At 74.9% G+C, this 55,657-nt stretch carries 50 protein-coding genes and 3 pseudogenes (2 of these 53 running past the window's edge); 22 read left to right on the plus strand and 31 right to left on the minus strand.

Translation table 11 applies throughout. The features are described 5' to 3' along the window. A protein-coding gene (locus AB2U05_RS32185) for a hypothetical protein (RefSeq protein ID WP_369185087.1) crosses the window boundary here: on the plus strand, positions 1–426 show its 3' portion. Its footprint begins 36 nt before the window's first position; the window shows 426 of its 462 coding nt (coding positions 37–462); its start codon lies off the left edge, out of view; its stop codon occupies positions 424–426. A gap of 26 nt (positions 427–452) precedes the next feature. Here the strand turns inward: AB2U05_RS32185 and AB2U05_RS32190 are convergent, their stop codons facing one another. Then, a complete protein-coding gene (locus tag AB2U05_RS32190) occupies positions 453–1,832 on the minus strand; it encodes an ATP-binding protein (protein ID WP_045693910.1) in 1,380 nt (459 codons plus the stop codon). After that, on the minus strand, positions 1,829–2,509 hold the full coding sequence (locus AB2U05_RS32195; RefSeq protein ID WP_045693912.1) for a response regulator transcription factor: 681 nt from the start codon (positions 2,507–2,509) through the stop codon (positions 1,829–1,831). The genes AB2U05_RS32190 and AB2U05_RS32195 overlap by 4 nt, the downstream gene beginning before the upstream one ends. A 269-nt stretch (positions 2,510–2,778) precedes the next feature. Here AB2U05_RS32195 and AB2U05_RS32200 point away from each other — a divergent pair, with 269 nt between their 5' ends. Next, positions 2,779–4,257: a glutamate synthase subunit beta gene (locus tag AB2U05_RS32200; protein ID WP_369185088.1), complete on the plus strand. Its 1,479-nt coding sequence runs from the start codon at positions 2,779–2,781 to the stop codon at positions 4,255–4,257. 26 nt (positions 4,258–4,283) lie between these two features. Here the strand turns inward: AB2U05_RS32200 and AB2U05_RS32205 are convergent, their stop codons facing one another. Then, positions 4,284–4,850, minus strand: coding sequence for a hypothetical protein (locus AB2U05_RS32205; protein ID WP_045693916.1), 567 nt, complete (start codon positions 4,848–4,850; stop codon positions 4,284–4,286). Positions 4,851–5,132: 282 nt separating this feature from the next. Further along, positions 5,133–6,392, minus strand: a complete 1,260-nt coding sequence (locus AB2U05_RS32210) for an MFS transporter (protein ID WP_369185089.1) — start codon at positions 6,390–6,392, stop codon at positions 5,133–5,135. 160 nt (positions 6,393–6,552) lie between these two features. Here AB2U05_RS32210 and AB2U05_RS32215 point away from each other — a divergent pair, with 160 nt between their 5' ends. Continuing rightward, the gene (locus AB2U05_RS32215; protein WP_369185090.1) at positions 6,553–7,194 is read left to right on the plus strand and encodes a TetR/AcrR family transcriptional regulator C-terminal domain-containing protein; all 642 of its coding nucleotides are present in this window, start codon (positions 6,553–6,555) and stop codon (positions 7,192–7,194) included. A 34-nt stretch (positions 7,195–7,228) separates the two neighbouring features. Here AB2U05_RS32215 and AB2U05_RS32220 read toward each other — a convergent pair whose 3' ends face one another. Then, on the minus strand, positions 7,229–7,810 hold the full coding sequence (locus tag AB2U05_RS32220) for a DUF3995 domain-containing protein (RefSeq protein WP_369185091.1): 582 nt from the start codon (positions 7,808–7,810) through the stop codon (positions 7,229–7,231). A 137-nt stretch (positions 7,811–7,947) separates the two neighbouring features. Here AB2U05_RS32220 and AB2U05_RS32225 point away from each other — a divergent pair, with 137 nt between their 5' ends. After that, positions 7,948–8,460, plus strand: a complete 513-nt coding sequence (locus AB2U05_RS32225; RefSeq protein ID WP_369185092.1) for an isochorismatase family protein — start codon at positions 7,948–7,950, stop codon at positions 8,458–8,460. 6 nt (positions 8,461–8,466) lie between these two features. Here the strand turns inward: AB2U05_RS32225 and murQ are convergent, their stop codons facing one another. The 4 genes and pseudogenes from murQ to AB2U05_RS32245 all read right to left on the minus strand — a co-directional run. Then, positions 8,467–9,393: an N-acetylmuramic acid 6-phosphate etherase gene (gene murQ, locus AB2U05_RS32230; RefSeq protein ID WP_369185093.1), complete on the minus strand. Its 927-nt coding sequence runs from the start codon at positions 9,391–9,393 to the stop codon at positions 8,467–8,469. A gap of 44 nt (positions 9,394–9,437) precedes the next feature. After that, complete coding sequence (locus tag AB2U05_RS32235; protein ID WP_369186027.1) at positions 9,438–9,950, minus strand: hypothetical protein; 513 nt, start codon at positions 9,948–9,950, stop codon at positions 9,438–9,440. A gap of 6 nt (positions 9,951–9,956) precedes the next feature. Next, positions 9,957–10,916: pseudogene (locus AB2U05_RS32240) on the minus strand (FAD-dependent monooxygenase); the annotation flags it as partial. Positions 10,917–10,941: 25 nt separating this feature from the next. Next, a pseudogene (locus tag AB2U05_RS32245) lies at positions 10,942–11,067 on the minus strand (FAD-dependent monooxygenase); the annotation flags it as partial. Positions 11,068–11,171: 104 nt separating this feature from the next. Here AB2U05_RS32245 and AB2U05_RS32250 point away from each other — a divergent pair. Continuing rightward, positions 11,172–11,711 (plus strand): CGNR zinc finger domain-containing protein, encoded by a 540-nt coding sequence (locus AB2U05_RS32250; protein WP_369185094.1) that lies wholly within the window; start codon positions 11,172–11,174, stop codon positions 11,709–11,711. A gap of 205 nt (positions 11,712–11,916) precedes the next feature. On the opposite strand, the pseudogene AB2U05_RS32255 reads toward AB2U05_RS32250, so the two are convergent. From AB2U05_RS32255 to AB2U05_RS32265, 3 genes and pseudogenes are all read right to left on the minus strand, one after another. After that, positions 11,917–12,440: pseudogene (locus AB2U05_RS32255) on the minus strand (aldo/keto reductase). Between the two features lie 368 nt (positions 12,441–12,808). Then, complete coding sequence (locus AB2U05_RS32260; RefSeq protein ID WP_045693937.1) at positions 12,809–13,489, minus strand: DUF6445 family protein; 681 nt, start codon at positions 13,487–13,489, stop codon at positions 12,809–12,811. Between the two features lie 94 nt (positions 13,490–13,583). Beyond that, complete coding sequence (locus AB2U05_RS32265; RefSeq protein WP_369185095.1) at positions 13,584–14,309, minus strand: TetR/AcrR family transcriptional regulator; 726 nt, start codon at positions 14,307–14,309, stop codon at positions 13,584–13,586. A gap of 171 nt (positions 14,310–14,480) precedes the next feature. On the opposite strand from AB2U05_RS32265, the gene mca reads away from it, so the two are divergent. The 3 genes from mca (at position 14,481) to AB2U05_RS32280 (ending at position 16,873) form a co-directional block, all read left to right on the plus strand. Further along, positions 14,481–15,377 (plus strand): mycothiol conjugate amidase Mca, encoded by an 897-nt coding sequence (gene mca / locus AB2U05_RS32270; protein WP_045693941.1) that lies wholly within the window; start codon positions 14,481–14,483, stop codon positions 15,375–15,377. A 120-nt stretch (positions 15,378–15,497) separates the two neighbouring features. After that, positions 15,498–16,247 (plus strand): SMI1/KNR4 family protein, encoded by a 750-nt coding sequence (locus AB2U05_RS32275; RefSeq protein WP_369185096.1) that lies wholly within the window; start codon positions 15,498–15,500, stop codon positions 16,245–16,247. A 389-nt stretch (positions 16,248–16,636) separates the two neighbouring features. Continuing rightward, positions 16,637–16,873, plus strand: coding sequence for a DUF6355 family natural product biosynthesis protein (locus AB2U05_RS32280; protein ID WP_369185097.1), 237 nt, complete (start codon positions 16,637–16,639; stop codon positions 16,871–16,873). A 121-nt stretch (positions 16,874–16,994) separates the two neighbouring features. On the opposite strand, the gene AB2U05_RS32285 is transcribed toward AB2U05_RS32280, so the two are convergent. From AB2U05_RS32285 to AB2U05_RS32295, 3 genes are all read right to left on the minus strand, one after another. Next, a complete protein-coding gene (locus tag AB2U05_RS32285) occupies positions 16,995–17,732 on the minus strand; it encodes a VOC family protein (protein ID WP_369185098.1) in 738 nt (245 codons plus the stop codon). Between the two features lie 174 nt (positions 17,733–17,906). After that, the gene (locus AB2U05_RS32290; protein ID WP_369185099.1) at positions 17,907–18,371 is read right to left on the minus strand and encodes a DUF6228 family protein; all 465 of its coding nucleotides are present in this window, start codon (positions 18,369–18,371) and stop codon (positions 17,907–17,909) included. 226 nt (positions 18,372–18,597) lie between these two features. After that, the gene (locus AB2U05_RS32295) at positions 18,598–19,116 is read right to left on the minus strand and encodes a winged helix-turn-helix transcriptional regulator (RefSeq protein ID WP_369186028.1); all 519 of its coding nucleotides are present in this window, start codon (positions 19,114–19,116) and stop codon (positions 18,598–18,600) included. Between the two features lie 98 nt (positions 19,117–19,214). Here AB2U05_RS32295 and AB2U05_RS32300 point away from each other — a divergent pair, with 98 nt between their 5' ends. Next, positions 19,215–20,000: an SDR family oxidoreductase gene (locus AB2U05_RS32300; protein WP_369185100.1), complete on the plus strand. Its 786-nt coding sequence runs from the start codon at positions 19,215–19,217 to the stop codon at positions 19,998–20,000. Positions 20,001–20,028: 28 nt separating this feature from the next. Beyond that, entirely contained in the window at positions 20,029–20,388 is a 360-nt protein-coding gene (locus AB2U05_RS32305) for a nuclear transport factor 2 family protein (protein ID WP_369185101.1), read from the plus strand. Between the two features lie 48 nt (positions 20,389–20,436). Here AB2U05_RS32305 and AB2U05_RS32310 read toward each other — a convergent pair whose 3' ends face one another. The 11 genes from AB2U05_RS32310 to AB2U05_RS32360 all read right to left on the minus strand — a co-directional run bounded on the left by AB2U05_RS32310 (position 20,437) and on the right by AB2U05_RS32360 (position 34,847). Beyond that, a complete protein-coding gene (locus AB2U05_RS32310) occupies positions 20,437–21,435 on the minus strand; it encodes a YdcF family protein (RefSeq protein WP_369185102.1) in 999 nt (332 codons plus the stop codon). 124 nt (positions 21,436–21,559) lie between these two features. Continuing rightward, complete coding sequence (locus AB2U05_RS32315; protein ID WP_045693953.1) at positions 21,560–22,033, minus strand: hypothetical protein; 474 nt, start codon at positions 22,031–22,033, stop codon at positions 21,560–21,562. A gap of 184 nt (positions 22,034–22,217) precedes the next feature. Next, a complete protein-coding gene (locus AB2U05_RS32320; protein ID WP_369185103.1) occupies positions 22,218–23,417 on the minus strand; it encodes a beta-ketoacyl synthase in 1,200 nt (399 codons plus the stop codon). A 255-nt stretch (positions 23,418–23,672) separates the two neighbouring features. Beyond that, on the minus strand, positions 23,673–24,515 hold the full coding sequence (locus AB2U05_RS32325) for a lysophospholipid acyltransferase family protein (RefSeq protein WP_369185104.1): 843 nt from the start codon (positions 24,513–24,515) through the stop codon (positions 23,673–23,675). Next, the gene (locus tag AB2U05_RS32330; protein WP_045710968.1) at positions 24,512–25,390 is read right to left on the minus strand and encodes a GNAT family N-acetyltransferase; all 879 of its coding nucleotides are present in this window, start codon (positions 25,388–25,390) and stop codon (positions 24,512–24,514) included. The genes AB2U05_RS32325 and AB2U05_RS32330 overlap by 4 nt, the downstream gene beginning before the upstream one ends. Before the next feature lie 294 nt (positions 25,391–25,684). Next, a complete protein-coding gene (locus AB2U05_RS32335; RefSeq protein WP_045693961.1) occupies positions 25,685–27,064 on the minus strand; it encodes a serine hydrolase in 1,380 nt (459 codons plus the stop codon). Between the two features lie 101 nt (positions 27,065–27,165). Then, positions 27,166–28,509, minus strand: a complete 1,344-nt coding sequence (locus AB2U05_RS32340; protein ID WP_369186029.1) for a M1 family metallopeptidase — start codon at positions 28,507–28,509, stop codon at positions 27,166–27,168. Positions 28,510–28,556: 47 nt separating this feature from the next. Next, positions 28,557–32,429 carry a Pls/PosA family non-ribosomal peptide synthetase gene (locus tag AB2U05_RS32345; protein ID WP_369185105.1) on the minus strand — a complete coding sequence of 1,291 codons (3,873 nt, stop codon included), beginning with the start codon at positions 32,427–32,429 and terminating at the stop codon, positions 28,557–28,559. A gap of 371 nt (positions 32,430–32,800) precedes the next feature. After that, positions 32,801–33,667 (minus strand): NmrA family NAD(P)-binding protein, encoded by an 867-nt coding sequence (locus AB2U05_RS32350; protein WP_369185106.1) that lies wholly within the window; start codon positions 33,665–33,667, stop codon positions 32,801–32,803. Then, positions 33,664–34,206 carry a hypothetical protein gene (locus AB2U05_RS32355; RefSeq protein ID WP_369185107.1) on the minus strand — a complete coding sequence of 181 codons (543 nt, stop codon included), beginning with the start codon at positions 34,204–34,206 and terminating at the stop codon, positions 33,664–33,666. Before AB2U05_RS32355 ends, AB2U05_RS32350 begins: the two co-directional genes overlap by 4 nt. A gap of 119 nt (positions 34,207–34,325) precedes the next feature. After that, a complete protein-coding gene (locus tag AB2U05_RS32360) occupies positions 34,326–34,847 on the minus strand; it encodes a MarR family winged helix-turn-helix transcriptional regulator (protein WP_369185108.1) in 522 nt (173 codons plus the stop codon). Between the two features lie 135 nt (positions 34,848–34,982). Between AB2U05_RS32360 and AB2U05_RS32365 the strand changes: the two genes are divergently transcribed. Beyond that, complete coding sequence (locus AB2U05_RS32365; protein WP_369186030.1) at positions 34,983–35,756, plus strand: class I SAM-dependent methyltransferase; 774 nt, start codon at positions 34,983–34,985, stop codon at positions 35,754–35,756. 189 nt (positions 35,757–35,945) lie between these two features. Next, positions 35,946–36,884 (plus strand): alpha/beta hydrolase, encoded by a 939-nt coding sequence (locus tag AB2U05_RS32370; protein WP_045710960.1) that lies wholly within the window; start codon positions 35,946–35,948, stop codon positions 36,882–36,884. A gap of 72 nt (positions 36,885–36,956) precedes the next feature. Here the strand turns inward: AB2U05_RS32370 and AB2U05_RS32375 are convergent, their stop codons facing one another. Then, positions 36,957–38,129, minus strand: a complete 1,173-nt coding sequence (locus AB2U05_RS32375) for an FAD-dependent monooxygenase (RefSeq protein ID WP_369185109.1) — start codon at positions 38,127–38,129, stop codon at positions 36,957–36,959. Positions 38,130–38,304: 175 nt separating this feature from the next. Between AB2U05_RS32375 and AB2U05_RS32380 the strand changes: the two genes are divergently transcribed. After that, complete coding sequence (locus tag AB2U05_RS32380; protein ID WP_045693971.1) at positions 38,305–38,886, plus strand: TetR/AcrR family transcriptional regulator; 582 nt, start codon at positions 38,305–38,307, stop codon at positions 38,884–38,886. Positions 38,887–38,925: 39 nt separating this feature from the next. On the opposite strand, the gene AB2U05_RS32385 is transcribed toward AB2U05_RS32380, so the two are convergent. Then, on the minus strand, positions 38,926–39,600 hold the full coding sequence (locus AB2U05_RS32385; RefSeq protein ID WP_045710962.1) for a TetR/AcrR family transcriptional regulator C-terminal domain-containing protein: 675 nt from the start codon (positions 39,598–39,600) through the stop codon (positions 38,926–38,928). A gap of 136 nt (positions 39,601–39,736) precedes the next feature. Here AB2U05_RS32385 and AB2U05_RS32390 point away from each other — a divergent pair, with 136 nt between their 5' ends. Both AB2U05_RS32390 and AB2U05_RS32395 read left to right on the plus strand, forming a co-directional pair. Then, on the plus strand, positions 39,737–40,069 hold the full coding sequence (locus AB2U05_RS32390) for a hypothetical protein (RefSeq protein ID WP_369185110.1): 333 nt from the start codon (positions 39,737–39,739) through the stop codon (positions 40,067–40,069). A 214-nt stretch (positions 40,070–40,283) separates the two neighbouring features. Further along, positions 40,284–41,897 (plus strand): alpha/beta hydrolase, encoded by a 1,614-nt coding sequence (locus AB2U05_RS32395; protein ID WP_045693977.1) that lies wholly within the window; start codon positions 40,284–40,286, stop codon positions 41,895–41,897. A 423-nt stretch (positions 41,898–42,320) separates the two neighbouring features. Here the strand turns inward: AB2U05_RS32395 and AB2U05_RS32400 are convergent, their stop codons facing one another. Then, positions 42,321–43,049, minus strand: coding sequence for an ABC transporter ATP-binding protein (locus AB2U05_RS32400; RefSeq protein ID WP_045693979.1), 729 nt, complete (start codon positions 43,047–43,049; stop codon positions 42,321–42,323). Between the two features lie 392 nt (positions 43,050–43,441). On the opposite strand from AB2U05_RS32400, the gene AB2U05_RS32405 reads away from it, so the two are divergent. From AB2U05_RS32405 to AB2U05_RS32415, 3 genes are all read left to right on the plus strand, one after another. After that, entirely contained in the window at positions 43,442–46,804 is a 3,363-nt protein-coding gene (locus AB2U05_RS32405; protein ID WP_369185111.1) for an FtsX-like permease family protein, read from the plus strand. Beyond that, positions 46,801–49,599, plus strand: coding sequence for a hypothetical protein (locus AB2U05_RS32410; RefSeq protein ID WP_369185112.1), 2,799 nt, complete (start codon positions 46,801–46,803; stop codon positions 49,597–49,599). The genes AB2U05_RS32405 and AB2U05_RS32410 overlap by 4 nt, the downstream gene beginning before the upstream one ends. A 175-nt stretch (positions 49,600–49,774) precedes the next feature. Next, complete coding sequence (locus AB2U05_RS32415; RefSeq protein WP_107072903.1) at positions 49,775–50,719, plus strand: ABC transporter ATP-binding protein; 945 nt, start codon at positions 49,775–49,777, stop codon at positions 50,717–50,719. Positions 50,720–50,729: 10 nt separating this feature from the next. Here AB2U05_RS32415 and AB2U05_RS32420 read toward each other — a convergent pair whose 3' ends face one another. Together AB2U05_RS32420 and AB2U05_RS32425 are read right to left on the minus strand one after the other, a co-directional pair. Continuing rightward, positions 50,730–51,056, minus strand: a complete 327-nt coding sequence (locus AB2U05_RS32420; protein ID WP_045693989.1) for a hypothetical protein — start codon at positions 51,054–51,056, stop codon at positions 50,730–50,732. Between the two features lie 70 nt (positions 51,057–51,126). After that, positions 51,127–52,671 (minus strand): AMP-binding protein, encoded by a 1,545-nt coding sequence (locus AB2U05_RS32425; RefSeq protein ID WP_369185113.1) that lies wholly within the window; start codon positions 52,669–52,671, stop codon positions 51,127–51,129. 155 nt (positions 52,672–52,826) lie between these two features. Here AB2U05_RS32425 and AB2U05_RS32430 point away from each other — a divergent pair, with 155 nt between their 5' ends. The 4 genes from AB2U05_RS32430 to AB2U05_RS32445 form a co-directional block, all read left to right on the plus strand. Further along, positions 52,827–53,510, plus strand: a complete 684-nt coding sequence (locus tag AB2U05_RS32430) for an AAA family ATPase (protein WP_369185114.1) — start codon at positions 52,827–52,829, stop codon at positions 53,508–53,510. Positions 53,511–53,544: 34 nt separating this feature from the next. Continuing rightward, positions 53,545–54,105 carry an O-methyltransferase gene (locus AB2U05_RS32435; RefSeq protein WP_369186031.1) on the plus strand — a complete coding sequence of 187 codons (561 nt, stop codon included), beginning with the start codon at positions 53,545–53,547 and terminating at the stop codon, positions 54,103–54,105. A gap of 87 nt (positions 54,106–54,192) precedes the next feature. Continuing rightward, positions 54,193–55,431: a hypothetical protein gene (locus tag AB2U05_RS32440; protein ID WP_369185115.1), complete on the plus strand. Its 1,239-nt coding sequence runs from the start codon at positions 54,193–54,195 to the stop codon at positions 55,429–55,431. A gap of 108 nt (positions 55,432–55,539) precedes the next feature. Continuing rightward, positions 55,540–55,657 carry the 5' portion of a thioesterase II family protein gene (locus AB2U05_RS32445; RefSeq protein ID WP_045693999.1) on the plus strand. 638 nt of this gene lie beyond the right edge of the window, so only the first 118 of its 756 coding nucleotides appear in the window; the start codon lies at positions 55,540–55,542; the stop codon falls past the right edge of the window.

Here is a 55,657-nt window from a genome sequence, read left to right on the forward strand (position 1 = left end):
GTCCTGTCCCTGTCCCTCGTCGGCCTGCCCGCCGCCGCCCCGGCCCCGGCCGCCGAACCGCCGCGCGCGGCGCAGAGCCAGCGCAGCCTCACCCCGGCCGAGCAGCAGGTCGACAGCTTCTTCTCCCAGTACCGCGGCGACATCCTGGACGGCGACCTCCAGGGCGCCCGTGCGGTCCGTCAGCGGTACCTGACCGCCCACCTGAACGCCGTGCTCGACGCGTGGGCGCGGGCGCACGACGCCGACCCGGTGTTCCGGGCCCAGAACGTGCCGACCGGCTGGAGCCTCGCCCAGGGCGACAGCGGCGCCGGCCACACCCGGGTGAACCTCACCGAGCGGTGGGGCGACGGCTCCACCACCGAGGTCGTGTACGAGCTGCGGCTGGCCACCCTGGTGATCGACGACCTGCAGGACGCGCCCGCGTAGCCGCGGCGCTTCGGCCCCGCCCGTCGTCAGGGAGCGCCGAGGGTGAAGCCGATCACGGCGCCGCCGCCCTCGCGGTTGGCGGCGAAGGCGGCGCCGCCGTGGGAGCGGGCGACCTCGTGGACGATGGCCAGGCCGAGGCCGGAACCGGGCAGGCTGCGGGCGGCCGTCGCGCGGTAGAAGCGGTCGAAGACCCGGTCGAGGTCGGCCGCGTCGATGCCCGGGCCGCGGTCGCGGACCTCGACCCGGGTGCCGCGCACCACCACCTCGATCGGGGCCGTGCCGCCCGGGTCGAACTTGGCGGCGTTGTCGAGCAGGTTGCCGACCGCGCGGGCCAGCGCCTCCGGCCGGGCGGTGACGACGGTGTCGTCCGCGTCCACCACGACCTGACGGCCGGTGCGTCGGCGGGTCTGCGCGGCGGCCGTCCGGACGAGCTCGGCCAGCGCGACCTCGGCGGGCAGCTCGTCCGCCCGGTGGTCCGCGGCGAGCGCCACCAGCTCCTCCACCAGCTGGGTCAACTCCCGTGCCTCGTGGGCCAGATCGGCCATCAGGGCGGCGCGCTCGGCGGGCGGCAGGCGGTCCAGGCTGGGCAGCACCGCGAGGTTGGTGCGCAGGCTGGTCAGCGGGGTGCGCAGCTCGTGCCCGGCGTCCTGGACGAGCCGGCGCTGGTTCTCCTTGGCCGTCGCCAGCCGGACCAGCATCCGGTCGAAGGCGCGGCCGAGCCGGCCCACCTCGTCCGTCCCGGCGGCCGGCACCGGGACGTCCAGCCGGCCGCTGGCGGCGACCAGTTCGGCCGCCTCGGTGAGCCGGACCAGCCGACCGGTGATCCGGCCCGCGACCAGCCGGCCGGCCGCGCCCGCCACCACCACGACGACCGCCACCACGGCCACCATCTCGTGCCGCAGCATCTCCAACAGCTCCTCGACGTCGTCGAGTTGCTGCACCACCTGGACGGCGCCGCGGCCGCCGCCGAGCGAGACCACGCCCACCCGGCAGGTGGTGCCGCGGACGTGGCGCAGGCCCGTCGCCGTGCGGGCCGGGGCGGCGGCGCGGGCGAGCTCGCGGTCGTCCGGGGTGGTCGGCAGGTCGAGGCTGGAGGTGCCCGGGAGGACGGCCCCGTTCGAGTCGAGGGCCTGGGCCGTCACCCGGACCGGGTGCAGCAGCTGCTCGCTGAGCCCGCTCGGGCCGTTGAAGTCCCCCGGGAACAGCTGCTCGCCCGCGACCTGGCCGCTCACCGCGCGCATGGCCGAGGTGAAGTCGTCCCGCTCGTCGTCCCGGATCAGGCCGGCCGCGGCGTGGTAGCCGAGCGTGCCGATCAGCACCGCGACCAGGGCGGCCATCGTGGCGAAGACGAGTGCGACGGTGGTGCGCAGGCCGGGGCGGGGCAGCCGGCGGCGCGGGCCGGTCACGGCTCGCGCAGCGTGTAGCCGACGCCGCGGACGGTGTGGATCAGCGGGGACAGGCCGGGCAGGTCGAGCTTGCGGCGCAGGTAGCCGATGAACACCGCGAGGTTCTTCGAGCCGGGGCCGAAGTCGTACCCCCAGATCCGCTCGTACAGGGTGGCCTGGTCGAGCACCGCGCCGGCGTGCCGGGCCAGCAGCTCCAGCAGGTCGAACTCGGTGCGGGAAAGCTCCAGCTCGCGCCCGGCCCGCCAGGCCCGGCGGGCGGGCGGCTCGATGCGCAGGTCGGCGACGGTCAGTACGTCCTCGGTCCGCTCCGGCGGGTGGCGGCGCAGCAGGGCGCGCAGGCGGGCGAACAGCTCGTCCACGTCGAAGGGCTTGACCAGGTAGTCGTCGGCCCCGGCGTCGAGCCCGGCGATCCGGTCCGGGACCTCGACGCGGGCGGTCAGCATCAGGACGGGGGTGCGGTCGCCGGCGGCGCGCAGCCGGCGGCAGACCTCCAGGCCGTCCGGCGCGGGCATCATCACGTCCAGGATCAGCACGTCCGGGCGCTGCTCGGCGAGGGCGGCGAGGGTGCGGGCGCCGTCCGGGGCGGTGCGCACCACGTAGCCCTCCAGGGTGAGGGCGCGGGTGAGCGAGTCGCGGATGGCCCGGTCGTCCTCGGCGATCAGCACGGTGTGGCTCATGGGGAGTGATTCTCCCCGGGGCGGTGGCGGCGGTGTCGGGCGGGGCGGCAGCTGGGGCCCGGCGGGCGAGGGCGGGCTCGGGGGGCGCGGGCTCGGGGGCGCGGGCCGGGCCGGGCCGGGCCCGCGGGCGGTGGTTCGTGGCCCCGGTCCGGGGCCGGCGGGCGCCCCGCCTTTTGCGTCCTGCCGTGGGGGCGTACGGTGGCTTCACGGTGGCGCGCCCGCCGGGTGCGCGCCGGGGAGAACGTCGGCACGCCCCGCCGGAGGCCGCGATGGCAGACCGGATGGCCTTCCTCACCACCCCGCGCAGCGAGCGGGAGCGGCGGGACGCGCGGGAGCGGCTGGGGGACCGGCGGGAGGTGTACCGGCCCGGGGAGCCGCTGCCGCTGGTGGGCGGACAGGCCGGCCGGTGCATGGACTGCGGACTGCCGTTCTGCCACAGCGCCTGCCCGCTGGGGAACCTGGTGCCGGAGTGGAACCGGCTGGCCGCGGACGGGGACTGGCACGCGGCGGCGGACCGGCTGCTGGCGACGAACAACTTCCCGGAGTTCACCGGGCGGCTCTGCCCGGCGCCGTGCGAGAGCGCGTGCGTGCTGGCCATCGACGGGGCCGCGGTGGCGATCAAGAACGTGGAGCTGGCGATCGCCGACCGGGCCTGGGAGCAGGGCTGGGACCGGCCGCAGCCGGCCGACCGGTGCTCGCGGACGGGCGGTGGCCGGCGGGTCGCGGTGGTCGGCTCGGGCCCGGCCGGACTGGCCGCCGCCCAGCAGCTGACCCGGGCCGGGCACGCCGTCACGGTGTACGAGCGGGAGGACCGGGCGGGCGGCCTGCTGCGCTACGGCATCCCGCCGTTCCGACTGGAGAAGCACCGGCTGGACCGGCGACTGGGCCAACTGCGGGACGAGGGAACGGAGTTCCGTACCGGGGTGCGGGTCGGGCGGGACGTCCCCGGCGAGGAGCTGCGGGCCGGGTACGACGCGGTGGTGGTCGCGGTCGGGGCGGCGGCCCGCCGGGAGCTGCCGGTGCCGGGGCGCGCGCTGCCCGGGGTGCACCAGGCGATGGACTACCTGACCTGGGCGAACCGGGTCGACGAGGGCGACCGCCCGGTCTCGCCGCTGTCCGCCGAGGGGCGGGACGTGGTGATCGTCGGCGGCGGGGACACCGCGGCCGACTGCCTGGGGACGGCGCTGCGCGAGCGCGCGGCGACCGTCGTCCAGCTGGACATCAACCCGCGCCCGCCGGGCCGCCGGGCGCCCGGGCAGCCCTGGCCCGTCCACCCGAAGGTCTACCGGGAGACCACCTCGCACGAGGAGTCGGGAGCGGCGGAGGCCGGCCCCCGGGTGTTCGCGGCGACCACGCTCGGCTTCGAGCCGGGCCCGGACGGCCGGCTGGCCGCCGTCCGCTTCGCCGAGGCCGATCCGGCCGACCGAAGCCCCCGGCCGGGCACCGAGCGGTGCGTGCCGGCCCAGCTGGCGCTGCTCGCGCTCGGCTTCACCGGGCCGGAGCCGGACGGGCTGTTCCCCCAACTGGGGCTCGCCCTCGGCCCGGACGGCGCCCTGGAGCGGGACGACGGCTTCGCTTCCGGCGTGCCGGGCGTGTTCGTGGCCGGGGACGCCGGGCGCGGGCAGTCGCTGGTCGTCTGGGCGATCGCCGAGGGCCGGGCGGCGGCCGCGGCGGTGGACCGGTACCTGCGCGGGTGGACGGAGCTGCCCGCGCCGATCGGTGCGTCGGCGCGGGCGCTCAGCCTGTGAGCCGCTCTCCCCGAGCGGGGCCTTGCTCAGCCGAGGCCGAGGACGGACAGCGCGGTGGTCCAGTCGGTGGCGATGGCGTTCTGGGCGGGCGCCAGGTCCACCTGGTGGTTGCAGACGGCCCGGTAGAGCTTGTACTCCACGGTGTCCTTGTCGGTGGAGGACTGGCTGGCCGAACCGGTCGCGTAGCGGGGCTCCGGCCAGAGGTTGCGCGGGTCGGTCGGGTTGCCGCCGAGCGACAGCGGGATGAAGTGGTCCTCCTCGTAGTCCGCCGTGTTGGTGTCGGCGTAGCCGTACTGGGCGATCTGCTGGACCTTCAGCCGGTTGGTGTACGTGGTGGACGGGCGGATCGAGGTGCTGTAGCCGGAGACGCAGATGGTGTCGTCGATGGTGTCCTGCGTGACGTCGGGGTTGAGCGCGCCCGGGGTGCAGGCCGGGTCGGGCAGCGGGAGGTAGGCCTGCGAACAGGTCGCGGCGAGCGCGGTGCGGGCCGTGTGCGCGGCGGGGGCGGCCTGGGCGGCGCCGGTGGTGGCGACGGCGGCGGCCGTCAGCGCGACGGTGACCAGGACGGGGGCGATGCGGTGGGGGCGACGCATGGTGTGGGGGCTCCTAGGCGCGGCCCGGGCTCGGTGCGCCGGGCGATGTGTCCATGGCACCACCGGAGGGGTCTATGCGGGTAGACCGTGGACGGTTAACGATTGACGAAGGGTCAGTCAAGGAATCGGAGGCAAGTCTTCGCTTGACGTGGCCGCGGCGAGTGGGCTCGCGCGGGTGCGGGTGCGGGTGCGGGTGCGGGTGCGGGTGCGGGTGCGGGCGTCGGGCGTCGGGCGTTGGGCGTCGGGCGAGGGGCGACGGGGTCTTCGGGGGCTTCGGGGGGCTCATGGGGTGGCGGGCGCGGCCGGTTCCCCGTGCGCCCGGGCGTCGTAGCGCCAGAGCGAGGGCAGCGCGGCGGAGAGCACGGCGGAGCTGCCGAGGCAGAGCAGGCCGCCGGTGCGCAGTGCGGCCCGGATGCCCTGGCGGGCGGCCAGTCCGCCCGCCCGCAGATCCCCGAGGGCGGGCCCGGCGGAACCGATCAGCATCTCCAACCCGGCCGCGCGGCCCCGCAGTTCGTCCGGGATGGACTGGTTCCAGATGGCGCTGCGGAAGGTGTCGCCGGCCCAGTTGGCGGCGCCGGCCACGGCCAGGCAGAGCAGCACGGCCCACAGGCCCGGGGCGAGCGCGGCCCCGGCGGTGGCCGCCCCGACCACGGCCGCGGCGAGCAGCACCAGCCGGCCGTGCCGGTGCACCCGGTCCGTCCAGCCGCCGGTCGCGGCCGCCAGCAGGCTGCCCGCGGCGGCCGCCGAGTAGAGCAGGCCCAGTGCCCACACCGCGTCCAACTCCTCGGCCAGGAACGGGAACAGTGCGGTGGGCAGGGCGAAGACGGTGGCCGCGAGATCGGCCAGGTAGGTGCCGAGGAGGTCCGGCCGGCCGGCTGCGTACCGGGCGCCGTCGACGAACTCGCGCAGCACCGGCGCCTCGGCGTCGCGCTCGGACGGGACGGGCCGGACCCGGGCGAGCAGGGCGATCGAGACCAGGAAGGTGGCGAGGTCGACCAGGTACGCGGCCCGGACGCCCGCGCCGGCGATCAGCAGCCCGGCGGCGGCCGGCCCGGCCACGCCCGCGATGCTCCAGCGCAGCGACAGCAGCGAGCCGGCCGCGACCAGCTGCTCGTGCGGCACCAGCCGGGGCACCATCGCCTCGACCGAGGGTTGCTGGACGCCCTGCAGGGCCGCCGCCACCCCGGCGGCGACGTACAGCGGCCAGACGGCCGGCGCACCGAGCAGCGCGTTGGCGAGCAGCAGGGCGGTGAGCGCGGCGAGCGCGATCTCGGTGGCCAGGGCGACGGTGCGGCGATCGGCGCGGTCGGCGAGCACGCCGCCGTACAGGCCGAACACGATCGCGGGCAGGAGTTCGACCGCGCCCACCGCGCCCACGGCGAGCGGCGAGTCGGTGAGGTGGGCGATCTGCAGTGGGATCGCGGTCATGGTGAAGATCGAGCCGAGCAGGGTGACCGTGCCGGAGGTCCAGGTCAGTCGGAAGTCCCGGGAGGACCGCCAGGGCGCGGTGTTCGGCAGCAGTCGGGACAGGGTCGAGGTCATGCGGGGGTGGGTCCCTTCGTGGCCGTCGACGGCGCGACGACCTTCCTTATCGCTGATAAGTTCCAGCTCGGGAACTTATCGGCGATAAGGTGGGCCGGCAAGGGGATTTCGGCGGGCTCGGGAGTTCGGGGAGCCCGGGTGGCTCGGAGAGGTGGATCGGATGGCGCTGCAGCGCGACGACGTGGTGCGCACCGCCCTGCGGGTGCTCGACGAGGAGGGCATCGACGGCCTCACCACTCGCCGGATCGCCCGCGAACTCGGCGTCCAGTCACCGGCGTTGTACTGGCACTTCAAGAACAAGCGGGAACTGCTCGACCTGATGGCCGAAGCCATGCTCGCCGAGGCCCTGCCACCCGACCGCGCGCCGGACCCGGCACACTGGCCGGACTGGATCGCCGCCGACGCGCGCGCCAAGCGCACGGCCCTGCTCGCCTACCGCGACGGCGCCCGGGTGCACGCCGGGACCCTGCCCACCGAGGCCGAACTGCCGGCCGTCGAGGCGCAGTTGAGCGCCCTGTGCGGGGCCGGGCTGCGGCCGCGGACGGCGCTGCGGCTGCTGCTCACCGTCGACCGGTACGTGATGGGCTGGGTCACCGAGGAACAGGCCTGGCGGCAGGACGCGGCGGACCGCGACCGGCCCGCCTTCCCGGACGAGGCGCTGAGCGAACTCCCGCTGCTGCGCGAGGCGGTGGACGTGCTGCGGATGACGGACCACGACGCGGACTTCGAGTACGGGCTGCGCGTGCTGATCGAGGGCTTCCGGGCCGAGATCGCGCGCGAGGGCGGGGCGGCGGCGGGGTAGCGGCGGGGCGGGGGACGTGCCGGGCTGCTGCCGGTCAGCCGGTGGGAGCCTCCCGGAGCGCCCGGGCGGCCCGGGCGGCTTTGTCGGTGCGGAGTGCGCGCAGCCCGATGGCGCCCAGGACGAGCCCCCAGACGAGGAACCACGGCGAGTAGAGGAACAGCGACCAGCGGGCCACGGTGTCGGCCTCCGCGCCCGTCACGTCCGGGTAGTGCGAGGAGATCGCGCCGGTCAGGTACAGGCTCTCCTGGACGATCCCGGCGATGCCGCGCAGCACGGTGAACGCGCAGCCGATCCCGATCGGCAGCTCCAGCATCCACCGCGGCACCACCGCCCCCCACGGCTTCACCAGCGCGAAGGGGATCAGCGCCCCCAGGGCGGCGAGCAGCACGGTGCCCCAGAGGCCGAGCAGTTCGAAGAGCGGATCGTGCCAGAGGTCCTCCGAGAAGCCGATGGTGGACTTCAGGCCATCGCCGCCGAACGCCCAGTACAGCTTCAGCGCCGCGTACAGCGCCGCCATGGCGGCGGCCACCCCCTCCACCCACAGCCGCCCGGAGCGCGGGGCGGACGGGAGGGCGGCGGGACCGGGGGCCGGCGAGTCCGGGATGCGGCTGCTCATTCGGGGTCGAACTCCTTCGTGAGGTCGTCGATCTCCAGTGAGGCACAGCTTAGTCCCGTGGAGTCACCGGAGTTGACGGTGCGTCACCGTGGCTGGTCCCTAGCTTTCCGGGGTGTGCGGGCGCTAGCGTGATCGCCGTGATCACTCTCGACCCTCGCCGCACGGCCCTCGTCCTGATCGACCTGATGGACCGGATCGTCGCCAACCAGCTCGCGCCGTACCCCGGTTCGCAGGTGCTGGCGGCCTCCCTCGACCTCGCCCGGACGTTCCGGGCGGCCGGTGCGCCCGTCGTCGCGGTGCGCGTCGAGCGGCCGAACGTCGCCGAGCAGCCGCCCGGCAGCGACCTCGCGGCCGAGGTCGCGGCGGTGGCCGACGAGGTGGTGGTCAAGCGCACCATCGGCGGCTTCCACGGCACCGGCCTGCACGAGCTGCTGCGGGCGCGCGGCGTGGACACCCTGGTGTTCGCCGGGATCGCGACCAACCTCGGGGTGGAGTCGACCGCCCGGGCGGCGGGCGACCACGGGTACCGGCTGGTGTTCGTCGAGGACGCGATGACGGCGCTCACGGCGGAGGAGCACCGGGCGTCGGTGGAGCTGGACTTCCCCCGGCTCGGCGAGGTCACGGCGGCGGGGGAGCTCCAGCTGAAGTGACCTCCGTCAGCTGAGGCCGGCGGCGCGCAGCACCTCGCGCAGCCGTCCGCCCGAGGCGGCGAGCAGGCGGGCGGCGGTGGCGGCGTCGACCCCGGCGAGGAGGGTCAGGATCGCGTCCTTGGCCCGGCCGCCGGTCGCCCCCAGCGCACGGCGGACCGCCGCATCGTCCGCGCCGGTGGCCTCCGCGACGATCCGGTGGGCGCGCTCGCGGAGCTTGGCGTTGGTGGCCCGGACGTCGACCATCAGGTTCCCGTACGTCCGGCCGAGGCGGACCATGACGGCCGTCGACAGCAGGTTGAGCACCAGCTTCTGCGCCGTGCCCGCCTTCAACCGGCTCGACCCGGCCAGCACTTCGGGCCCGACCTCCACCTCGACGGCCAGCTCGGCGGCCTCCGCCAGCGCCGAGCCGCGGGTGCAGGCGAGCGCGACGGTCAGTGCGCCGGCGGCGCGGGCCGCCCGGACGGCGGCCACGGTGTACGGCGTCCGGCCCGAGGCCGACACGCCCACCACGGTGTCGGCCGGGGTCGGGCCGAGCGCGGCGAGGTCGGCCGCCGCCAGGTCGGGGCGGTCCTCGGCGCCCTCGACCGCCGCCGTCACCGCCGCCGGGCCGCCCGCGATCAGACCCACCACCTGCGCCGGGTCGGTGCCGAACGTCGGCGGGCACTCGGCGGCGTCCAGGACCCCGAGCCGGCCGGCCGTCCCCGCGCCCGCGTAGACCAGCCGGCCGCCGCACGCCATCCGGGCGGCGACGGCGTCGACCACGGCGGCGATCCGCTCCACCTCGGCGGCCACGGCGAGCGGGACGGTGCGGTCCTCGGCGTTCATCAGCCGGAGCAGGTCGAGGGTGGGCAGGTCGTCGATCCCGGCCCAGGCGGGGTGGACCGCCTCGGTGGGCGGGACGGCGGGGCCCTCGTGCGGGTGGGTGCGGTCCATGGGGGGAGCGTCCCCGGGCGCGGCGGCGGCGAACCGGGAGGCGGTCAGGAGGAGAGGACGCTCCGGAGGACGGCTCGAAGGTCCGTCGCCGGGTCGGTGCCGCGCCAGGCCACGTGTCCGTCCGGGCGGACCAGGACCGCGGCTGCCGCGCCGACGAGGCGTTCCCACTGCCCCGGGGTGGCCTCCCGCTGTCGGCCGGTGTCGAGCGCTCGGTAGGTGACGGGGATTCCGGCCTGCCGCGTGGCGTCGGCCTGCCGTCGCCAGGCCGGGCTGTCCGTCGCGGTGAGCAGGGTGAAGCCGGGGCCGAGGAGGTCGAGGGTGGACGTCACCCGTGCGGGTCCGCCGGTGAGGCGGACGTGCGGCAGGCGTTCGCCGGGGCAGACGCCGGGGCGGTAGCCGTCCGGGCGCAGCCCGGTGGGTTCCGGAGCCGTGCCGGGGCTCCGGGGGGCGGCGGTCGAGGGGAGGACGGCGGTCGAGCGGTAGACGGCGGTCAGCAGGAGTTCGTCGTCGATGCGGTAGCCGGTGCGGTTGCGGGCGTTGGCGGTGGAGATGTCGATGACCTGGCGGGCGACGGGCCGGCGTTCAGCCTCGTAGGTGTCCAGCAGGGCGTCGCCGGCGTACCCGGCGGTGACGGCCGCGAGCTTCCAGGCGAGGTTGTCCACGTCGCCGATGCCGGTGTTCATGCCGTGCCCTCCGGTCGGCGGGACGACGTGCGCCGCGTCGCCGGCCAGCAGGACTCGGGAGCGGCGGTAGGCGGTGGCGAGTTGCGCGTCCATGCGCCAGGTCATCGTGTCGCGGACCGTCACGTCCAGGTCGGGGATGCCGGCGGCGGTGCGGATGAGGTCGGCCAGCTGCCCGTGGTCGGACGGGTCCGAGGCGGGCGTGTTCGAGGCGGGCGTGTTCGAGGCGGGCGTGTTCGAGGCGGGCGTGTCCGGGGTGAGCGGGTACTGGTAGATCCAGTGGCGGTCGTTGTCGACCGCCATGAACCCGCCCCGACCGGGCGCGGTGAGGAAGTAGGACGCGCTGGCGCGATCGGCCACCACCGGGCCGAGCGGCGCCTCGAAGCGGACGCTCAGGTAGCGACCCAGCCCGGTGGGGCCCTCCATCGCGATGCGCGCCCCGGCACGGACGGTGCTCGCGGAGCCGTCGCAGCCGACCAGCCAGTCCGCGCGTACCCGGTACCGCTCACCGGTGGCCGCGTCCGCCAGGTCGGCCAGCACGCCGAGGCCGTCGTCCGTGAACCCGAGCAGGCGCGTGCCGAAGCGGATCCGGGGGCCGGCCGGCGTCTCGGCGTGCCGCAGCAGGACGGGCTCCAGCGCGTCCTGGGAACAGATGACGCCGGGCGCGGGCGTGTGCTCCGCGCTCTCCGCGTCCTCCTCGGGTTGTTCGGGGAGGCCGGTGCGGACGAAGTCGGGATCGACGAGGTCGCGGCCGCGGTAGAAGCGGACCTGATCGGCCGGCAGACCGGCCGAGCGGACGGCCCCTTCCAGGCCGAGGCGCCGGAAGATCTCCATCGAACGGGCCGAGACCCCGCGGGCCTTGGGGGTGGCGGGAGGTCGTGGGGTGGGCCTCGACCAGCACGTGGTCCACGCCGTACCCGGACAGCAGGGCCGACAGCGTCAGGCCGACCGGCCCGCCCCCGACGATCAGCACGGACGTCTGCGACACGGTCATGGCGAATCCCTTGCGCTGCGATCGGCGGTGTAACGGCTAACATCCGTTTTGACGTTACCATGGGGCTGGCTCGGCGAGCCTTCGATTGGCGACGGGAGACGTGCATGCACCAGGGATTCGACGAGGACAATCCGCGCGGCCTGTACTTCCTGGCCGACCTGGTCAACACCGTCCAGGACCGGCCCGGGGCCGACGCGGCCGAACTGCAGGCCGTGGTGGAACGGCACGGCGGGCCGCCGCTGCGCCTCACCGCGACCACGGCGCTGGAGCTGCGCGAAGCCACGGCCACCATCGCCGGCATCCTGGACCTGGCGGACGAGGACCGGGCCGCGGACGCCATCAACGCCCTCCTCGACCGGTACCCCGCCCGACCCCGGCTGGTCCGCCTCCCGGAGCGCCGCTGGTCGGTCCACGCCCGGGCCTCGGACGGCGCGTCGCCGGCCCACTGGCTGCTGTCCACCGCCGCCCTCGCGCTGGCGCTCTGGCTCGGCGAACGCGGCTACTGCGCCTGGGGCCGCTGCGCGGCTCCCGGCTGCGAGCGCTACTTCATCGACACCGGGCGCCGCACCCCGCAGCGCTACTGCTCGACCCGCTGCGGCACCCGGGTGCGGGTCTCCGCCCACCGGCTCCGCAGCGGGCGGTGAGCGGCGGGTGGTGAGCGGCGGGTAGTGAGCGGCTGGGCGTTCGGCGGGGGCGTTGGCTGCCCCCGCCGTGGCCGGCGCCGCTGTTCGAGGATCCACGGCGCCTGAGGTGTGGTGACCGCTGAGGTGGTCACGCAGTGAACAGGAGGGTGTCCGCGGCTGGAGGGCCCGCGGGCACCCCTCCCGTTCAGTTGGCCGTTCCCGAGCTCTACGCGGGCGCTTCCGGGTGGTCGACGGGGCTCGTGCCGTTTGTGGCGTCCAGGGTGTCCAGGTCCGCTCGGGACAGCCGCAGTGCGCCGGCGGCGATGTTCTCGACCAGGTGGCGGGGGTCGGAGGTTCCCGGGATGGCCAGTACGTTCGGCCCGCGGTGCAGTGTCCAGGCCAGTCGGACCTGCGCCGGCGTCACGCCGTGGGCGTGCGCGATCGCCTGGAGCCGGTCGTCGTGGGTGTCGGCGGCGGGCGCCTCGCGTTGCCGGCCGGAGATCGCGAAGAACGGCACGAAGGCGATGCCCTGCCGCCGGCAGCTTGGTTCACCCCGTGCTCGACCGCGCTGCGCAGGAGCCGGACGGCGAGCTCGCGGTCGATCGGCTCGCCATCGGAGTTGCCGCGCATCCCGTTGCCGGTCAGCCGCATCGTGCCGAACCCGAGCCGGTTCACCTCCAGGTCGCCGAGCTTCCAGGTGCCCGCAGCCGCTGCGGTGACCGTCGATGCGGTGACCGTCGCTGATTCCACCGTGACCCACTCCCCGTGTTCTCGCACCGCCCGCCTCCCGGCTGGGTCTGGTACCTGCCGACCGGTCGACCGTCGCGGCCGCCGTCGGGTTCGAGCCAGGAGTATGGGGTGGCGGCTGCCGTGCGGGGAAGGCGCGCACGGTCGGCGAAAGGTCACACCGGGGACGGGAACTCGTGCTCGGCGGCGAACCGTTGGAAGGGGCGTACGGACTCACCGGTGCGGTGGCTTCAGCTGTGCTTCAGAGCGTGGGGCCCCGGATGTACAGGGTCGCGTTGTCTTCCTAGATGTCGAGGCCGGACGTCCGAAGTCGGCCCGGGTACGGGACGTGAGGGGTGCTCACGAGCCCCGGGCGGACTCCGGAACGGGTGTCAGGCCATCCAGAAGAAGACCGCCGTCATCCGGCGCTCGGGCAGCTCGGTGCCGTAGTAACTCGTGGCACTGTGCATGAGGTTGGCGTGGTAGAGCAGCAGCTGGTTGTAGCGGTTGGGGACGCGGACGTCCTCGGTGAAGTGGTCGGCCGGCACGTGCCGGGTGCCAAGTGCCTCGACCAGGTTGTTGTGCGGGGCGTTGACCAGGTTGCCGCCGAGGCGGCCGCCGGGGAACTGCTGGCGGTAGAAGCTGGTGCCGGCGTCCTTGGGCGCGCCCGGGCTGAGGTAGAGGACGGCGGCGTAGCGGCAGAGCGCGCGGGAGTCGGTGTGCGGGCGGGACTCCGACTCGCCGGCGCCGACGAGCTGGACGCAGTTGTGGTTGAGCGTGCCGCCGCCCGGGGTGCTCTGGACCCAGAGCCGCGAGGCACCGGTGGCCTTGCGGACCAGGGACTCGACGCGGGCCAGCTCGTCCGGTTCGAGGCCGGGCATGGTGCGCAGGCCGGGCCAGGCCTCGGGGCGGTAGGGGTAGCCCTCGGTCCAGTCGCCGCGGGCCAGGACGCGCTCGCGGACGGCGTCCGGGTCGGGCAGGACGTTGTCCAGGACCCAGTAGTCCCGCCCGCGAGTGGGCTTGCGGTACGGCAGAACCGGCAGGGTGGTGGGCCTGATGGGCTGTGAGGGCATGCGCTGACGATAGGGGCGGGATGCTTCAACCTTCTGCCGTGAACAGGTCAACCTTTCGTCAAGTGCGAGGTCGGGTGGGGGGGGTCGGTTCGGATCACCGGCCCCGGTCGGTACGGACGGCGAAGTTGCCGAGGGCGCCCTCCAATCGGTCGAAGGCCCGGATCGCCGAGGGCCGGACGGCGGCGGTGACGGCGGCGTGCTCCTCGCCGGCCAGGACTCGGCGGAACACCTCGGTGAACACCGCCCGGTCGACGGCGGCGAGCAGGGCGGCGGCGACCCGGCTCTCGAAGTCGACGGGGGCGGTCGCGTCGTCGGCGGGAGCGGGGCGGTCGGCGTCGGTCAACGCCCGGGTCAGTGCCTCGGCCAGGGCGGTCTCGCCCTGCTCGTGCAGCTCGCGCAGCCGGGCGAGGAGGGCGGGGCTGTCCGCGACGGTGCGGGCGAAGGCCTGCCCCGCGAAGCCGAGCCGGGCGTCGTGCCGGTCGAGCGCGGCCAGGCAGTCGCGGCGCAGCGAGGCGAGGGCGGACTCGCCGGGGGCGCGGTCGGCGACCGTGCGGGCGAGCCGGCCGGCGAGCTCCTCGTGCAGGTCGAGCAGGAGGTCCTCCTTGCGCGGGAAGTGGTTGGTGACGGTCATCTTGGCGACGCCGGCGGCGGCCGCGACCTCGGCGATGGTGGTGCGGTCGAAGCCCTGGTCGATGAAGAGCCTGGTCGCGGCGTCCGAGATGGCCTCGCGGGTGCGGCGCTTGTTCAGCTCGCGGAGCTTGGGGGCGGGGGTGTCGGCGGTGGATGCGGCGTCGGTGGCGGCGGGTCGGGGCTTCGTCATGCGGGGAGCCTAGCGCAGTTCGATGGGTCGGGCACATGAATTATGTCCGACCCAATAAATTGGCTTGACCCAATCGCTAGGTCCGTCCTAAGTTCCTCTCCAGCGGCCGGGGAGGCCGCGGACGGGCGGTCGCCGATCGCCGGTCACGACCGATCGACCGTGGAGGCAAGCATGTTGACCCAGTACTCCGGCCGCCTGCGCCTGCTCGCCGTGCACGCCCACCCGGACGACGAGTCCAGCAAGGGCGCGGCCACCCTCGCCCGCTACGCCGCCGAGGGGGTGGACGTCCTGGTCGCCACCTGCACCGGCGGCGAGCGGGGCTCGGTGCTCAACCCGGCGCTGGACCGGCCCGAGGTCCGGGCCGATCTGGCCCGGATCCGCCGGGCGGAGATGGCCGCCGCCCGGGAGATTCTCGGGGTGCGCCAGCAGTTCCTGGGCTTCCTCGACTCCGGCATGCCCGGCCCGGACGAGCCCCTGCCCGAGGACTGCTTCGCCGCCCAACCGGTGGAGGTCGCGGCGGCGCCGCTGGTCGCGCTGATCAGGGAGTTCCGTCCACACGTCGTGATCACCTACGACGAGACGGGCGGGTACCCGCATCCCGACCACGTGATGACCCACCAGGTCACGGTCGAGGCGTTCGCGGCCGCGGCCGATCCGGACCGCTATCCGGAGGCGGGAGAGCCCTGGCAGGCGGCGAAGCTCTACTACCACCTGGCCCTCTCCCGGGCCTGGTTCCAGACCCTGCACGACGCCATGACGGAGCGGGGCGTCCCCTCGGCCATGGGCGAGCTGCTGGCCGGCTGGCCCGACACCCCTCCCGCTCTCGCCACCACCACCCGGATCGCGTGCGCCGAGCAGTTCGCGGTACGGGACGCGGCGCTGCTGGCGCACGCCACCCAGGTGCAGCCCGGCGTGGCGTTCATGGCCCACCCCAGGAGCATCGAGCGCGAGGTCTGGCCGACCGAGGACTACCACCTGGCCCGCTGCCTGGTACCGACGCCCTGCGGCGGCGGGCAGATCGAGACCGACCTGTTCGACGGGCTGCGCCCGGGAGAGGAGCGTGGATGATGCAGGTGTAGAGGGCGGTTGCGCGGCGCAGATCTGTTGGACCTGGACGACGGCGCGGTCTATGGCTCGCACGTCCGGGCGCTCAAAGGGCGGACCACCTCGGCGCTAGGCTCCCGGCACATGACCTCCCCTCAGCGCAGGAGCAGTGAGCCGCAGCTTGCGATGGATCACGCCCAGTCGGGCGTCCGACCCGGGAATGACGACGAGCTGATCGACAAGCTGCGCACTCGTGCCTGGGATCCGGGCCTGCGGTTCGACAGGGCCGACGTTCCGCTCGCTTGGATCGAGGAGCGCTACGGCCAAGACGGGATTGAGCGGATCCAGGGCCGGATCATCTCCAGCGGCAGCTCCGGGAAGGTCACGCTCGACGCCCGAGCGGAAGAGATCGCGAGCTACTTCGCGGAGGCTCCCCGAGAGCCGTTGTTCGCACCGATCACACGGGACGAAGTCGATGCCGCGGAGCAGATCATCGGACGCCCTCTGCCGGAACTGCTTCGTCGGATCTACACCGAGGTCGGCAACGGTGGCTTCGGGCCCGATGCGGGGATCGCTTCGCTGACCGCAGGCCAGCGTGTGCCGGGGCACTTGGCTGACTGGCACTCCTCGGTCTGCATGCACGAACGCAATCGCATCGAGGGGCTGCCTTCATCATGGCTGTATCTCGTGCCAGGCGGCTGCACGATGGAGTGGCACGTTTCGTTGCTTGCAGTGGACAACCCAGTGCTGCTCTTTGACGTGGACGGATGGGAGCCCAGCTGGGGCGAAGACCCACACGATGGCCTCCGCAACGCGAGCCCGTCGCTACGGCACTGGCTGTGGACTTGGGCCGGCGGTGGCGACGTCTGGGCTCAAGTGCACGATCACGCCTGACTCACAGCTGCGCTGGCACAGGCCAACTGCCAAGCTCTTCATCCTCAAACGATCAGTTATCCGAACCAGATCAGCCCAGGGGCTTTCAGGGCAGAAGGCCGACGAGCTCACCGGGCGTAGACCCCAGAGGTCTCGGCCATCGTCGAATGCCTGGTGACAGAGTCTCGCTTACCCCTTGGGCGTTTCTCGCGCGGCCACTTTGGCGTTGGCATAGCAGGCGCGGGACAGACGGATCCCGGCAGCAGCCTTCGTGAAGGAGACGACGTATGGAACCTCGTGAATCACTCGCCGCGCCGGCGGTACGGCGCGGACCGTTTCTCGGCCTCGCGGCGGTCGCCCTTGCCGGCGCCCTCGCCTGCGCGACGGTCCCCTCGGCGGTAGCCGCTCCCGTGCAAGCTCGATCCGGGTGTGGCTGGAACGAGAGCAGGAACGGCGAACGGGCCTACTACGAGCACTGTGCCACCAACACCAACGTGTGGATCCAGGTCAAGCGGTGGCCCCGGTCCGACTACCACCGCTGCGTCGGCCCCGGACGCACCAACCTGGACCTGGACGCGACCGGAGCCTGGTACGACAGCAACTACCAGGGCGGACTCTGCTCCCACCCCGGTGACACCGGGCCCTGACCCGAGACCGGGTACCTCGGTCGCTCCCAGCAGCCGGGAAGGGCGATGTGCGGTCATGCCGAGCTCCTGGGCCCCCGGGCCGTCCGATCGGACGGCCCGGGGGCCCAGGGGGTGGGCCGGGCTAGCGGGGGCTGAGCAGGCAGAACTCGTTGCCCTCCACGTCGGTCAGGATCCGCCACGAGATGGCGGACTGGTCGATGCCCGGGTCGGAGGCGCCGAGAGCGCGCAGCCTGGCCTCCTCGGCTGCCGGGTCGTCACCGCGGTAGGGGCTGATGTCCAGATGGACGCGGTTCCACCCGCTCTTGGTGTCGGGGGTGCGGATGAACTCCAGGTAGGGGCCGACGCCGTGGGCGGATCGCATGGTCGCGTAGTCGTCGGCGACCTCGTGCACCGTCCAGTCCATTGCCTCGCCCCAGAACCGGGCCATCGCCCGCGGGCTGGTGCAGTCGACCACCACTGCGGCGATCGGCCCGGTGTCCCGGTAGATCTCCCGGGGCTCCAGGACGCAGAACTCGTTGCCCTCCGGGTCGGCCATGACCGTCCAGGGGACGTCGCCCTGCCCCACGTCGGCGAGTGTCGCGCCGAGGTCCTTCAAGCGGGCGACCAGCTCCGCCTGATGGGCCGTCGAGGTGGTGGCCAGGTCGATGTGCACCCGGTTCTTCACCGTCTTGGGTTCTGGGCGGGCGACGAGGTCGATGCAGACGGCCGCGGGGTCGGGGTAGGCGAAGCCGACCGGTTCGAGGTTGGTCACGCCGGGGCCCTCGCTGTCGACACCCCAACCGAGTGCCTCGGCCCAGAACCGGCCGAGCGCAGCGTCGTCCCGGGCCTTCATGTTGATCTGCACGAGTCGTGTTGCCATGCCGCAGATCCTAGATCCGGAGTCGGCCGGTTTCAGCGGAGTTCCAGGGCGTCGAGCCCCCGCCGGTAGGTAGCAGCGGGGGAAGGCGATCCGTTGACCGGTTGGTTCTGGCGGGTTGAAGTGGAGCCGGTAAGGCGGTGGTTCAGCCCGCTACAGCAAAGTCGACGGCGAGATTCAACGGGTTCCAGCCGGAGTGCCGCGGTCGAGAAACTGACGGATGTCTGCGGCAAAGGTCGCCAGTTGTTCCCCGCCCTCCAACCAGGTGGTGACCGAGGCTTCCCAGGAGTCTTCCTGGGTGGTCCATGGCCGGAGAGTCCAGGTCAGGCCGACGTGGCCACCGGATCGAAAGACTGCCCGCAGGGCGAGGTGGTGGGTGCTCCAGGCGCGCTCGCCCTCCCAGCCGCGGAAGTCGGCAGCGAGCTTGTCGAGGAAGTCGGCCAGGTACTCCGGCCCCCAGACCCAGGTGATGACCGAGTCGAGCCGGGCTAGGAGGCCTTCAGCGTGCACTTCCACCGCGAAGCCGGTTCCGTACTCGTCAGGGAAGTAGCGGTCGGAGAACCTGACCTGGGTGGTCGGGTCGTTCTGGGAGCGGACGATGACAGCTGGCGTGTCGGTGGGATCGGTGTCCTTGACGTTCATTCGCCGGACAGTAGACGGCTTCGCGCCCGAAAGTCATTGCGATTCTGTTAGACCGGGCGGGCGGGTGGTGTCGACGTGACCGGCGAGATGGATCAGCGTGGCTTGCGGGTCGATCACTTGGGGGGAGCAGGTGTCACGCCAGCGACAGACCGGTGCTGCGAGGCGGTCGGGTGCAGCCCGTGCTCGCGGCCCTGCTCAAGGCTGTACGAGGCTCCTCCGGGCGGGCTTAGGCCTCTTCCGTGGGAATGGTCGGCCGGGCCGCGTAGCGGCTGCGCATCGCGGCGCTGGCTGCGGGGCCCGCGGTGAAGACGTAGGCGGTGCTGTCGTCGAGTCGGCGGCCGGTTTTGGCGTCGACGACGACGGGCTCGACCTCCTCGCCGCTGTGCGCGTCGACGAGGATCATGCTGCGCTCCGCCGCCGGGAGGCGGGCATTGCCCCACGCGGCCAGGGCGACGATCACCGGGCGCAGCGAGCGCCCGAGTTCGGTGAGTACGTACTCGTGCCGGACGGGGCCGGTCTGGTAGGGCCGGCGCTCCAGGAGGCCGTCCGCGACCAGGGTCTTCAGCCGGGTGGTGAGCATGCTGGAGGAGATGCCCAGGCTCTCCTGGAACTGGTCGAAGCGGGTGTAGCCGTCGAAGGCGTCATGGAGGATCAGCAGCGTCCACCACTCGCCGACGTGTTCCACCGTCGTGGACAGCGGGCACTCCCGGTCCTCCAGCCTGATCCGGCTCGCCACGGCGACCATCCCCTCGGTTACTGCTAAAGTCAAAGTTAGTGGCTTCTATTTTAGCAGTCGAGACGGGGCGGCGCCTCGTGCGCCCGCGCCCGGGAACGGGGCACACCGTGACCACATCCATCAGCGAATCCCTCGAAGGCCGGCGCGCTCTGGTCACCGGCGGCACCAAGGGCACCGGAGCCGCGATCGCCCGACGCCTCGCCGAGGCCGGCGCGACCGTTCTCGTCACCGCCCGCAGCCGGCCCGACGACGTGGAGGAGAAGACGTTCATCACGGCTGACCTGTCCACCGCCGAGGGCGCCGCCGACGTCGCCTCCGAGGTGGACGCCCGCGTGGGAGGCGTCGACATCCTGGTCAACACCCTCGGCGGCTCCACGTCGCCGGCAGGAGGATTCGCCGCGCTCGGAGAGGACGACTGGGCCCGGGAGCTGAACACGAACCTGCTGGCCGCCGTCCGCCTGGACCGCGCGCTCCTGCCGCACATGATCGCCAACGGCAGGGGCGCGGTCGTGCACGTCACCTCGATCCAGCGCCGCATGCCGCTGTGGAACGGCACCCTGGCCTACGCTGCCGCCAAGGCCGCCCTGACCACGTACAGCAAGGGCCTGGCCACCCAGGTCGCCCCGCACGAAGTCCGCGTCAACACCGTCTCGCCCGGCTTCGTCCAGACCTCGGCCGCCGACGACCTCGTCGCCCGGATCGCCCACGACGCCGGCATCAGCCAGGAAGCGGCGCTGGGCCGGCTGATGGACTCCCTCGGTGGCATCCCGCTCGGCCGCCCCAACCGGCCCGAGGAGGTCGCCGAGCTCGTCGCCTTCCTCGTTTCCGACCGCGCCTCGGCCATCGTCGGCGCCGAACACGTCATCGACGGCGGCACCACCCCCACCGTCTGAACCCGCCGGCACCATCATCAGGAGCGTCATGCACGACCACCAGCCCCGGACCATCACCCCGGACGACCTGCCCGAGGTGATCACCCGCTACCTCGCAGCGCACCGCGCCCACGACACCGCCACCGCGGTCACGGCGTTCACCGACGACGCCACAGTGATCGACGACGGCAACACCTACCAGGGCGGCGCCGCGATCGAGCGGTGGCTGGACCGATCCGCCACCGAGTTCACCTACACCATCGACCTGGCGAACGCTCAGGAGATCGACACGGCCCACTACATCGCCACCCACCACCTCGAAGGCGACTTCCCCGGCGGCACCATCGATCTCCGCTACCGGTTCACGCTGCGCGACGACCTCATCGAACACCTCTCCATCGAACCCTGAGGCCGCTCCCACGTGCCCACTCGGCCACTGCCGGATCCGGGGGGCTGTTCAGAGGGCCGCGAGCACGCCGCAGAGGGCGAGGAGGCCGCAGATGCCGAAGTTGACGAGCTTGTGCGAGAGGAACACCGCGGCGAACTCGCGGATGGTCGCGCTCGGCCAGTAGTACGCGGCGGTCGGCGAGCCGAAGACGTGGCCGTTGACCCCGGTCTTGCGGGCGGTGAGCGCGGCGCGGAAGGCGTGGAAGTTGTTGGTGACGACCACGCAGTGGTAGCCGGTCTTGGCCTGCTCCATGATCGCCTTGCTGAAGAGCAGGTTCTCCTCGGTGGTGCGCGAGCGGTCCTCGCGCGCGAGGTGCTGGGCCGGGAAGCCGCGCTCGGTCAGGTAGTCGGCCATCGCGTGGGACTCCGGCAGCTTCTCGTCCGGGCCCTGGCCGCCCGAGGTGATCAGCACCGGCGGGTTGCCGCGCGCGGCCTGTTGCTCGTACACCTCCCGGCCTCGGTCCAGCCGGCTGGCGAGCAGCGGCGGTACGCGATCGCCGCCGATCAGCCCGGAACCGAGGACGACCACGAAGTCCACGTCCCGGCGCGGCCGGTGGCGGCCGTAGAGGAAGGCGTAGCCCACGAAGCAGACGAACAGGAAGGAGATGTAGCCGACCACCAGCAGGGCGGTGCCGGCCAGGATGGCGAGTCGGTGCGAGCCGGTGACGACGGCGGCGGCCATCAGCGCGAGGAGGGCGATGATGCCGAGGCCGGCGAGCAGGGACAGCAGATTGGCGGGTCGTCGGCCCTCCTTGCGGATCATGGTCAGGCCGTTGGCGAGCAGGAACCAGGCCAGGGCCACCGTGCCGATGGCCGGGAGCAGGACGATGGCGACGGCCACCAACTCCACCACCAGGGTGGGCGCCTTGCGCAACTCGGTGAGCAGGGCGAGGGAAAGGAGCGATACGGCGATGCCGAGCAGCACGGCGTTGCTGAACCGGCGGCGGTCGCGCAGTACCCCGATACCGAACAGCAGGAAGAACAGGGCGGCTGGGGCGTAGACGATCATGTTCCTCATCGTAGGTGCGAACGAGTGGGACAACGGGCTGCTGACGGACGGTCGGGAGCCTCTCCGGCGCCGTGTGCGGCAGACGGTGGCCCGCGCTCAGAGGCCGATGTTCAGAGGCCGATGTTCAGAGGCCGATGTTCAGGCCGAAGGCCGCGTCGAAGGACGCGTACCCGACGCACGCGGCCAGCCAGCCGCCGAGGACGGCGGTGACGGCGGCGGTGATCCGCCCGATCCTGCTGCGCCGCTCCTCGGGGCGGCGCAGGTGTCGGACGCCGTGGACCAGGGCCAGCAGGCCGAGGGCGGCCAGTGCGTAGGCACCGGGGGCACTGGCGCGGTGGAGGGCCTGGGCGACGTAGAACGTCGCTGCGAGCGAGAGGGTGGTGAGGGCCATGAGGAGGATCCCGCCGACCGTTTCGACGACCAGCTCGCCGAGGCAGCCTCCGGCCTTCTGGACGGCGAAGGTCGCCGGGCCGACCTGGCCGCCGGGGACGGGTGTCGGATCCCCCGGCCGGTGGGCGGTCGACGGTCCGCCGTCCGCCTCGGCCGCCTCGACTGCCTCGGACGCGTCCGTGTGCGCGTTCGCCCGGTCCCCGGTCATGCCCGCCCCCACCGCCACTTTGCCTGCTCTTTGCGTTCCGGGGCATCGTAGCGGTGGGCGGAGCGTGGTCGCAGGCCAGGGCGGGGTCGGGCCCAGGGAGGGGCCGGCGATGCGCGGCGGCAAAGGCCTCCCGGGTGCCCGCGGACGGACGTCCGCCGACACCCGGGAGGTGCGGATCGGACGGTCAGGTCCGCTCGGCGGTGAAGACGAGCGAGGCGTTGTGCCCGCCGAATCCGAAGGAGTTGGTGAGGGCCGCGCCGAGCGTGCCGCGTCGCGGCCGGCCGGCGACGACGTCGAGCTTCACCTGCGGGTCGAGGTCGTCGAGGTTCCGGGTGGCGGGGATGACCCGGTCGCGGAGGGAGAGGATCACGGAGACGGCTCCGAGGGCGCCGGCGGCGCCGAAGAGGTGGCCGGTCATCGACTTGGTCGCGGTGACGGCCGGGTGCAGGCCGATGGCCTCGGCGATGGACTCGGCCTCGGTGAGGTCGCCCTTGGGGGTGGAGGTCGCGTGGGCGTGCACGTGCTGGACTTCGAGCGGGCCGAGCCCGGCCGACGCCAGGGCGAGGCGCATCGCGCGGACCTGCCCCTCCGGGTGGGCGGAGGTGATGTGGTGCGCGTCGGAGGTGACACCGGCGCCCGCCAGGACCGCGTGCACCCGAGCGGCGCGGGCGGCGGCGAAGTCGGCGCGCTCCAGGACGACCAGGGCCGCCCCTTCGCCGATGACGAAGCCGTCCCGGTGGGTGTCGAACGGCCTGGACGCCTGCTGCGGCGCGTCGTTGCGGGTGGAGTGCGCCTTGGCCTGCGCGAACCCGGCCAGCGGGAGGGGGTGGATGCAGGCCTCGGCCCCGCCCGCGACGACGACGTCCGCGCGACCCAGGCGGATCAGGTCGAGGCCCATCGCGATGGCCTCGGCGCCCGAGGCGCAGGCGCTGACGGGAGTGTGGGCGCCGCCCTTGGCGCCGAGCTCGATGCTGACCCAGGCCGCCGGCCCGTTGGCCATCAGCATCGGCACGGTGTGGGGCGAGACCTTGCGGACGCCGCAGGCCTCCAGGACGTCGTCCTGGCCGAGCATGCTCAGCGCGCCGCCCGTGCCGGTGCCGATCACCACGGCGAGGCGTTCCGGCTCGACGTCCGGCCGACCGGCGTCGGCCCAGGCCTCGCGGGCGGCGATCAGCGCGATCTGCTCGCACCGGTCCAGCCGCCGGGCCTGCACGCGGTCGATCACCTCGCTCGGTTCGACCCGCAGTCGGCCCGCGATCCGCACCGGCAGTCCGGCCGCCCAGTCCTCCTCGATCGCGCTGATCCCGGAATCCCCGGTCAGCAGCCCGGCCCAGGTCGACGGGACGTCGCCGCCGAGCGGCGTGGTGGCACCCAGCCCGGTCACCACGACCTTCGTCGCACCGGCTGCACCGGCCGCACCCGTCGTCCCGGTCGTTCCGGTCGTACCCGCAGTATCCGTAGCCATCGAACAGCCCCCTTTGTAGATGAGACACACCTCACGTTCACCGTGGTGGCGGGAGGTGATCACGACATCTGCCACTCTGCCAGCGGAGTTACGGGCCATCAGGTGCCGTGATCAACGGAGCCGCGTGCCGGGAATTGTGGAGTTCGCACAATGACAGGAGGCCGGAGCAGCGGGTCAGCGGATGCCTTCGACCGCCGCCTGCGCCGCGCGGGCCAGCTCCCGGCGGGCGCCCGCCCGGGTGGGGTGCGGCGGGGGCGGGGGGATCGGCGGACGGAACGTCACCTCCGCGACCAGGCCGCGCACCGCGACGACCCGGGCGAGCGAGGTGAGCAGTCCGTCGTCGCCGACGAAGGCGGGCACGCTGGTGGGCCGTCCGTCCGTTAGCCGGTAGCGGATCGTCACCGGCTGGACGAGGGCGCCGGCGTCCACCGCGGCCTGGAACAGCGCCGGGCGGAACCGTCCGCTCTCCAGCCCGCACCACGTCGACCCCTCCGGGAAGACGATCACCGGCTGCCCGCCGCGCAGCACCTCGGCCACCGCCGCCACGGTGGCGGGCAGGGTCCGCAGCCGGTCCCGGTCCAGGAAGACGGTGCCGCCCCAGGCGACCAGGGGCCCGAGCACCGGCCACTGCCGGACCTCGGTCTTGGCCAGCGACCGCCCGGGCCGGCCGGCCGCGAGCAGCGGGATGTCCAGCCAGGACACGTGGTTGGCGACCACCAGCACCCCGCCGCCGGCCCCCGCCGCACCGGCGACCCCGGTGCCGGCTGCCGTGCCGGCCCCGGTCAGGTACACCGTCACCCCGAGGGCGCGCAGCACCGTCCGGGCCCAGAACCGGACCAGCCGGTCCCGGGTGCCGTACGGCAGCAGCCGCACGGGCAGGGTGAGCGCCACCCCGGCCAGGACGACGGCGAGGCAGGCGGTCAGCCGCAGCGCCCGCCGGGGGTGGGAGACCTCCGGCGCGCGCTCGGCCAGGCAGGTCTCCGGCCGGCAGGGCGCGGTCGGCAGCCAGACGCTCATGAGGAACTGCCCAGGGAGGCCGCTCCGGAGAGGAAGTGCCGCAGGTAGCGCGGGTCGGTGCGCTCCAGCGAGAGCAGCACGTAGAGGTCGGCGCAGCCGAAGTCGGGGTCGTGGGCAGCCTCGCCGCAGACCCAGGCGCCGAGCCGCAGGTAGCCGCGGAGCAGGGAGGGCAGGGCGCCCTGCGCGGCGCGCGGCACGCCGGTGGCGTCCCAGCGGCGGCGGGGGGTGACGCGGTACTCGGCGGGGGCCAGGTACCTGGCGCTGACGGTGTCCCAGACCCGGGCCGCGGTGGCGCCGCCGTCCGCGAGGTCGATGGAGCAGCAGCCGCCGACCCAGGTGTTGCCGGTGTCGGCGAGGTAGCGCGCGATGCCGCCCCACATCAGGTTGATGACGGCGCCGTTGCCCCGGTGGTCGGGGTGGATGCAGGAGCGGCCGAGTTCGACCAGGCCGGGGCGCAGGGGGGCGAGCGCGGAGAGGTCGAACTCGCCGTCCGAGTAGAGCCGGCCGGCCCGGCGGGCGGCCTCGGGGCGCAGCAGCCGGTAGGTGCCGACGACCGTGCCGTGCTCGCCCTCGCGGACGAGGAGGTGGTCGCAGTACTCGTCGAAGGGGTCGACGTCGAGGCCGGCGAGCGGGCTGTGCAGGACGGCGCCGAGTTCGGCGGCGAACACCTGGTGGCGCAGCCGCTGGGCGGCGCGCACGTCGTCCTCGTCCCGGGCGAGGGAGACGGTGTAGGCGGCCGGGGCGGCTTCCGGGGCCGAGGCCGGGACGGGGGCCGGGGCCGACGGCCGGCGGGGCGCCGGGACTGCCGAGGCCGGGGCCGGGGCCTGGTGGGTGGGGGCGTCTGCGGTCGGAGCGTACGTGGGGACGGTGGTCATGGCGGACCCTCCAGGGCAGCACGATCGGCGGTGCCCGGCGTCGCGCCGGGGCACCGTCCCGGTTCGCAGGAGGTGGAGCGGGGAGGCGAACCGGTCACCGTATGTCTGTCCGAGCCGGTTGGCATCCACGTTGCCGCGCGGCGGAGGGCAGATGTGCAGCTGCTGAATGGGACCACCCGTGGCCTGGTGGCCATCTGCCGGGCACCGGACGCTCGTTCGCCGGGGGTGGACAACGCCCGGGAGCGTGGTGCACGGCAGGGGCGCGCGCGGCGGATGCGCGCCCCCGCCGGAGGCTCAGAGTGCGCGCCAGCCCTGCGGGTCGACGCCGCCCGGGACCGCCCCGCCCGGGCCGTACGGTTCGCGGGTGTAAACGAAGGAGCCGACGTCCAAGTGCCCGACCGTGCCGTCGGAGTTCCGGACCACCCGCAGGGTCTCGCCCGCGTAGTAGCGGTCGAGGCCGAGCCAGGTGCCGTCCGGCTGCGGCCGGAACCGCGCGGCCCGGCCGTGGTCGGCCAGCGGGGTCAACTCCAGGACGCGGCCCGGCCGCAGCCGCAGGACGTTGGGCATGGCGCCCCAGTACCAGGGGCCGGTGAGCGCCAGCAGGTCCTCGTCCACCTCGGGCAGCGGGCGCCAGGGCTCGGGCAGCCGGGGCTCGTGTTCGGCGGTGAGCGCGATCAACCGGGCGGCCAGCTGCGGGGTGTTGGCGCCGCTGGTGGCGTTGGCCAGGGCGAAGGCGGCCAGGCCGTCCGCCTCGCTGATCCAGATCCCGGCGGTGAAGCCGGGCATCGAGCCGGAGTGCCCGTACAGCACCCGGCCCTCGTGGCGGCGCAGTTGCAGGCCGAGTCCGAAGGCGGAGGTCCAGTCGGCGTCCTCCGGGCCGACGGCCGGGCGGCGCATCTCGGCGAGCGAGTCGGCGCCCAGCACCTTGTCGTCGCCGGCCGCGAGGAAGGCCGCCCAGCGGGCCAGGTCGGCGCCGGTGGACCAGAGTTGGCCGGCCGGGCCCATCAGCCCGGTGTCGGTGAGCGGTTCGGGCAGCATCACGTCGGCCCACGGGTGGACGGCGAAGCCGCCGGCGTGCGGGTGCTCGGGCAGCAGCGTGGTGCGGTCCATGCCGAGCGGCGCCAGCACCTCCCGCCGCAGCACCTCGCCCCACGGTTCGCCGCGCAGCCGCTCGACCAGGGCGCCGAGCAGCGCGTAGCCGGGGTTGGAGTAGTGGTGGCGGCGCCCGGCCGGGTGCTTGACCGGGCTCTCGGCGTCGAGCAGGTCGGCGAGTTCGGGCCGCAGCGCGCCCTCGGTCCGCTCCCACCACGGCGGGGGCGTCTCGGCGGCGAGCCCGGCGGAGTGCGCGAGCAGCTGGGCGACGGTGGCCGCGTCGGCGGGGGTGCCGGGCAGGTGGCGGCCGAGCGGGTCGCCGAGGTCGAGCAGGCCCTCGTCGCGCAGCCGCAGCACCAGGACGGCCACGAAGGTCTTGGTGAGCGAGCCGATCCTGAACTGCACGTCCGGGGTGGGCGCGTGGCCGTCGATCATGCTGCGCGCGCCGCTCCAGACCAGCTGCCCGTCCCGGACCACGCCGGCCACCACGGCGGGCGCGCGCCCCTCGGACTGGGCCAGCGCGACCTGGTGCAGCAGCGCGCGGCGGGTGCCCGGCAGCAGCTCGGCGGGCAGCTCGGTCATGTGTTCTTCGAAACTCGTCGGCATGGGACCGGACAGTAGCCCAGCCCGGCCGGGGAGTCGGCCGATTAACCGTCAGCCCCGCCCGGCCGGGGGCCTGACCGTCAGCCCGGCAGCGGCGGCAGCTCCGGCCGGTGCAGCCAGGCCTCGAACAGCGGGCCGAGCGGCACGGCGGTGTACCGGGCCGCGTGCGCGAGCAGGTCCTCGGTGCCCACGACGCCGTGCCGGTGCACGGCCGTCCAGTCCCGCAGCATGGCGAAGAACGCCTCGTCGCCGAGCGCGCGGCGCAGCGCGTGCACGGCGAGGCCGCCGCGCTGGTACAGCCGGTCGTCGAACATCAGCCTGCGGCCCGGGTCGGCCAGCCGGAGGTCCTGCGGCAGGCCGGCCAGCAGGCGGTGCGCGGCGGCCGCGTGGACGGCCGCCGCCGGGCCGCCGGCGTGCTCGGACCAGAGCCACTCCGCGTACTTGGCGAAGCCCTCGTTGAGCCAGATGTGCCGCCAGTCGGCGATCGACACGCTGTTGCCGAACCACTGGTGGGCCAGCTCGTGCGCGATCAGCCGCTCGCGCTCCCAGCCGCCGCCGAGGTGGTTGGTGCCGAAGGTGGCGACGCCCTGCGCCTCGACGGGGACGTCCAGCTCCTCGTCCGCGACGACCACCGCGTACTCGCCGAAGGGGTACGGCCCGAACGCCTCGCCGAAGTAGGACATCATCGCGGGCTGCCGGGCGAAGTCCCGGGCGAAGTCGGCGGCCAGCCGCTCCGGCACGAAGCCGGTCTGCGGCACGTAGCCGGCCTGCGGGGCGGCCGGCCGTTCGGTCAGCGGCACCGGCCGGTACGGCCCGATCGAGACCGTCACCAGGTACGGCGAGGTCGGTGCGCTCTGCTCGTACACCCAGGTGGTGCTGGACGCCCGGGTGGTGCGGGTCAGCAGCCGGCCGCTCGCCACCACGGTGAACGGGGACGGCGTGGTGACCGACAGCTGGTAGGAGGCCTTGTCGGCGGGCCGGTCGTTGCACGGGAACCAGGACGGCGCGCCGACCGGCTGACTGGCCACCAGCGCGCCCTCCGAGAGCTCCTCCCAGCCCAGGCCGCCCCACGGGCTGCGCACCGGGCGGGGGTTGCCGGTGTAGTGCACCTCGACGGTGAAGGCCGCGCCCGCCGCCAGTGCCTTGGCCGGGCGCACCCGCAGTTTGCCGCCGCGGTGGGTGTAGCGGGCGGCCTTGCCGTCGACGAGCACCCGGCCGATCCGGAACTCGGCCAGGTCGAGCGCGAACTCGGCCAGCGCGACGTCGGCCACCGCGGTCAGCCGGGCCGAGCCGGCCAGTCGGTTGGGCCCGGGCCGGTAGTCGACGGCGAGTTCGTAGCGGTGCACCCGGTAGCGGTGGTCGCCGCTGGTCGGGAAGTACGGGTCCGGGGCGCCGGCGGCGGCCGGGGCGGGCTTGGGCTTCACGGGGGCGGGCGCTTCCTGCGGGCCGGGACGGAAGGTCTCGGGGGTGGTCACGACGTGGCCTGCCACGCCTCGATGGGGTTGCCCAGCCACCGCGTGTCGGCCGGGACGGACTCGGCGCGCATCACCAGCGAGGCCGGGCCCAGCGTGCTGCGCGCGCCCACCGTGCTGCCGGGCAGCACGATCCCGCCCGGGCCCAGGGTGGCGCCCTCGCGGAGGACCACAGTATCCATCCGCATGATCCGGTCGTGGAAGAGGTGGGTCTGCACCACGCAGCCCCGGTTGATGCTCACGCCGTCGCCGAGGGTGACCAGGTCCGCCTCCGGCAGCCAGTAGCTCTCGCACCAGACGCCCTGCCCGATCCGCGCGCCCAGCGCCCGCAGCCACAGGTTCAGCACCGGCGTGCCCGGCACCGCGCCGACCAGCCACGGCACGGCCAGCACCTCGACGAAGGTGTCGGCCAGCTCGTTGCGCCACACGAAGCCGCTCCACAGCGGGTGCTCCACCGCCCGGAACCGCCCGACCAGCAGCCACTTCGCGGCCACCGCGACCAGGCAGGCCGCGCCGCCCGCCGCCAGCAGCACCAGGCCGGAGAGCAGCGCGGCGAGCAGGACGGAGCCGTCCGCCAGCCAGGACAGCGCCGCCACAGTCAGCAGGCCCAGCGCCCCCGAGGCCAGCACCGGCAGCAGTCGGGCGAGCTCGACCAGCCCGCGCGCCCACAGCAGCCGGGTCGGCGGCTCGTACGTCAGGCTCTGGTCCGCCTCGTCGGCGGCGCGCGGCAGCCGCACCGGCGGCATGCCCAGGTACGAGCTGCCCTTCTTCGCCTTCGCCGGCGTCGCCGACAGCACGCCCACCAGGCCCCGCTTGGGCACCGAGCGACCCGGCGCGGTCATCCCCGAGTTGCCGAGGAAGGCCCGCTCGCCGACCTTCGCCTCGCCCAGGCGCATCCACCCGCCGCCCAGCTCGTAGGGCGCGATCAGGGTGTCGTCGGCCAGGAACGCGCCGTCCCCGACCGTGGTCAGGCTGGGCAGCGCCAGCACCGTGGACACCTCCGCGCCCCGGCCGACCCGCATCCCCAGCGCCCGCAGCCACCACGGCGTGACCAGCCCGGCGTACAGCGGGAACAGCACCTCGCGGGCCCGGTCCATCAGCTGGGTGACGGTCCACGCCTGCCAGCTGACCCGGCCCTGCAGCGGGTGCACCCCGGGCACCAGGCCGATGCTCAGCAGCCGGACCAGCGCGACCAGCTGCGCCGCGTACACCGCGCCGTACGCCAGGGTGGCGGGCAGCAGGCCGAGCAGCGCGCCGCCGAGCGCCGGGCCGAGGCCCGCGCCCTGGTCGACGAAGCGGGAGAGCACGGCCAGCGCGGCCGTGGCGGGCAGCACCGGGAGCAGGCCGAGCAGGGCGTCGCCGGCGCCGTACACCGCGGCCCAGGCGGGCCGGCGGACCGGGGGCTCCTTCGGCCAGGACCACTCGGCCCGGCCCAGCTTGCCGGCGGGCGCGCCGCCCCAGCGCTGGCCGGTCGGCACCTGGCCGGTGACGCTGGAGCCGGGCAGCACCTGGGCGCGCTTGCCGACCCGGGCGCCGGGCAGCAGCGTCGACCGGGTGCCGACCACCGCGCCGGCGCCGACCTTGAGCTGGCCGACCTCCAGCCGGTCGCCGTCCAGCCAGTAGCCGCACAGGTCGACCTCGGCCTCGACGGCGCAGCCCCGGCCCAGCTTGAGCATCCCGGTGACCGGCGGCAGCGAGTGGAGGTCCACCTCCTTCGCGACCTTGGCGCCCAGCAGCCGGGCGTAGGGGACCAGCCAGGCGCCGGACAGCTCGGTGGCGCCGCTCAGCTCGGCGAGCCGCTCGGCCGCCCACAGCCGCAGGTGCACGGCGCCGCCGCGCGGGTAGCTGCCGGGGCGCAGGCCGCGCAGCAGCAGCCGGGCGCCGCCGGCCCCGATCGCGAGCCGGCCCGGCGCGCTGTACAGCGCCAGCGCGCCCGCGCCGACCGCCCACCAGGAGGCGGTGGGCGCCCACGGGTAGTCGCCGAGGTGGGAGAGCAGGTTCCCGGCGGCGAGCAGCGCGACCGTCCAGCGCAGGCCGACCACCGTGAACAGCGGGATCAGCAGGAGCAGCTGCAGCAGCTTCGCCCTGGTCGGCACCAGGGTGACGGTCCGGGCCTCGCCGCTGTCGGCGGCGGTGCGCTCCAGGTGGCGGGCCAGCTTGCGCAGCGTCGGGTGCTGGTAGACGTCCAGCACGGCGGCGTTCGGGTAGCGGGTGCGCAGCAGGGTGGTCAGCCGGGCGGCGGCCAGGCTGCCGCCGCCGATCGCGAAGAAGTCGTCGCGCGGGCCGCCGACCTGGACGCCCAGGATCTCGGCCCACTGCTCGGCCAGCCAGGCCTCGGTGCCGTACAGCCGTTCGCTCGGTCCGGCGGCCTCCAGCTCGGGCAGCGGCCAGGGCAGGGCATTGCGGTCGACCTTGCCGGAGGTGCGGGTGGGCAAGGTGTCGACGGGCGCGAGCAGCGGCACCAGGGCGGCGGGCAGCTCGGCGCGCAGCCGCTCGACGGCCTGCTCGCGGTCGAAGCCGTCCTGCACGACCAGGTAGCCGACCAGCAGCTGGTTGCCGCCGCGCGCCGTCCGCACGGCGGCGGCCGCGCCGGCCACCCCGGGCAGCGCCTGCAGCGCGGCGTCCACCTCGCCGAGCTCGATCCGGCGGCCGCCGAGCTTGATCTGCTCGTCGGTGCGGCCGAGGAACAGCAGGCCGGCCGGGTCGGCCTGGACCAGGTCGCCGCTGCGGTAGGCGCGCTCCCAGCCGAGCGAGGGCAGCGGCGCGTACTTCTCGGCGTCCTTCTCCGGGTCCAGGTAGCGGGCCAGGCCGACGCCGCCGATCACCAGCTGCCCGGCGGCGCCGGGGGCGACGGGCTCGCCGGCCTCGTCGACGACGGCGAGGTCCCAGCCGTCCAGCGGCAGGCCGATCCGGACCGGGCCCTCGCCGGTCAGCAGGGCCGCGCAGGCGACCACGGTGGCCTCGGTCGGGCCGTAGGTGTTCCACAGCTCGCGGCCCTCGGTGACCAGCCGCTGCACGAGTTCGGGCGGGCAGGCCTCGCCGCCGAAGATCAGCAGCCGGACCTCGTTCAGCGCCTCGGCCGGCCACAGCGCGGCCAGCGTCGGCACGGTGGAGACCACGGTGATCTCCTGCTCGGCCAGCCACGGGCCGAGGTCGGCGCCGCTGCGGACCTGGGAGCGGGGGACGGGCACCAGGCAGGCGCCGTGCCGCCAGGCCAGCCACATCTCCTCGCAGGAGGCGTCGAAGGCGACGGACAGGCCGGCCATCACCCGGTCGCCGGGGCCGATCGGCTCGTCCTGGAGGAACAGCGCGGCCTCGGCGTCCACGAACGCGGCGGCGTTGCGGTGGGTGACGGCGACGCCCTTGGGCTTGCCGGTCGAGCCGGAGGTGAAGATGATCCACGCGTCGTCGGTCGGGGCGGGGCGGTGTTCGGCGGCGGGTTCGCGGGTGCCCGTGGTGGTCAGGGCGCGCTCGGCGCCCAGGACGGCGGCGACCTCGGCCTCGCCGAAGACCAGTTGGGCGCGCTCCTCCGGGTCCTCGGCGTCCACCGGCACGTAGGCGGCGCCGGCGGCGAGCACGGCGAGGATCGACACGTACAGGTCGTTGGTGCCCGAGGGCACCCGCACGCCCACCCGGTCGCCCGGCCCGATCCCGGCGGCGGCCAGCCGGCGGCGCAGCCGCTCGACCTCGGCGGCCAGGGCGCGGTAGCTGAGCACGGCGCGCCCGTCGTCCAGGGCCGGCTCGTCGGGGTGGGCACGCACGGTGGCGTCCAGGACGTCCACCAGGGTGCGCGGCGCGGCGGCCGGGCGGCCCGGGAACAGGGCGCGCGGCCCGGTGCTGTGCTGCTGCTCGTGGTGCGGTTCAGCGGTCATGGCGGACCCTGCGCTCCTCGTCCTCGCCCCGTGCGATCGATGCCCGGCCCGTGGGGACGGTGGGAGCACTCTCCGTGACGGGGTGACCCCACTCCGGGGCCGGAGCGGACAACCTGACCGATGGTAGACCCGGCCTCCGGGCCCGGCAGGAGCGGGAACTCGGCCCAACTCGGCCCGGAACGGCCGAATCTGACGACACATCAGTCAACAAGTGATGCCGGGTTACTCCGATGTGACGAAGCATCAGTCGAGTTGACGGATCGTCAGGTCGAAATCCGGATCGTGATCCATCCCACAGTGAATGCTGCTCCTTTCGGGTGGCGGGCCCGGCGTTTCGGCCATCTGCCGGGCCCGCCACGCCGCGGCGGCGATCAGCGGAAGTGGTGCACGTGCTCGCCGAGGAAGGCCTCCAGGGTGCGCGGGGAGCGGCCGGTGAGGCGGGTGAAGGTGCCGTCCGGCGCCTCCGGGCGGGCCACCGCGAGCTGCTGGATCTCCACCACGTGGGAGGCCAGCCAGTCCGGCATCCCGGCCCGGGCGACCAGGTGGGCGTGCAGCGCGGACGGGCTCAGCGCGAGGTGGTGGACCGGGCGGCCGAGCAGTTCGCCCAGCAGCGCGGCCAGCTCCGGGTGGCTGTACGCCTGGCCGCCGGTGAGCGGGTACGCGCCGCCGGCGAGCTCCGGGCGGGTGAGCACCTCGGCCGCGGCGTCGCCGACGTCCCGGACGTCCACGTAGTTGCACCGGGCCCCGCCCGTCGCGCTGGGGATCAGCCCGGAGGCGGCGATGCCGGGCGCCTGGAGCAGCAGCTTCTGCATGAAGGCGTACGGCCGCAGGACGGTGGTGCGGATGCCGGAGGCGCGCAGCCGCTCCTCGACCAGGTGGTGGCCGCGGGAGACGGCGACGGGGGAGTCCGGTTCGGCGGCCGGGGCGGAGATCTTGACGACGTGCTCCACGCCGCAGGCGACGGCCGCGTCGATCGCGTTCCGTTCGTACCGCACCTGCTGCGGGCCGTTGGTCATGGTGAGGAGGAGCTGGTGCGCGCCGCGGAAGGCCGCGCGCAGGGAGGCCGGGTCGGCGGCGTCGGCGGGGACGGTCTCGGTCCGGGCGAGCGTGCCGTCGTCGAGCGCGGCGGCCAGCCGGGCGGGGTCGCGGCTGAGGGCGCGGCTCGGTGTGCCGAGGGCGGCGAGGCTGCGCAGGGTGGCGCCGCCGGTGGCGCCGGTGGCGCCCATGATGACGATCATGCGGACCGCCTTTCGGGTCGGGTGGTGCTTGCGGCTGAGATCGGACTCGGGCTCGGGCTCGGACTCGGACTCGGACTCGGGGTCGGGGTCGGGGGCGGTGTGCGGCGGGTCGGCCGGGTGCCGCGCCAGCGCCAGGTGACGACCGTGCCGGCGATCGCCGCGGAGACCGGCAGGTCGACCGGCAGCCGGCGGGGCCAGGGGCTGTCGGCGAGGGCCGGCAGGTGCGGGAGCCAGTGCGCGGCCGCCAGTCCGGCGGCGAGGCCGAGGGCGGCGGCGACCAGGCCGAGGGTGGCGGCCGCGAGCGCGCGCGGGGTCCGGGGCGGCCGGGCGCGGACCGGTCGGCGGCGCAGGACGGCGCCGAGCAGCGCGGCCACCAGCGCGGAGGTCCCGCCGATGGTGGTCAGCGCGGCCACCGCCAGCTGGTGCTGTTGGCTGACGGCGCCGCCGAGGCCGGCCGTCACGGCGGGCATGGCGTAGGAGGCCAGGACCTCCCGCCGCAGGACGAAGCGCGGGGGCGCGCCGGGGGCCTTCTTGCTCATGGTGCTCCTCTGGTGAGCTCAGCTGATTAGGCGCCTAAGTATTTATGCTTAGGTGGCTAACTATGGGGGTGAAGGAGAGGCGGGCCGTCCGGGGGCGGCCCGCCACGGGTTCGGTCGGATCAGTCGGTGGTCAGTGCGTCGATGCCCGCCACCACCCGTGCCAGCAGGTCCAGGAAGGTGGCGCGCTCCTCGGTGGAGAGGCCGCCGACCATGGCCTGCATCCGGGCGAAGTGCTCGGGCGCGAGCTCGCGCAGCCGGTCGGCGCCGCGCGCGGTGAGGATCACCACGTTGCCCCGCCCGTCCTCGGTGGACGGCCGGCGGGCCACCAGGCCCTCCCGTTCCAGGCCGTCGACCAGGCCGGTCACGGTCGCGCGGGAGACGCCGAGGCTCGCCGCGAGCTGGGACGGCGACTTCTCGCCGCCGTGGTCCTCCAGGTCGGACAGCAGCCGGTAGCGGCCGGTGGAGAGTCCGAAGCGGCCGAAGTGCACCTCCCCGGCCTGCCCGATCCGGGCCCCCGCCGTCATCAGCCGGGCCGCGACCAGGACCGCCTGCGGGTCGGCCGTCAGGCCGTAGCGGGCGATCTGGCGGCGGGCCTGATCGAGGCTGGGTGCGGCCGGATCGGCCTCGGGGTGCTGCGTCATGGAAGTACTATGGCGCCTAATCAGATCCTCGGCAAGTGGCGCCCACCGTTCCCCGCCCCCGCTAGGGTGTCGGCAGGATCCGGAACAGGGGGAGGGCGGACCGTGACGGGTGAGTTCGACGCGCACGAGCGGCGGATGTGGGCGGGCGCGGCCGAGGCGTACGCGGGGAGCTTCGCCGCGCTGTGCGGAGCGACGGCCGAGGCCCTGCTGGACGCGGCCGAGGTCGGCGCCGGGACGCGGGTGCTGGACGTCGGCACCGGGCCGGGCACCGTCGCGGCGGCGGCGCTGGCCCGGGGCGCCGAGGTCGTGGCCGTGGACGCCGAGCCGGGCATGGTGGCGCTGGCCGCCGCGAACGCCCCGGGCGCGGAGGTCCGGCACGCGGTGCTCCCCGGGCTCCCCCTCCCGGACGGCTCGTTCGACGCGGTGGTGGCCAACTTCGTGGTCAACCACGTGGAGGACCCGGGGGCGGCGCTGACCGAACTGCGCCGGGTCGCCCGACCGGGCGGGCGGCTCGCGGTGACGATCTGGGCCCGGACCGGCAACGAGGGGATGTCCCTGTTCGACCGGGCGCTGGACGAGGCCGGTGCGCAGCGTCCGGTGTTCGCGGCCCGGCCGGTGGACTTCGACCGGACCGTCGAGGGCCTGCGCGGGCTGCTGGAGCGGGCGGGCTGGGCCGATGTGGCCGGCGGCGAGCTGGCCTGGACTCACCGGGCGGACCCGGAGGTCTGGTGGTCCGGGCCCGCCGGCGGCGTGGCCAACATCGGCCTGGTGGTGACCGGGCAGACGCCCGAGGTGTTCGCCCGGATCAAGTCCGCCTACGACCGGCTGGCGGCCGAGCAGGTGGCGGAGGACGGCCTGCTCGACCTTCCGGCCCTGGCACTGCTGGCCTCCGGCCGGTGCGACGCCTAAGAGATCGTGCGACGCCTAAGGGATCGCTCGGAGTCCTTCGGGAGCCGGCCTCGCCCGGGCCGGTGGTCGGAGGCGGGCCCGGCCGCGCTTCGCGGGCTCCCGGGCGGTCCGGCCGGACTGCGACCGGCGGCGCGTGGCGCGAGGATGGGGTGGGGATGTCGGGGCGCGAGCCGAGAGGGATGCGCGATCATGGCGATGGACCCGGGCATTGAGGCGCTGCTCCACCGGTTCGGCCTCGACGGTCCGCCGCCGGCGGCCGCACCCACCGTGGAGCAGATGCGGGCCGGCAACCGGCAGCTGTCCCTCGCGGTCGCCCCCGACCCGCCCCTGGCCGTCGGCTCGGTCGCGGACGACACGCTCGCGGGCGTTCCGGTCCGCGTCTACCGGCCCGAGGGCGGGGGCCCCGGGCCCACGGTCCTGTTCATCCACGGTGGCGGCTGGATCGTCGGCGACCTGGACACGCACGACAACGTCTGCCGCCGCCTGTGCCGCGACATCGACGCCGTGGTCGTCAGCGTCGGCTACCGCCTCGCGCCCGAGCACCCGTTCCCGGCCGGCTACGACGACTGCCTGGCCGTGGCCCGCCATGTCGCCGCCACCCTCTCCCGGTTCGGCGCGGGCACGCTCGCCCTGGCCGGGGACAGCGCCGGTGGCAACCTCGCCGCAGCGGTGGCGCTGGCGCTGCGCGATGCCGGCACGCCGGTCGCGGCCCAGCTCCTGGCCTACCCCGCGACGGACCTCAGCGGCCGGACCGACTATCCCTCGATGGCCGAGAACGCCACCGGGTACCTGCTGACCGCCGCCGAGTGCCTGCACGACATCGAGCTCTACACCGGTGGCGACGCCGCCACCAAGGCGGACCCCCGGGTGTCCCCGCTTCTCGCCGACCACAAGGGACTCGCTCCCGCGGTGATCGGTGTCGGCGAACACGATCCGCTGCGCGATCACGGGATCGCGTACGCGGACGCGCTGGCCGCTGACGGGGTCCCGGTCCGTCAGCACGTCTACCCCGGACTCATCCACGGCTTCCTCAACTACGACAGCGTCGTCCCCGCTGTCGAGACCGCCGTGGCGCAGCTGTACGGCGAGTTCCGGGACTTCATCCACGCCGACCGGACGGCTGGGTGACGACGACTCTTCCGGGTGGTCGGTCGAGGAAGGGGCTGTCCCCGACCGGGGCAGCCCCTTCGGGGGTGGTGTCTAGGCGGCGCGCTCCCCGATCCGGGGCGGGGTCCAGTCGGCGTGGCGCAGGACGGTGCGCATCATCGCGCCGGGCGGGGTGAGGCGGATCGCGGCGTTGCGCAGGCCGACCGCGAGCGGGTTGGTCAGCTGCTGGCCCATCCGGCCCGCGCGGCGGGCGTCCCGGGCCACGGTCTGGCTGCGCGGACGGCGCTGTGCGTCGTAATGGACGAGCCCGCCCTCGACCGTCCGGCTGTCGGCGACGGCTGCCGCCAGGGTCACGGCGTCCTCCAGGGCCTGACAGGCGCCCTGGCCGAGGAACGGGGTCATCGCGTGCGCGGCGTCGCCGAGCAGGGCGATCAGGCCGACCGCGTACGAGGGCAGCGGGGTGGCCAGCTCGTGGATGTCGTGGTGGAGCACCGCCTCCGGGAGGGTCGCGGCGAGCAGCGCCGGGACGGGCTCGTGCCAGCGGGCGAAGCGGCGGCGGAGCACGGCGAGCGGGTCCGGGTGGCGGAGCCCGGCCGGGGCGTTCAGGACGGCGTGCCACTCGGCCCGGCCGTCCGGGAAGGCGATGTGGCCGAACTCGGCGCCGTGGCCCCAGGTCAGCTCGAAGTCGCTGGTCAGGCCCTCGATCGGGCGGTCGGTGATCGCCCGCAGGACCGTCGAGCCGCTGTACACCGCGCCCGGGTGGCCGGGGAAGAGCCCGCGCCGGATGCGGCTGTGGATGCCGTCCGCGGCCACCACGAGGTCCGCGTCGAGGGTCGTGTCGCCGAAGCGGACCCGGGGGCGGTCGGGAGTTCCGGTCACCTCGGCCGGCTCCCCGCTGATCACCAGGGCCCCGGCGGGCAGGGCCTCGCGCAGGATGCGGTGCAGGTCCGCGCGCGGGATGCCGACGATCGGGGCGCCCAGTTCGCGCTCCAGCGCCCGGCCGTCCATCGCGGCCAGGCGGCGGCCGTCCGGCGTGCGGGTGCCGCCGGTGTACTGGCGGCGGGAGGCCGCCTCGATCCGCTCGCCGACCCCGAGGGCGGCGAGCGCGCGCATCCCGTTGGCGGCGAGCGAGATGCCGGCGCCCGCGTCGTCCAGGACGGCGGCCCGCTCGACCACGGTGACGTCCCACCCCGCCAGGCGGAGGCCGATCGCGGCCGCCAACCCGCCGATGCCGCCCCCGACCACCACCGCGCTGCTGCTGCTCATGCCCGGTCCTTCCCGTGTTGCGACGCTTGTTTTCTACAGCTGTAGAAGCCGTGGAAGGAGCGTACTCCGGGCTTACCGGCCGGTGATCGAGGGGGTGGGGTCGAGCGGAGCCGCCGGCTCCGCCGCGTCGGGGGCGGGTTCCGCTAGGGGCGGGCGGTGCCGGTAGAAAGGGGGCATGCGGCGAGACGAGGTGCGGGGTGCGGGGCGGGCGGACCGGCGGACGGTGCTCGCGGACGCGGCGATCGGGGTGCTGGCCGACGCCGGTGTGCGCGGACTGACCCATCGGGCCGTCGACGCGGCGGCCGGGCTGCCGATCGGCACCACCTCGGCCTACCTGCGGACCAGGCAGGCGCTGCTGACCGCGCTGGTGCGGCGGCTGGTGGAGCTCGACCAGGGCGAGCTGCAGGCCGCGGGGGAGCGGGTGGCGATCCGCTCGGCGGAGGAACTGGCCGGAGGCATCGGCGAGTTGATGCGGCAGCGGCTGACCGGCGAGGGGCGGCGCCGCTCGCTCGCGCGCTACGCCTGCGCGGTGGAGAGCGTGCGGGATCCGGAGCTGCGGGAGATCCTCGTCCCCCGGGAGAACGCGGGCCGCGCCGCCGTCCGGGCCTTCCTCGCCGGGCAGGGGGTGGCGGACCCGGACGGACGGACCGCCACCCTGCTGGCGTGCGTCGACGGCCTGGTCTTCGACCGCCTGGTGGGCGGGGGAGAGGTGCGGGCCGAGGAGATCGAGGGGCTGGTGGCGGCCGCCCTGCGGTAGGGCCCGCCCCGCCGGGCGCCGGCCGAACCGCCGGACGGTTCAGCCGGCGTCGCCCCGGGCGCGGTCGAACTCGGCGGCGTAGCCCGCGAGCAGGATGGCCAGGGTGCGGTGGAAGCGGGCCTCCTGGTCCAGGCCCGCGCCGGTGCTGAAGGCGCGGGCGAGGTGGGGGTGGGTGTCCGCGTCCAGGGTCGCGAGCTGTTCGGGGGCGGGCTCGGTGCCCTCGTGGTACGGGGTCCGGCCGGCCTCGGCCAGGGTGTGGCCGAGGGTCCACTGCACGACGGAGTTCAACACGTCGATGGCGTCGGCGAGTTCGACACCGCTGTCGACGAGCACGGTGATGCCGCGTTCGAGCAGGGCCGTCGCGGCGGGGGTGGCGACCGGTCGGGTGGCGAGGACGGTGAGCATGCCCGGGTGGGCGAGCAGCATCCGGCGCAGGGCGACGGCGAAGTCCCTGACGGTCTCGGTCCACGGGCCGGCGGGCTCGGTGAACAGGTCGCCGGCGGACAGCTCCAGGAGGCGTTCGGCCATGCCGTCGAGCAGGGCGGCCTTGCTGGGGACGTAGTAGTAGAGCGTCATGCCCTCGACGCCGAGCGCCGCGCCCAGTTTGCGGTTGGAGAGCGCGGCGAGGCCGTGCTGGTCGACGTGGGCGAGGGCGGCGTCGATGATCTTCTCGCGGGTCAGCCCCGACCGGGGGCGGGTGCGTCGGCCGGTCATCTGCGGTGTCTCCTCGGGTCGGTGACGGCCCCTCGGGTCGCGACGGAAGGGATCTTGACAAGTTTTGCACTGCAAGAGAACACTAGTCGACGTCAGCTTCTTGCAGTGCAAGAATTTCAATCGGGGAGGAAACGACATGCGACTGATCGCCGTGATGGTGCGCAAGCTCAACGAGGGCGTCTCGTACGAGGAGTTCCGCAAGGCGTGGATCCCGGACGAGGTCATCGCCGACGACCCGCGCACCAAGGTGATCTCCGCCACCGCGCTGGAGGACTCGCGGGAGCTCATGACCGTCGCGCTGATCGAGGGGGACCACACTCCGGAGTCCATGGGGGAGTGGATGGAGAAGATGGCTCCGATCGAGGCGCGCCGCTACGAGCGGATCAAGGACCTGGTCGGCCCGCCGACCCTGAACGCGGTCTACCAGGTGCAGGCCGAGGACAACCTCTCGCAGCAGATCACCGCCTGACGGCGACTCAGTAGACGGTCGGCCGGCGGGCGTTTCGGATGAGCTCGACCCGAATGAGCGCCCGTCGGGTCAATCACCCGTCAAGCCCGGTCATTCACAGAATAATCAGGTTCGTTTAAGACTGCTCATAGAAGGATTTGCTAGGCCGCAAGGTCTTCACACGGAGATCTTCGACTGACAGGCTGGGGCCGCCCTTTCCCACGGAGGAGGTTCCTTGTCCCGCATATCCACGGTGGCCGGCGCCGTCGCTGTCGCGCTCGCCCTCGTCACCGGCACCGCCGTCGCCGCGTCCGCGGCGCCGATCGACCAGGCGCCGGGCACGGCCGAGGCGAAGGTCGACCCCGTCGACTGGAAGCCGTGCAACCCCGACCCGACCAAGCCGGACCCGGGCGGTTACGACTGTGCCGTTTATCCGGTGCCGCTCGATTACGACAACCCGGACGGCGAGAAGGTCGGCATCGCCATGATGCGGCACCGGGCGAGCGACCCGTCCAAGCGGATCGGCTCGCTGTTCATGAACCCGGGCGGCCCGGGCGGCAGCGGGTACCTGTGGGCCACCACCACCCGCTTCGGCGACGAGGTGCGCTCGAAGTTCGACCTGGTCGGCTTCGACCCGCGCGGGGTGGCCCGGAGCAACCCGCTCAAGTGCTTCAAGACGCAGGAAGACGCCGACGCGGTCAACAACCGCATGGTCGGCGTGCCGGTCACCAAGGCCGAGATCGCCGACACCCTGGACGCCGACCAGGACTACACGGACGCCTGCAGCAAGAACGCCGGCCCGCTGATCGAGCACATGTCGACCATCAACGTGGTGCGCGACCTCGACCGGATGCGCCGCGCCGTCGGCGACTCCCAGCTGACCTTCGCGGGCTTCTCCTACGGCACCCTGATCGGCGCGACCTACGCCAACATGTACCCGAACAAGGTGCGCGCGATCATCGTCGACGGCAACGTCGACCCCAACCTGCGCCTGCACAACGGCCTGGAGTACGACCGCCAGCGCGCGGGCGGCTTCGAGCTGGCCCTGGACGAGTTCCTGAAGCGCTGCCAGACCGCCGGCGCCCCGCGCTGCGCCTTCGGCGAGGGCGACACCCGGGCCAAGTTCGACGAGCTGCGCGACCACCTGCGGACCAGCCCGGTCACGCTGCCGAGCGGCAAGAAGGTCACGCTGAGCAGCTTCACCAGCGAGGTGGCCAGCGCGCTGTACTCGCAGGCCAAGCTGGCACCGCTGGCCAAGTCGCTGCAGGCCTCCTACCAGGCGATGAACCCGGCCCCGGCCGCCCTGGTGGCGCCGAAGGCGGCCGCCGCGGACGCCGACGCCGACCTGCTCTCCGTCGAGGTCCCGCGCGCGCTGCGCGAGGCCCCGGCCGACTCCGAGTACGCCGGTGACGACTCCTACATGGGCGTCAACTGCCAGGACAAGCCGTACCCGTCGAACGACAAGGTGTTCGCGAACGTCGCCAAGACGTGGGAGCAGGAGGCGCCGACCTTCGGCCGCTACCAGGCCTTCGACGCGCCGGCGTGCGCGAGCTGGCCGGCCCCGGCCCGGGACGCCGAGCGGTTCAAGGGCCCGTGGAACAAGAAGACCTCGAACACCGTCATGGTGATCGGGAACCTCTACGACCCGGCCACCCAGTACAAGTTCGCCCAGCGGATGCAGCAGGAGCTGGGCAACGCGGTGCTGGTCAGCGTCGACTCGATCGAGCACTGCGCGGTCGGCCGCAGCAAGCCGCTGAACGCGCTGGTCACCCGCTACCTGGTGGACGGCACCGCGCCGCAGCCGGGCCAGCTGCTGAAGCCGGACCTGGAGATCTTCCCGGCGGTGTGACGGACGACGGCGTGAAGCGGGCCCCGCTCGACCGGGGCGCGTGAGGACGGATGTGGTGGCCGGCGGTACTGCCGGCCACCACATCGGCGTTTTCGGGGGCACGGCCGAGCGGAATGCGGAGCGGATCCATCGGAAGATCGTCATCGAACCTCCTGGGCGCGGTGAACCGTCGACGGATTTCCATCCGTTGTCGGCGGGCTTTCGGTGAGTTGTTTTGGCAAGTTGTTCGGCGAGTTGTCGGCGACCATAACAAGGGCCACTGACAATCGACCTCCCCGAGGACCGCGGAACGCTTCACCGCCGGAACGCGAATGTCCCGGCCGCGACGGCGACCGGGACATTCGCGAGGAAACGAGGAAACGAGGAAACGAGGAAACGAGGAAGCGAGGGCGTGCGGAAAGCCGGAAAAGCGAACGCGCCGGCCTAGGCGGCCCGTTCCGCGGGCTCCTCCTCGACGATCCGCCCGTCCCGGAGCTCGATCACCCGGTCGGCGAGCCCCATCAGCGTCGGGTCGTGGGTGGCGACCAGCACGGTCACGCCCTCGCTGCGCACCACCGCGCGCAGCAGCTCCATGATCGAGCGGCCGGTCTCGGAGTCCAGCTGCCCGGTCGGCTCGTCGGCGATGATCAGCGCCGGCTCGTTGGCGAGTGCCCGGGCGATGGCGACGCGCTGCTGCTGGCCGCCGGAGAGCTCGCCCGGGCGCTGGTTGGCGTGGTCGGCCAGTCCGACGAGGGCGAGCAGGGTGTGCGCGCGCTCCTCGCGCTCGGCGGGCGCGACCTTGCGCAGCCGCATCGGCACGCCGACGTTCTCGGCGGCGGTGAGCATCGGGATCAGGCCGAAGGACTGGAAGACGAAGCCGATCCGCTCCCGGCGCAGGGCGAGCCGGCCGTCCTCGTCGAGCCCGGCGAGGTCGGTGCCGTCCAGGGCGATGCTGCCGCCGGTCGCCGTGTCCAGACCGCCGACCAGGTTGAGCAGGGTGGTCTTGCCGGAGCCGGACCGGCCCTTGAGCGCGGTGAGTTCGCCGCGGCCGATGGTGAAGGAGACCCCGCGCAGGGCGTGCACGGCCCGGTCGCCCGTACCGAAGCTGCGCCGGAGGTCGGTCACGGTCACCATCGGCGTGGTGCTGGCGTCGGCGGCCTGGTCCTGCGTCATGCGGCGTCCCCCTGTGGGCGTGTCTGTCCGGCTCTACGGCTGGGGCGGCTCCGCGGGTTCACGCGCCCGGGAGGGAAATCCGCGGAGGCGTGACGCCCCCTCCCGGGGAGGGCGGCGGGGCCGTACTTATGAGGTGTCCATGGCGTATTGGCGGCGGCCCTGCGCGAGGGTGCTTCCAATGAAAGGAATTTGCTCACTACTTACTTGTTTCGCGCAAGTCCCTTCCGTTTCCGGATCACATCTGACAGCATCGTCCGCTATCCGGTGATCAAATGCCGGAGTTCACCGCATCGGTATGCCCGAAGAGTGTCCATCTGTGGCCGAGTCGTGCTCGGATCGGATCGATGGGCGGGCCGGGATCGTTACCGGAGAAGTCCCGGGGGAGGAACCTGATGCTCGGCTTCGTCGTGCGTCGACTGCGCGGGCGACTGCCGCTGGCCGCCGCCGTCCTGCTCGCGGTCCTGATCACCACGGCCGTGCTGACCGCGCTGGTGGCGTTCAACGCCAGCGTCGGCCAGGCCGGCCTGCGGCAGTCGCTGCAGGGTCAGGGCCACACCCGCACCACCGTCGTGGTCACCGCGGAGCACGGGCTCGACACCCGGGCCAAGGACGAGCAGGCGCTGGCCGACTACCGCGCCGCCCTGTTCGGGGACCTGCCGGTCCGCACCGACACCCTGCTGCGCAGCCGCTCGTACGGCCTGCCGGCGGCCGGCGGCGCTGCCAACGCCGCGCCCGCCGCGTCCGCCCCCGCGGCCCCCGCCGCGTCCACCCCCGCCACCCCCGCCGGTCCGGGCCGCGACGCGCAGCCCGACCTGACCGTCCTCGCCGACCTCGACCGCGCCAAGGTCCGCCTGGTCGCCGGCGCCTGGCCCGCCGCCGCCACCGCGCCCGTCCGCTCCGCCGCCCCCCAGGCCGCCGTCCCGCAGGCCCTGCTCGCCCGGCTCGGCCTGACCGAGCGGTCCCTGCCCGCCGACGTCCCCCTCGCGGACCGGCTGGGCGGCGACCAGCTCACCGTGCGGATCACCGGCGTCTACCGGGCGATCGACCCGGCCGACCCGTACTGGCGCACGGACCCGGTCGGCGGCCGCGAGGTCGACATCCGCGCGTTCACCACCTACGGCCCGATGATGGTCGACCAGAGCGCCTTCACCGCCGCCGGACTGGTGCAGAGCAGCCGCGGCTGGGTGCTCGACGCCGACTTCGGGGGCATCGACCAGCCGACCGCCGAGGCGATCGGCGACCGCGCCCAGCGCCTCGGCGACGAGCTGCGGACCCGGGCCTCGCTCAACTCCCAGACCGAACTGCCCGACGTCATGCACGAGTTGTCCTCCGGCATGATGGTCGCCCGGACCACCCTGCTGATCGGCGCCCTGCAACTCGCCGTCCTCGCCGCGGCCGCCCTGCTGCTGGTCGTCCACCTGATCGCCGCCCGGCAGGAGGGCGAGAACGAACTGCTCGCCGCCCGCGGCGCCTCGGGCGCCCGGCTCGGCGCCTTCACCGGCCTCGAATCGCTGCTGCTCGCCCTGCCCGCCGCGCTGCTCGCGCCGCTGCTGACCCCGCTCCTGGTCCGCGCCCTGGCCGGCTTCGGCACCGGCCACCAGGTGCACCTGGACACCGGCATCAGCTGGACGCTCTGGCCGGTCGCCCTGCTCTGCGCGCTCGCCTCCATCACGCTGGCCACCGTGCCCGGCCTGCTGCGCGGCGCCGGCGCCGCCCTGCGCCGCAAGGCCGGCCGCCGCCAGGCCGTGGTCTCCGGCATCGCCCGCAACGGCGGCGACCTCGCCGTGCTCGCCCTGGCCGCGCTCGCCTACCAGCAGCTCAGCCAGTACGGCAGCGGCATGTCCGCCGACTCCTCCGGCGACCTGGGCGTGGACCTGCTGCTCGTCGCCACCCCGACCCTCGCGCTGTGCGCCGGCACCCTGGTGGTGCTGCGCCTGCTGCCCTTCGCCGCCCGGCTCGGCGCCCGGACGGCCGCCCGCGGCCGCGGCCTCGGCCCCGCCCTGGTCGGCTGGCAGCTGGCCCGCCGCCCCGCCCGCGCCACCGGGCCCGTGCTGCTGCTGGTGATGGCCGTGGCCACCGGCGTCCTCGCCCTCGGCCAGCACGCCACCTGGACCGGCTCGCAGCGCGACCAGGCCGCCTTCGGCACCGCCGGCGGCCTGCGGATCACCGGCTCGCACAACGCGGTGATGGGCCAGGGCGGCCGCTACGGGGCCCTGCCCGGCGGCGACCGGATCGTCCCCGTCGTCCGCGAGGAGCAGTCGCTGCCGAACGGCAAGGGCCAGCTGCTCGCCGTCGACGCCAAGGCCTTCGCCGAGCGCGTCCCCGTCCGCGACGACCTGCTGGACGGGCACGGCCGGGACGAGCTGTTCGCGCCGCTCGCCGAGCCCGCCCCCGCCGGGGCGGCCGCCGGACTGCCGCTGCCCGGCCGCCCGCTGCGGATCGACGCCGACCTGACCGTCAGCCAGGCGGAGCGGCCCCAGCAGGGCTTCGGGTCGTTCTCCCTCGCCGTCCACCCCGAGGTCCGGCTGCTGCTGCGCGACCGCTTCGGCTTCGTGCACAAGGTCCCGTTCCCCACCCTGCCGTTCGACGGCGACGTGCACGCCTCGGTCGCGCTCGGCCCCCTGGTCGACGCCCCGGTCGGCGCGGCCGCCGCGCCGCTGACCGTGGTCGGCGCGACCGTCACCTTCAGCGACCGGATGGACGGCGTCGTCACCGTGCACCGCCTCGCCGTCTCCGACACCGCGGACGGCCCCGCCACCGCCGTCCCCGTCCCCGCCGGCTTCGGCTGGACCGCGACCTCCCCCGCCGTCCGCGCCTCCGGCGCCACCGGCGCCGCCGCACCCGGCCCCGCCGCCCGCCTCGACCCGGAGACCACCGACGCCGACCGGCTGTTCAGCCTCCGGTACCGCTTCGCCAACGGCGTCGGCAGCAGCCTGCGGGCCATCCTCGCCCCGGCCGGCGCGACCGCCCCGACCGCCGTCGGCGGCGTCGCCACCCACGACTACCTGCGCACCATCGGCGCCGGCGTCGGCGACACCGTCCAGGTGCCGTTCTCCGGGGCCGTGCTCCCGGTCAAGGTCACCGCCGCCGTCGAGGCCGTGCCGGTGGCCGGCCGCAGCGCCCTGGTCGTCGACCTCGGCACCGCCGCCCGGCTGCTCGCCGCCCAGGGCAACGACCTGCCCACCCGCACCGAGTGGTGGCTGCCCGCCACCGGCCCCGGCGACCGGACCCCCGCCGAGGCCGCCGCCGCCCTGCGCGCCGCCCCCGGCGCCCAGGACCTCCAGCTCGACGACGAGACGGCCGCCGCCCTGCTCGACGACCCGGTCGGCGCCGCCCCGCAGAGCGCGCTGCTGGTCATCGCGATCGTCACCGCCGTGCTCGCCGCCATCGGCTTCGCCGCCGCCGCGGCCGGCTCCGCCCACGAGCGCTCCCGGGACTCCGCCCTGCTGTTCGCCCTCGGCGCCCCCCGCCGCCAGGTCGCGCGCACCGTCGCCGCCGAACAGGCGCTGCTGGTCGCCCTCGGCGGCGCGGTCGGCCTCGCCCTCGGCACCCTGCTCGTCCGCCTCATCGTCCCGTACGTGGTGCTCACCTCCGCCGCCCGCCGGCCCACGCCCGAGGCGCTGGTCGAACTGCCGGTGGGCCGGACACTGCTGCTCACGGCCGCGATCGCCGTCGTCCCGCTGCTGTCGGCCTTCCTCATCGGACGCCGCCGTCGAGACGTGGCCGCCCGGCTGCGCCACGTGGAGGAGATGTGACCACCGAGGCCGGCACCACCGTGCCCACCCCCCGGGCCGACCACCGGCCGGCGCCCTGGGTCCGCACCCGGCTGCGCGCCACGCCGCTGGCCGCCCTGCTCATGGCGGCGCTCGCGTTCGTCACCGTCTTCCTCGCGGCCGCCTTCCCGCGGCTGTCGGACCGCAGCACCGACAGCGCGCTGCGCGAGTTCACCCGCAGGATCGGCGTCAACGCGACCAGCCTGGAGGCCGTCGCCCAGGCCGCCCCCACCGAGGCCGCCGCCGACCTGCGGGCGACGCGGGACCGGCTGGTCGGCGAGATCGGGCCGAACCTGCGGCTCAGCCAGGACGGCCAGGTCCACGGCATCCGGGTCAAGCAGGACCGCGGGATGTGGAACAAGGGCTACGCCCGGCTCTCCGAGGACTCGCCGCCGGTGCTCGGCCTGCTCTACCTGAACGGCCTCACCGAGCACGCCGCCCTCACCGCCGGCAGCTGGCCCGCCGCCGGCGCCGGGCCCGTGCAGATCGCGGTCAGCGCGGAGTCCGCCGCCACCATCGGCATCAAGCTCGGCGACGTCGTCGACGGCGGGAACCTCGGCACCGGCCCGATCACGGCCACCGTCGTCGGCCTCTACCGCGTCGACGACCCGCAGGACCCGCTCTGGGAGAACCTCGGCTGCCCCGTCCGGGCCTGCCTCGACGGGACGCCCAGCAAGCTGCACTGGCGCACCACCGGCTTCGTCGCCGGCGACGCACTGCCGCAGCTGCTCAGCTGGGGCGGCGGCGGACAGGACTTCTGGCGGCTGCCGGTCGACACCGGCGCGCTGCGCGCCGACCAGCTCGACCGGACCCGCGACACCGTCGCCTCCTACCTGGCCGGCCGGGGCGCCGGCACGCTCGCCCGGGTCACCAACCGGGCGGACCTGCACGTCGTCTCCCAGCTGCCCGACGTCCTCCAGCGGGCCCGCGCCCGCCAGCAGGCCGTCGCGCCGCTGTCCGCGATCGGGCCGGTCGGCGTCGCCGGTGTCGCCACCGTGGTGCTCTGCCTCGCCGCCGCCCTGAGTGCCGACCGGCGCACCGGCGAGATCCGGCTGCTGCGGGCCCGCGGCGGCTCGCGCGGCGGCGTGCTGCTGCGGCTGCTCGGCGAAGGCGCGGTCACCGTGCTGCCCGCCGCCGCGCTCGCCACCGCACTCGCCCTGGTGCTGCTGCCCACCCCCCGGTGGGGCAACGCGGTGCTCGCCGCGCTGGCCGCCACCCTGCTCGCCCTGCTGGCCTTCCCCGCCCGGGCCGCGCTGCTCCGGTCCCGGCCGCGGGCGGCCGGCGGCCGGCGCCGCCTGGTCGGCGAACTCGCCGTGCTCGCCGTCACCGCGGCCGCCGTGGCCGAGGTCCGCCGCCGCGGGGTCGCCGCGAGCGGCGCCGACCTGGACCCGCTGCTGGTGCTCGCCCCATTGCTGCTCGCGCTCAGCGGCGGCCTGGTGCTGGCCCGCGTCCAGCCGCTCCTGGTCGGCCGGTTCGCCGCGCTCGCCGGGCGCGGCCGGGGCCTGATCGGCTTCCTCGGGCTCGCCCGCGCCGCCCGCGACAACTCCGGCCGCCGCCGGCCGTCCGTGCTGCCGCTGCTCGCCCTGCTGATCGCCGTCTCCACGACCGGCTTCGGCGCCACCGTCCTCGACACCGTCGACCACGCCCGCACCCGGGCCGCCCGGCTCGCCACCGGCGGGGACGCGGCCGTCACCGTCCCGATCTACGCCACCCTGCCCGAGGCCTTCACCAAGGCCGCGGGCGAACTGCCCGGCGTCGACGCGGCCACCGGCCTGTGGGTCGAGCCGACCGCCCTGTTCATCGGCGGCGACGGGGACACCACCAAGGCCGTCCTGGTGGTCGCCGAACCGACCGCCTACGCCGAGATCGCCCGCAGCCTCGGCGCCGGCGCCTTCGACCCGGCGAAGCTCGCCGGCACCCCCGGCGGCCCGGACACCCCGGTGCCCGCCCTGTTCAGCCGCGACCTCGCCAAGCGGCTCGCCACCGGCCCCGCCCGGGTGCGCACCCCCAACGGGGGCCAACTGCGCACCACCGTCGCCGGAACGATCGCCCGCACCCCCGCCCTGCCCGACCCGGGCCAGCCCTTCGTGGTCGTCCCGGCCGGCCCCGCCGCCGAGCGGCTGCCCGAGCTGAAGCGGACCAACAAGTGGATCGCCACCGGCGACATCGACCCCGGGCAGCTGCGCGGCCTGGTCGCCGAGCACGGCCTGACCGCGGCCACCGGCATGGCCAAGCTGATCGGCGACGTCGCCCAGGCGGCCGGCAAGTCCAGCGACGGACTGCCGCCCGGCTACGCCGTGCACAGCAGCCGGGAGGCCGCCGCCGCGCTCGCCGACGACCCGCTCCAGCGCGCGGCCGGGTCGATGTTCTGGTACGCGGGCCTCGCCGGCGGCGGATTCGCCCTGCTCGCCGTCCTGCTGACGCTCCTGCGGGCCGCCCCCGACCGCACCGCGCTGCTCGCCCGGCTGCGCACCATGGGCCTGCGGCCGCGCCAGGGGCTGGCGCTGATCGTCGCCGAGACGCTGCCGCAGACGCTGGCGGCGGCGGTCGGCGGCGGGCTGGTCGCCCTGGCGGCGGTCGCGCTGATCGGGTCGGCCTTCGACCTCTCGGCCCTGGTCGGCGCCAAGGTCGCCGAGACGCTGGAACCGGTGGTCACGCCGGTGCTGCTGCCCACCGCCGGACTGGCGCTGGTGGTCTGCCTCGGCGTGCTGCTGGAGACGGCGATCTCCGGGCGGCGCCAGATCGCCACCGAACTGCGGGCGGGGGAGCAGGCATGAGGCCCGCGCGGCCGTCCGGGCCGAGCGGACGGACGGCTCCCCACGAGATGAAACGCAAGCGCAAGCGGACAGTGCCGACAGCGCGGACAACGCGGACAACGCGGACAGTCGAGACAGGAGACGCCAGGTGAGGACCACCCCCCAGGAGGAGCGCCGGGCCGCCGAGGCCCCCAGCCTGCAGGAGCTCCGGCAGCGGGCCCTCGCCGCCGCCGCGCCCAAGGCGCACGGCGCGGACGCCGCCATCGTCTGCGACCGGCTGGTACGGATCTTCAGCGCCGAGGGCGTCGAGGTGCAGGCCCTCCAGGGCCTCGAACTGACCATCCAGCAGGGCGACCTGGTGGCCCTGGTCGGAGCCTCCGGCAGCGGCAAGTCGACCCTGCTGACCATCCTCGCCGGGCTCGACGTGCCCACCGCCGGCACCGCCACGGTGGCCGGCCGCGACCTGCTGGAGATGTCCGCCAAGGAGCGGCTGCGCTACCGGCGCGAAGTGGTCGGCTTCATCTGGCAGCAGACCGCCCGCAACCTGCTGCCCTTCCTCACCGCCGCCGAGAACATCGCCCTGCCCATGCAGCTGCGCGGCCGCCGCTCCGGAGGCCTCGGCGCGAAGCAGCAGACCGCCCGGGTCGCCGAGTTGATGGAGGCGCTGGAGATCGGCGACCTCGCCCGCCGGAAGCCCGGCGAGCTGTCCGGCGGCCAGCAGCAGCGGGTGGCGATCGCGGTGGCGATGGCCAACAACCCGCCCGTGCTGCTCGCTGACGAGCCCACCGGCGAGCTGGACTCCGAGACCGCCGGGGTGATCTTCGAGTCCTTCCGCACCGTCAACCGGGAGCTGGGCGCCACCGTCGTCATCGTCACCCACGACCCGATGGTCGCGGGCGAGGTCCGCCGCACGGTCGCGATCCGGGACGGGCGCACCAGCAGCGAGGTGCTGCGCCGCACCGTGACGGACGAGCACGGCGAGGAGTCGATCAACGAGCGCGAGTACGTGATGCTGGACCGCACCGGGCGGGTCCAACTGCCGGTCAAGTTCCTGGAGGCGCTGGGGATGGAGCACCGGGTCGCCGTCGACCTCGCGGCCGACCACATCGAGGTCCGGCCGGACGACCTGGCGGGGCACTGACCGCTGACGGTCAGTCCTCGCCGCCCGTCCGCGGGAAGAGGCCGCTGCCCTCGGCGTCCGTACGGAGGCCGAGGGCGTCGCGGTCGGCGCGCGGGGTGTGCGGAGTGCGCGGGGTGTCGGGGGTGCGCCGGGCGTACGGGGTGCGCCGCGCGCGCGGGGCGTGCCGGGTGGGGGAGGTGCAGTGGGCGAAGACCAGCAGGGCGCCGGCCGCGCCGGCCAGGATGCCCAGCGCGGTCAGGACGCGTAGCCAGGTCATGGTGGTGCCTCCGGGGGACGGTGCGAGGGAACGCCGCCGCAGCTGTATCGGCAGTTCGGCCCGCACGGTCGAGCTGTCCACGCCGGTTCTTCCCGCCGGCTGCCGCGCGAGCGGTCGTCCGCGCGGGCGCTCGACGCGTCCGAGGGGCGCGTCAGGCCCCTTCGAGCGCCCCCAGGGTGGCGACCGCCCGTCCCCCGGGAGCCTCCAGCAGCGCCCGCAGTGCCGCCAGGTCCGGCTTCCCCAGGCCGGTGAGCGGGATGCCCGGCAGCACCAGGACGCTGTCCGGAGCACTGCGCCCGCCCCCGCGCTCCACGCTCCAGCGGCGCAGCTGCTCCGCCGTCACCGCCGACCCCGGGACGACGCACACCGCGGCGTGCACCCGCTCCAGCCGGTCCGCGTCGGTGGCGGCGAACATCACCGCCTCGCGCACCTCCGGATGCGCCCGCAGCGGCTCCTCGACGTCCCGGGGGAACACGTTGTGCCCCTCGACCACGGCCATCGGGGCCCGCCGCCCGGCCACCGTCAGATAGCCGGCCGCGTCCAGGCCGCCCAGGTCGCCGGTGCGCAGCCAGCCGTCCGTCAGCACCTGCTCGGTCAGCTCCGGATCGCGCCAGTAGCCGGCCATCGCGGTCGGCGTGCGCACCCGGATCTCGCCCGTCGCGCCCGGCGGCAGCGGCGCGCCGTCCTCGTCCGCGATCCGCACCCCGGTGTCCGGGAACGGGCGCCCGGCGGTGGTCAGCAGCCGCGGATCGAGGTGTTCGTCCGGGCCCAGCCGGGACACCGGGCCGCACTCGGTCAGGCTGTACGTCTGGTGCAGCACCCGGCCCAGTCGCCGCGTCCCCTCCGCCAGCCGCCGCGGCGAGGGCGGACAGCCGGTGTACGTGACCCGGCGCAGACTGCCCGTGTCGGCCGAGGACAGCAGCGGATGGTCCAGCAGCCGGTAGAGCAGGTGCGGCGGCAGGTACGTCCGGGACACCCGGAACCGCTCGACCGCCGCCAGCACCGCCCCCGCCTCGAACCCGTCCTGCAGCACCACCGTGCCGCCCGCGGCCAGCGCGAGGTCGGCCGTGGTGCCGCCGCCGTGGCAGAGCGGCGTGCACAGCAGGAACACCGCGCCGGACAGCAGCGGCGGGCGCGGCGGCCGGGCGAAGCGCCGCATCACGGCCTTCGGCCGGCCGGTCGTGCCGCCGGTGAACTTCAGCGCCATCACGTCCTCGGGCCGGTAGCGGGGCTCCAGCGGCGCGGGGGAGCAGGACGCGGCGAGGTCCAGGAGGTCGGCGCCGAGGGCGGTCGGCCCGAGTGCGAACAGGCCGGCCGAGGGCAGCGCCCCGGCCACCGCGACGGCCGCGGGCAGGCAGCGGCCGGGGTCGAAGACGAGCGCCGCCGTGTCGGCGAACCGCGCCAGCTCGACCAGCTCCGGGACGGGCGCGTCCGGGAACGGCATCGCGACCCGGCAGCCCAGCAGGTTCGCGGCCAGCCGCACCAGCAGCGCCTCCGGACGGTTCCCGGCGAGCACCGTCACCCCGTCCCCGCGCCCGAGGCCCGCCCGCTCCAGGGCGCGGGCCAGCCGGTGGACGGCGTCCAGGCAGTCCTGCGCGGTCAGCGCCGCCCCGCCGTAGCGCACCGCCACCCGGCCCCGGTCCCGGGCCAGGCCGGCCAGCACCAGCGCGGTGTACGTGGGCTCCTCGCCGGCCATGCCCCGCCCTCCCTCCGGCCCTGCGGGCCTTCCCGCCCCTCTCCGGGCTGACGGCGCGTCAGCGTAGCGTGGTCGGGGGCGGTGCGGTGCGGCGGGGCGGGCGTGGTTGTTGTTAGGGTTCCCGGTCGGACGGGCGACAGGGGTGGGCGGGCCGGGTGAGCAGCGGGGTGGACGCGGTGGTGACGCCGCGCGGCGTGGTGGACCTGCGGGGCGTGGGCGGGGCGGAGTTCGCCGTGGCGTACCCGGACGGGGCCGTGGTCGTGGTCTCCGGACTGCCCGGCGCCGGGAAGAGCACCCTGCTGCGCCGCTGGTCCGGGCCGCAGCCGGGCGCCGTCGCCCCGCGCACCGTCGACCCGCGCACCGTCCACGAGGCCTGCGAGGCCGTCATGCCCGCGAGCCTGCCGTACGCCGTGTACCGGCCGTGGGCCCGGCTGGAGCACTTCCGGCTGCTGCGCGCCTCCGTCCGGCGCGGCGGCCCGCTGCTGGTGCACGACTGCGGCAGTCGGGCCTGGATGCGCCGCTGGCTGGCCCGCGAGGCGGCGCGCCGGGGCCGCGAACTGCACCTGGTGCTGCTGGACGTCGGCGCCGCCACCGCGCTCGACGGGCAGCGCGCCCGCGGCCGGCACGCCTCGGCCCGGGTCTTCGCCCGCCACCGGCACGGCCTGGAACGGCTGCTCGCCGCCTTCACCCGCCACCTCCGCACCGGCGGGCCGTCGCCGGCTCCGGAGGCGGCGTCCGTGCTGCTGCTGGACGGCGCCTCCCGCTCCCGGGCGCGGGCGGTGCGCTTCGGGACGGGGCCGGTGGGCGCGGCCATGGGATCATCCCGTCAAGGGAGTTGAGCGTCCGACCAGGGGGAAGCACGTGACCGGATCGATGGAGCGGCCCGTCCCGGCGGAGGTGCTGGCCGCCGAACGCGCCGCCGCCGCACGCGGGTTCACCAAGAGCAGCCGCCGGGAGGTCGGCCGGCTGCTCGCGCTCGCGGCCGCCGCCAAACCGGGCGGGACCGTCGCCGAGAGCGGCACCGGGGCGGGCGTCGGGACGGCCTGGCTGCGCAGCGGCCTGGGCCCGGGCGGGCGGCTGGTCACCGTCGAGCGGGACGCGGAACTCGCCGCCGCCGCAGCCGAGTTGTTCTGTGACGACGCACGCGTCCGGGTGCTGCACGGGGACTGGCGGCTGCTCGCCGAGCACGCGCCGTTCGACGTGTTCTTCTGCGACGGCGGAGGCAAACGCGACGACCCGGACGGCGTCGTGGACCTGCTCGCCCCCGGCGGACTGCTCGTCATGGACGACTTCACGCCCTCACCGCACTGGCCGCCGCGCTTCGAGGGCACGGTGGACGAACTGCGGCTGCGGTACCTGACGCATCCGGCGCTGGAGGCCGCCGAGGTGCTGACCACCCCGACCAGCTCCGCCGTCCTCGCCACCCGGCGGTAGGGCGGGGGCTGAAATCCGTTCGCCTCCGCACGCGGCCGGGCCCTACGCTCGGCGCGCACGCGCGGACAGCGAAACGCAGGGGGACGGATGAGCAGGGCCGAGGCCGTACGGGCCGCCAACGCGCTGGGCGCACGCTGGGCCGAGCGGGTCGACACCGGCGCCGGCACGGTGCTGATGCCCGCCGGGGTGTGGCCGCTGCTCGGGCTGCTCGCGCCGACCGGCAGCCCGCAGGTGCGGGGCGAACTGGCCGAGGTGCTGGGGGCGTCGCCGGAGGCGGCCGCCGAGCGGGCCCGGGAGCTGTTCGGCCTCCTGCGCGGCGCGCCGGGCGTGCGGGCCGCGCTCGGGCTCTGGTCCTCGCCGCTGCTGCGCCCGCGCCCCGAATGGCTGGCCGGCCTCCCGATGGACGTGCACGGGCGGCTGACCGGCGACGAGGAGCGGGACCGGAAGGAGCTCGACGGCTGGGCCCGGCGCTGCACGGACGGCATGGTCGACGCGATGCCCGTCCCGCTGGACCCGACGACCCGCCTGGTGCTCGCCGCCGCGCTCGCCGTGCGCACCGACTGGATCCGGCCGTTCAGCGACTTCGGCGGCCCGCCGGAGGGCGCGGACGAGGTCTGGCCCCGGCCCGTCCACTACCTCTCCCGCCTCACCCGGATGCTGGACCGGGCCGCTTTGCTGGAGACGCCGGACGGCCCGATCACCGAACTGCGGGTGCTCGGCGACCGCGACATCGACGTGCGACTGCTGCTCGGCGAGCCGGACGCCGCGCCCGGCCGGGTGCTGGCCGCCGGCATCGAGGCCCTGGCCGGCCGGCACCGGCGGACCACCGCCGACCGGCTGCCGCTGGGCACGACCGGCCCGGGCCTGCGGATCGGCGAGGTCCGCTCCTACGACCCCGAGCCCGAACTGTACGTCACCGTCCCGCAGTTCACCGTCGAGGCCGACCACGACCTGCTGGAGCGGCCCGACCTCTTCGGCCTGCGCACGGCGAGCAGCCCCTCCGCCACCGAGCACCGGCTGCCCGGTCTCGCGGACGGCGAGCCGCTGTACATCGGCAGCGCGGCCCAGCGCGCCACCGCGACCTTCGGCCGGCTCGGCTTCCGCGCCGCCTCGGTGACGGCCTTCGGCGTCGGGGCCGCCGGCGCGCCCGTGCCGCCGCCGTACCGGGTGCGCGAGGCGCGGGTCTGGTTCGCCCGGCCCTTCGGCTTCCTCGCCGTGCACCGCACCTCCGGGCTGGTGCTGGCGGCGGGCTGGGTGACCGAGCCCGACCCGTACGTCGACCGCTTCGCGAGCTACGGGGACCCGGACGAGGAGGACGGCTTCTGATCGCCTTCTGATCGACGGCTCCTGGCCCGGACAGCGAGGCGCGACCCGCCCCGGGGCTGGAAGACTGGGAGCACCAGCGCCCGCCCCGGAGAGAGGCCACACCCCCGCATGCCCAGTCGCAGCGCCGCCGTCGAGAGCCCGTGGTTCCGCCGGTTCCAGCCGAACGACGACGCCCCCGCCCGGGTCGTGATCTTCCCGCACGCGGGCGGATCGGCCGGCTACTACC

Source organism: Streptomyces sp. Y1, assembly GCF_041053115.1.
GTDB lineage: Bacteria > Actinomycetota > Actinomycetes > Streptomycetales > Streptomycetaceae > Kitasatospora > Kitasatospora rubellomurina.

What these genes read in the sequence shown, in the direction of transcription:
- AB2U05_RS32195 (WP_045693912.1), bottom strand. Translation starts at nt 2,509, where the DNA reads ATGAGCCACACCGTGCTGATCGCCGAGGACGACCGGGCCATCCGCGAC.
- AB2U05_RS32200 (WP_369185088.1), top strand. Translation starts at nt 2,779, where the DNA reads ATGGCAGACCGGATGGCCTTCCTCACCACCCCGCGCAGCGAGCGGGAG.
- AB2U05_RS32205 (WP_045693916.1), bottom strand. Translation starts at nt 4,850, where the DNA reads ATGCGTCGCCCCCACCGCATCGCCCCCGTCCTGGTCACCGTCGCGCTG.
- AB2U05_RS32210 (WP_369185089.1), bottom strand. Translation starts at nt 6,392, where the DNA reads ATGACCTCGACCCTGTCCCGACTGCTGCCGAACACCGCGCCCTGGCGG.
- AB2U05_RS32215 (WP_369185090.1), top strand. Translation starts at nt 6,553, where the DNA reads ATGGCGCTGCAGCGCGACGACGTGGTGCGCACCGCCCTGCGGGTGCTC.
- AB2U05_RS32220 (WP_369185091.1), bottom strand. Translation starts at nt 7,810, where the DNA reads ATGAGCAGCCGCATCCCGGACTCGCCGGCCCCCGGTCCCGCCGCCCTC.
- murQ (WP_369185093.1), bottom strand. Translation starts at nt 9,393, where the DNA reads ATGGACCGCACCCACCCGCACGAGGGCCCCGCCGTCCCGCCCACCGAG.
- AB2U05_RS32250 (WP_369185094.1), top strand. Translation starts at nt 11,172, where the DNA reads ATGCACCAGGGATTCGACGAGGACAATCCGCGCGGCCTGTACTTCCTG.
- AB2U05_RS32260 (WP_045693937.1), bottom strand. Translation starts at nt 13,489, where the DNA reads ATGCCCTCACAGCCCATCAGGCCCACCACCCTGCCGGTTCTGCCGTAC.
- AB2U05_RS32265 (WP_369185095.1), bottom strand. Translation starts at nt 14,309, where the DNA reads ATGACGAAGCCCCGACCCGCCGCCACCGACGCCGCATCCACCGCCGAC.
- mca (WP_045693941.1), top strand. Translation starts at nt 14,481, where the DNA reads ATGTTGACCCAGTACTCCGGCCGCCTGCGCCTGCTCGCCGTGCACGCC.
- AB2U05_RS32275 (WP_369185096.1), top strand. Translation starts at nt 15,498, where the DNA reads ATGACCTCCCCTCAGCGCAGGAGCAGTGAGCCGCAGCTTGCGATGGAT.
- AB2U05_RS32285 (WP_369185098.1), bottom strand. Translation starts at nt 17,732, where the DNA reads ATGGCAACACGACTCGTGCAGATCAACATGAAGGCCCGGGACGACGCT.
- AB2U05_RS32290 (WP_369185099.1), bottom strand. Translation starts at nt 18,371, where the DNA reads ATGAACGTCAAGGACACCGATCCCACCGACACGCCAGCTGTCATCGTC.
- AB2U05_RS32295 (WP_369186028.1), bottom strand. Translation starts at nt 19,116, where the DNA reads ATGGTCGCCGTGGCGAGCCGGATCAGGCTGGAGGACCGGGAGTGCCCG.
- AB2U05_RS32305 (WP_369185101.1), top strand. Translation starts at nt 20,029, where the DNA reads ATGCACGACCACCAGCCCCGGACCATCACCCCGGACGACCTGCCCGAG.
- AB2U05_RS32310 (WP_369185102.1), bottom strand. Translation starts at nt 21,435, where the DNA reads ATGATCGTCTACGCCCCAGCCGCCCTGTTCTTCCTGCTGTTCGGTATC.
- AB2U05_RS32315 (WP_045693953.1), bottom strand. Translation starts at nt 22,033, where the DNA reads ATGACCGGGGACCGGGCGAACGCGCACACGGACGCGTCCGAGGCAGTC.
- AB2U05_RS32325 (WP_369185104.1), bottom strand. Translation starts at nt 24,515, where the DNA reads ATGAGCGTCTGGCTGCCGACCGCGCCCTGCCGGCCGGAGACCTGCCTG.
- AB2U05_RS32330 (WP_045710968.1), bottom strand. Translation starts at nt 25,390, where the DNA reads ATGACCACCGTCCCCACGTACGCTCCGACCGCAGACGCCCCCACCCAC.
- AB2U05_RS32335 (WP_045693961.1), bottom strand. Translation starts at nt 27,064, where the DNA reads ATGACCGAGCTGCCCGCCGAGCTGCTGCCGGGCACCCGCCGCGCGCTG.
- AB2U05_RS32345 (WP_369185105.1), bottom strand. Translation starts at nt 32,429, where the DNA reads ATGACCGCTGAACCGCACCACGAGCAGCAGCACAGCACCGGGCCGCGC.
- AB2U05_RS32350 (WP_369185106.1), bottom strand. Translation starts at nt 33,667, where the DNA reads ATGATCGTCATCATGGGCGCCACCGGCGCCACCGGCGGCGCCACCCTG.
- AB2U05_RS32355 (WP_369185107.1), bottom strand. Translation starts at nt 34,206, where the DNA reads ATGAGCAAGAAGGCCCCCGGCGCGCCCCCGCGCTTCGTCCTGCGGCGG.
- AB2U05_RS32360 (WP_369185108.1), bottom strand. Translation starts at nt 34,847, where the DNA reads ATGACGCAGCACCCCGAGGCCGATCCGGCCGCACCCAGCCTCGATCAG.
- AB2U05_RS32365 (WP_369186030.1), top strand. Translation starts at nt 34,983, where the DNA reads ATGTGGGCGGGCGCGGCCGAGGCGTACGCGGGGAGCTTCGCCGCGCTG.
- AB2U05_RS32370 (WP_045710960.1), top strand. Translation starts at nt 35,946, where the DNA reads ATGGCGATGGACCCGGGCATTGAGGCGCTGCTCCACCGGTTCGGCCTC.
- AB2U05_RS32375 (WP_369185109.1), bottom strand. Translation starts at nt 38,129, where the DNA reads ATGAGCAGCAGCAGCGCGGTGGTGGTCGGGGGCGGCATCGGCGGGTTG.
- AB2U05_RS32380 (WP_045693971.1), top strand. Translation starts at nt 38,305, where the DNA reads ATGCGGCGAGACGAGGTGCGGGGTGCGGGGCGGGCGGACCGGCGGACG.
- AB2U05_RS32385 (WP_045710962.1), bottom strand. Translation starts at nt 39,600, where the DNA reads ATGACCGGCCGACGCACCCGCCCCCGGTCGGGGCTGACCCGCGAGAAG.
- AB2U05_RS32390 (WP_369185110.1), top strand. Translation starts at nt 39,737, where the DNA reads ATGCGACTGATCGCCGTGATGGTGCGCAAGCTCAACGAGGGCGTCTCG.
- AB2U05_RS32400 (WP_045693979.1), bottom strand. Translation starts at nt 43,049, where the DNA reads ATGACGCAGGACCAGGCCGCCGACGCCAGCACCACGCCGATGGTGACC.
- AB2U05_RS32405 (WP_369185111.1), top strand. Translation starts at nt 43,442, where the DNA reads ATGCTCGGCTTCGTCGTGCGTCGACTGCGCGGGCGACTGCCGCTGGCC.
- AB2U05_RS32425 (WP_369185113.1), bottom strand. Translation starts at nt 52,671, where the DNA reads ATGGCCGGCGAGGAGCCCACGTACACCGCGCTGGTGCTGGCCGGCCTG.
- AB2U05_RS32435 (WP_369186031.1), top strand. Translation starts at nt 53,545, where the DNA reads ATGGAGCGGCCCGTCCCGGCGGAGGTGCTGGCCGCCGAACGCGCCGCC.
- AB2U05_RS32440 (WP_369185115.1), top strand. Translation starts at nt 54,193, where the DNA reads ATGAGCAGGGCCGAGGCCGTACGGGCCGCCAACGCGCTGGGCGCACGC.